Consider the following 57,052-nt stretch of genomic DNA (forward strand, 5'->3'; position numbering starts at 1 on the left):
GCGGTGGAGCGCATCGAAGTGCGGTGGAGCGCATCGAAGTCCTGAAGGACGGCGCATCCTCGATCTACGGTTCGGATGCCATCGCCGGCGTCGTGAACGTCATCCTGCGCCAGAACTTCGACGGTGCCGAAGCCAACGCCTACATTGGCCAGTWCGACAAGGGCGACGGCACCCGCCAGTCCTACGACTTCACCGTCGGCAGCGCCGGCGATCGCTGGTCCGCGATGCTCGGGATCGGCTACGTGAAGGAAGAGCCCGTGTGGGCCGGTGATCGCGAGATCTCGTCGGAGCCCGTGTTCGGCACCGGCTCGGCCTTCGGCAGCACCACCTCGCCGGACGGCCGCTTCGCCTTGTGCTCGGGCGTGTTCACGCCGGGCGCCTGCTCGGTCGGCCAGACCCGTCCGGACGGCACCGGCGGCCAGTTCTCCTACAACCCGGGCCAGACGCCGGAAGACTGGCGCGTGTGGGGCACCGGTCCGAACGACGTCTACAACTTCGCTCCGGACAACTACCTGCTCACTCCGCAGGAACGCCGTTCGCTCTTCGCCAACGGCTCGCTCGACATCACCGACACCCTGCGCTTCAAGGTCACCACGACCTACAACGAACGCGTCTCCGAGCAGTTGCTCGCGGCGATGCCGATCGTGCTGGGTACCGGCCCGGGCGCCAACACCCAGTCGCGTGCGGTCTCGATCAGTGCCGACAGCATCTACAACCCGTTTGGCCAGACGGTCAGCCGCATCCAGCGCCGTGCCGTGGAAACCGGTGGCCGTTCGTTCAACCAGGACGTGTCGACCTTCGCCTTCGATGGCGCCTTTGAAGGCACCTTCGACGTCGGCGATCGTCCGCTGGACTGGGAAGCGGGCTTCTTCTGGGGCCGCAACCAGTCCAACAACGTCACCAATGGCCTGTTCAACGTCCTGGCGCTGAAGTCCGGCCTGGGCCCGTCGATGCTGGATGCCGGTGGCAATCCGGTGTGCGTCACCACCCCGGGCGACCTGAGCACGGTCATCGCCGGCTGCGTGCCGATCAACCTGCTCGGCGGCGTGGGTTCGCTGACGCCGGAAATGCTCGAATACGCCACCTTCGTGGCRCACGACCAGTTCGAGTACAAGCAGAAGACCTACTACGCCAACATCGGCGGCGAGCTGTTCGACATCGGCGATGCCGGTGCGTTCGCCTTCTCGTTCGGCCTGGAACACCGCACCGAATCGGGCTTCGACTCGCCCGACGCGCTGATCAAYTCGGGCAACACCACGGGCAATGCCCGCACGGCGACCGAAGGTGGTTACAGCGTCGACGAAGCGTACYTGGAACTGGCGATTCCGCTGCTCAAGGACCTGCCGGGCGCCCGCCTGCTCGACCTGAGCATCGCGACCCGCTACTCGGACTACAGCAACTTCGGCGACACGCTCAACAGCAAGTTCGGTTTCCGCTGGAAGCCGATCGACGACCTGATGGTCCGCGGCAACTGGGCCGAAGGCTCGGACTACAGCAACTTCGGCGACACGCTCAACAGCAAGTTCGGTTTCCGCTGGAAGCCGATCGACGACCTGATGGTCCGCGGCAACTGGGCCGAAGGTTTCCGTGCTCCGTCGATTTCGGAACTGTTCGCCGGCCTGGGTGACTCGTTCCCCACCATCGCCGACCCCTGCAACCTGGCCTCGTTCGGCAGTCTCGATCCTGCCGCCCAGCAGCGCTGCATCGCGCAGGGCGTGCCCAATGGCGGCTACGACCAGGGCAATCCGCAGATCCGCATCAACGTCGGCGGCAACCCGAACCTGCTGCCGGAAACTTCAACCTCCAAGACGCTGGGCCTGGTGTACAGCCCGAGCTGGCTGGCGGGTTTCGATGTATCGCTGGACTGGTGGCAGATCGAGATGCAGGACACCATCACGGTCGCCAGCGGGCAGACGATCGTCGATGGCTGCGTGCGCGACAACCGTCCCGAGTTCTGCCAGCTGTTCACCCGCAACCCGGGCGGTTCGCTGAACCTGACGTCCGGTCCGGTCAACCAGGGCGAACTGCTGGTCGAAGGCTACGACATGACGGTGGGTTATCGCCTTCCGGAAACCGCGTGGGGCAAGTTCAGCTTCACCTGGGATACGACGTACCTGGCCAAAAGCGAAGGCACCGCTGCCCTGACTGCCATCGGCGAGTACACGCAAAGCAACGATGGCTGGCGCATCCGTTCGAACGTAGCCACGCGCTGGGAAATGGGCGACTGGGGCGCAACCTGGAACGTGCGCTACTACGACGACCAGGACGAAGACTGCCAGGCCTTCGTCGATTACGGCTACTCGTTCCTGTGCTCGGATCCGGATCGCGTGATCGACAACGAAGATGGCGTTCCGACCGCGGCTGCGCAGAACCACATCGGCGCCACCACGTATCACGACATCAGCGTGTATTGGAACTCGCCGTGGAACGCGAAAATCACCCTGGGTTTAAACAACGCATTCGACAAGGATCCACCTCGCTCTGTCCAGGCGTTCGCGAATTCGTTCGACGAACAGTACGAGCTTCCGGGTCGCTTCTATTACATGCGCTACACGCAGAAATTCTGAGCACCACGTTGCGTCATCGACGGCCCCCGAACGGGGCCGTCGCATTCTTTTGTCCTTTTCGGGCAATCGTAACGACCGTCCCTGCACAGCCTTGATGCTGGGATTGAACAAAGCTGATTCGGTCGTGCCACCGGTCTCTCCCGGTGCCCATGGGACGGGGATTGGTCTCCCCGTCGAACGCACGGCAGCCGGTTTCCACACCGGCACAAAAGGATCACTCCGGCTCGAAGAAACCGGGTGGTCCTTTTTTTTCCCGGGACATTGGATGCAAGCGGTATCAACCCCGCTCCTAGCATCGTGCCGGTGAAAAGCGGACAACCTTGCATGAAATGGGTGCTTCACGACCAGCGCAGCTGCGCGCAAAAACCGCCTGAATTCCTGCCTGACATGTGTTCGGCTGTGCATCTCGGGCCACGCGCGTTGCCATTGCAACTGCCTTCTTCGCACATTGCCGCTTGGCTGGTGCTCCGGGGTACGTTAAACGGACAACTTGGCGACCGTCACTGGACCGTGGCCGCTCGCGAAGCAATCGTCTGGCCCGAGGGCGCAGTCAGACTTGTACCGGGCCGCAACTGCTGGGCGCTGGGCATGGTTCTTCCATTGCACGCATGGCGTAGTGGAAGCACGCGCGACGTGGAATCGCCCGTGCTCTGGCAATCGCGTGCATCGCGTGCGATTGCCTCGGCATTGATACACCTGATCCGAACACTCCGTGCGGAAGAAGACGCGGAGTTGCACGGGCACGCGGCATTGGTTGAAGCATGGGCGCACCAGGAGCCCGCGCAATCTCTACTCCATCGATGCCCTGGCCGTACGCGCCAGGCACGGCGGCGCACGCTCTCACGGCTGTTGCGCGTACACCACTGCATCCAGAATGATTTCGAGGCCGGCCTGCGACTGGACGTGCTGGCAAAGCAGGCAAACTATTCGGCGCACCACCTGGTTCGCCTGTACCGTGATGTATTCGGCCAGACCCCGAGCGATCATGCGATGACGCTGCGTCATCAGCGCGCCTGGGAACTGGTGGCGCTTACGCCGCTGTCGATCAGCGATATCACCGCAGAGCTCGGCTTCGACAGCCGCAGCGCGTTCTGTCGCGCTTTCAAGGCGCGTTATGGGGTGACTGCCACGCAAGCGCGCGAAGGTTGCCGCAGGTAGGCCGCACGGCTAGCGTCCCTGCAGCAAATCGCGCAGAGCCACACCGACGCCGCTGGCGGACTGCGGGTTCTGTCCGGTTATGAGGCGTCCATCGACAACGACTTTCGAGGTCCAGTCCGGTGCGGCTTCATGCCGCGCGCCGCGTTCGCCCAGTTGGCTGGCGAGCAGGAACGGCACCGTGCTGTCGAGCTTCACCGCGCGCTCCTCGCTGTCGGTGAACGCGCTCACGCGCTTGCCGGTGACGAGGTACGAGCCGTCGTTGAGCTTCACGTTCACCAGCGCCGCCGGACCGTGGCATACCGCTGCGACTACGCCGCCGTGTTCGTAGATGTCGCGGGTCACGCGTGCGACCGCGGGGCTGGTCGGGAAGTCCCACATCGCGCCGTGGCCGCCGGCGAAGAAGATCGCCGCGTACTTTGAGGGGTCGACGTCGTCGAGCTTGCGCGTGGTGCGGATCGCATTGCGGAATTTTTCGTCATTCCAGTAGCGCGCGTTGGAGGCGTCATTGAGATCGAGCCCGTCGACCGGCGGCTCGCCGCCCTGGATCGACGCGAATTCGACCGGGATGTTCGCGGCGTCGAGTTCGGCGAGCGGATGGGTAACTTCGCCGAGATAGAAGCCGGTCGGCTGGCCGGTATCGCCCTTGGTGCCGTGGCTGGTGAGGACGAACAACACGGGTTTCTGCGATTGCGAGGACATGGATTCACCTTGTTCGATTGGGCGCGACGCACAGTGCGTCGCGCGGGTTGCGATGACATGAAACGGGACGTCACACCGGCGGCGGATTGCGCTCGGCGAACATCCCGTTCCAGTACGGGTAATACGGATAGGGCGGCGTGACGCGGCTGGCTTCGTCGAGCGTCGCAATCTGCCCTGCGCTCAGCGACCATCCCACCGCGCCGAGGTTGTCGCGCAGCTGCGCCTCGTTGCGCGCGCCGATCAGCACCGTCGAGACCGTCGGCCGTTGCAGCAGCCAGTTGAGCGCGACCTGCGGAATCGACTTGCCGGTTTCGGCGGCGATCGCATCGAGCGCGTCGACCACGCGATACAGGCGTTCTTCTTCCACCGGCGGCGCGAAGCCGGCGGTGTCGTGCAGGCGGCTGCCTTCAGGCAACGGCTGATTGCGACGGATTTTTCCGGTGAGACGGCCCCAGCCGAGCGGACTCCACACCACCGCGCCGACGCCCTGGTCAAGGCCAAGCGGCATCAGCTCCCACTCGTAATCGCGGCCGATCAGCGAGTAGTACGTCTGGTTGGCGACGAAACGCGAATAGCCATGACGATCGGCGACCGCCTGCGATTTCATCAGCTGCCAGCCGGAAAAGTTCGAAACGCCGAGATAACGCAGCTTGCCCGCGCGCACGAGGTCATCGAGCGTGCGCATCACCTGCTCGACCGGCGTTTGCGCGTCGAAGTGGTGCAGCTGGAGCAGGTCGATGTAATCGGTGCCGAGCCGTTGCAATGCGCGGTCGACGCCGCGCAGCAGATGGTGCCGCGAAGCACCGACGTCGTTGGCGCCTTCGCCCGCGCGTAGCGTGAGCTTGGTCGACAGGATCACCTGGTCGCGCCGGCCCTTGACCGCCGCGCCGAGGATTTCTTCGGACGCGCCGTCGGAATACACGTCGGCGGTATCGAAGAAATTGGCGCCGGCGTCGAGGCAGATGTCGACAAGGCGTTTCGCATCCGCCACGTCGCTGTTGCCCCATGCTGAAAACAGCGGCCCTTTGCCGCCGAACGTGCCGGCGCCGAAGCCGAGTGCGGGCACCTTGAAGCCGGAGTTGCCGAGAAAGCGGGTTTCCATTTGGAAGTCCTCTGCGATGAATCAATCTGTGATCGCGCACGCCTGCAACGCCGACGCGGCATCGCGCTTCGTTTCGAGACGCACGCTCCACAGCACGATGGCGAGCCCACCGACGGTCAGCAGCGCTGCGAACCACGGGATTGCGCCGAGCCCGGGCCCGCGGTCGATTACCGCCGCGCCCAGCCACGCACCGATCGCGTTGCCGAGGTTGAACGCGGCGATGTTGAAGCTGGAAGCGAGGCTCTCGCCCGCACCCTGCGCCTGCTGCAGCACCCGCAGTTGCAGCGGCGCGACCGTGGCGAACGCCGCGGCGCCGAGCAGGCCGGTGAACAGCACCGCCGCAACCGCGTTGTGCAGGGCGAACGTCATCGCACCGAGCACCAGCGCGAGCAACGCAAGCGAGCCGACCAGCGTCGGCAGCAGGCGCCTGTCCGCGAGTTTTCCGCCGACGAGATTGCCCACGATCATGCCGACGCCGAACACCAGCAAAATCGGCGACACCGCGCTCTCGCTGAAACCGCTGATGCGGGTGAGCATCGGCTGGATGTAGGTGAACACCGCGAACACGCCGGCGTAGCCGAGCACCGTCGCCGCCAGGCCGAGCAACACCTGCGGGCGCGCGAGCACCTTCGCTTCCTCGCGAATGGCAATCCCGCCGTGGTCGCCATCGTCCTTCGGCACGAACGCAGCAATGATCGCGGTCGCCAGCACGCCGATCGCCGCCACCGCCCAGAACGTCGCGCGCCAGCCGAAGTGAAGGCCCAGCCACGCACCCGCCGGCACGCCGAGCAGGGTCGCGACGGTGAGGCCGGTGAACATGATCGAGATCGCCGAGGCCTTGCGATCGGCGGCGACGAGGCTAGTCGCGACCACCGCGCCGATGCCGAAGAACGTGCCGTGCGCGAGTGAAGTGAGCACGCGTGCCGCCATCAACACTTCGTAGTTCGGCGCGAGCGCGCAGGCGAGGTTGCCGAGGGTGAAGATCACCATCAGCTCGACCAGTGCCGCCTTGCGCGGCAGCCGGCTCGTCGCCGCCGTAAGCAGGGGCGCGCCGACGAACACGCCGAGCGCATAGCCGGAGATCAGCAGCCCGGCCGAGGCGATGGTCACCTTCAGGTCGGCCGCGACCTGCAGCAGCAGGCCCATGATCACGAACTCGGTGGTGCCGATGCCGAAGGCGCCGATGGTCAGCGCGTACAGCGCGACGGGAATGCGGGCCGGGACGGAAGCCGTGGAAGCCGACATGGCGAAGCCTCGGGGAAGGACGGCGGCCAGTCTGTGCCGTTGCGCCTTCGCCAAAAACCGGGCATATCTGCAAACACTTTCAATATTGCGTTGAGAAAGGCATGGACCGGATCGGCGACATCGCCCTGTTCCTGCGGGTGCTGGACCTGGGCTCGATCAGCGCGGCTGCGCGCAGCCTGGACCTGTCGGTGGCGGTGGCTAGCCAGCGCCTGAAGCGGTTGGAGCGCGACCTCGGCGTGCGCCTGCTGCACCGGACCACCCGCCAGCTGCACCCCACGCCCGAGGGCCTGCTGCTGGCCGAGCAGGGCCGGGTGCTGGTCGAGGACCTCGAATCGCTCGCCGACGGCCTGCGCCGCACCGGCAGCGGTGTCGCCGGCACGCTGCGGGTGACGATGTCCTCGACCTTCGGTCGCCTGTACGTGTCGCCGCTGCTGCCGGAATTCCTCGCGCTGCATCCGGGCGTGCGGGTGAGCGTCGACCTCAGCGACCTCAAGGTCGACCTGGTGAGCGCGGGCATGGACCTCGCGATCCGCATCGGCGCGCTCGACGATTCCACCCTGGTCGCGCGCCAGATCGCCAGCAACAAACGCGTGCTGTGCGCGTCGCCGGAGTACCTGCGCGAACACGGCGAACCGCGGACGCCCGTCGACCTCGCGCAGCACGAATGCCTGCTGCTCGTCGGCAGCCAGGGACGCCAGGACGTGTGGCGCCTGCAGGACCACGACAAGGAAGTCGCCGTGCGCGTCAGCGGCCGCCTCGAAAGCAACCAGGGCGAACTGCTGCGCGACGCCGCGGTCGCGGGACTCGGCATCGCGCTGCATTCGACCTGGCACGTCAACGGCGACCTGCGCGCGGGACGACTGCAGATTGTGCTGCCCGACTACCCGCTCGCCGATACCGGCATCCACGCGGTGATGCCGCAGCGCCGGCTGGTGCCGCCACGCGTGCGCGCCTTCGTCGACTTCCTCGCGCACAAGCTCGGTGGCGTGCCGCCGTGGGAACGCGAACGGCGCTGAACCACGGGCGGTTATCGCGCCAGCGGCCTCTGCAGCAACCGGTCCCACTCGGGCTCCTCGCCGAAACGCGCGGCGAGGAAATCGAGGAAGCTGCGCACGATCAGCGGCATCTGCCGCCGCGATGCGTAGACACCATGGATGCCCATCGTGTCCAGCGCGTACTCCGGCAGCACGACGACGAGCTCGCCCGCGGTGATCAGCGGCGCGACGAGATAGGTGGGCAGCATCGCAATGCCGGCATGCGCGCGTATCGCCTGCAGCAGCACGGTGGCTTCATTGGCGCTGATGTTGCCGCTGACAGCCACCGATGCGGTTTCGCCACCGCGTTGCAGATGCCAGAGGCTGCGGCCGACGTAGTAATGCGTCAGGCAGTTGTGCGTGGCGAGGTCTTCGGGTGTTTGCGGAATCGTGTGCGCCTCCAGGTAGGCCGGCGATGCGCACAGCACCGAACGGCACACCGACAGCCGGCGCGCGATCAGGCTCGCATCGACTTCGCTGCTGATGCGTATCGCGAGATCGATCCGCTCCTCGACCAGGTTCACCGCACGATCGACCAGCAACATGTCGACCGCCGTGCCGGGATAGCGCGCGACGTAGTCGGCCACGGCCGCGGCCATGTGGCTCAGGCCGAACGAGGTGCTGCACGTGATGCGGACCTGGCCATGAGGCGCGTCCTCGGGATCGACCAGCGCCGCGCGCATGTCCTCGCCGAGTTCGAGGATCGCGCGGCAACGCGCCAGCGCGACTTCGCCGGCAGGGGTCAGGCTGATGCGGCGGGTGGTGCGGTGGAGCAGGCGCGCGCCCAGCCATGCCTCCAGTTCGACCAGATAGCGCGACACCATCGCCCGCGACATCGACAGGGCGTCGGCCGCCGCGGTGAGACTGCCGCGATCGGCGACCTGGACGAATACGTTGATGGCCGTGATCCGGTCCATTCGCTCGGGCTTATTTGCTCGATCTGCGCAACAGTTAGTCGACTTATACGGGGTTTTTAAGCTGTTTTCATGCGCCTATGGTGGCTCGGTGCCGGCGATCCGCGCACGACGTGCGCCACCCATCCCTCGTCCGCAGCGGCCACTCCTCCCTCGCGGGCCCATCAGGAAACCACCATGAAGAACCCTGCCTTGCGTGTCGCCATCGCCACTGCCGTCGCCATCGGCGTAACCGCCTGCGGCCGGGACGCTCCCGCACCTGCCGCGACGACGACGCCCACCGCAGCCACGCCGGCTTCCGCCACGCCCGTCGCACAGCCATTGAAGGCCGAGGTCTACAACCCCGGCGCGAACGGCATCTTTCCCGTGTCCTCGACGCTGGTGACCGGCGCGCAAGACGCCGTGCTGATCGATGCGCAGTTCTCGACGGTCGACGCGCAGGAACTCGTCGACCGGATCAAGGCGTCGGGCAAGCACCTGACGACGATCTACATCAGCCACGGCGATCCGGATTTCTACTTCGGCCTGGAACCGCTGGTCGCGGCCTTCCCGGACGCGAAGGTCGTTGCGACGCCGCAGACCATCGCGCACATCCGGGAAACCTCGGCCGGCAAGCTGCAGTTCTGGGGACCGAAGCTGGGCGCAGGCGCGCCGGGCAGCATCGTGACGCCCCAGCCGCTCGCGGGCAGCAGCATCGACCTGGAAGGCAATGCGCTGGAGATCGTCGGCCTCGATGGTCCATCGCCTGATCGCAGCGTCGTCTGGATTCCGTCGATCAGCACCGTGGCCGGCGGAATTCCCGTCTTCGCCGGCGAACACGTGTGGATGGCCGACACGCAGACCGCGCAGTCGCACGCGGACTGGATCGCCACGCTCGACCGCATCGCTGCGCTGAAGCCGCAGGCCGTGATCCCGGGCCACTTCATACCGGGCTCGCCGCAGGACCTGGAGGCGGTGCGCTTTACCGCCGATTACATCCGCGCGTTCGACGAGGAAACCGCCAAAGCCAAGGATTCCACTGCGCTGGTCGCGGCGATGAAGCAGCGCTATCCCGGCCTCGGCGGCGAGTCCTCGCTGGAGCTGAGCGCCAAGGTCGCCAAGGGCGAGATGAAATGGCCATGACGATGTCACCGGCAGCGGGCGCGGATCGCATCGCGTCCACCGCCATCCTCCACTACATCTACGACCCGCTATGCGGCTGGTGCTACGCCGCCGCACCGCTGGTCGACGCCGCGCGTGCGATTCCGGGCCTGGCCATCGCCCTGCATGCGGGCGGGATGATGAGCGGCGCCAACCGGCGCCGCATCGATGCACGCTGGCGCGATTACGTCATACCGCATGATCGCCGTATCGCACAAATCAGCGGACAGCCGTTCGGCGACGCGTACTTCGACGGCCTGCTGCGCGACACCTCGGCGGTGATGGATTCCACGCCGCCGATCACGGCGATCCTCGCCACACAGCAGTCGTCGGGCCGCGGGCTCGACATGCTGCACCGCCTGCAACGCGCGCATTACGTCGAGGGACGACGCATCACGGACGTGTCGGTGCTGAGCGAACTGGCGGCGGACGTCGGACTGGATCCGGTGACATTCAACGCAGCGATGCAGGCTGTCGCCGGCACGGCAACCGCGCGGCATATCGATGAAAGCCGCGCGCTGCTGTCGGAAGTGGGTGGACATGGTTTTCCCACGTTTGCGTTGCAGGTGCCGGACGGGGACCGGTTCGCGCTCGACATCGGCCCCTGCCTGGGCAAACCCGAAGCATGGAAGCAGCACCTGATCGAGGTGATCGGCGGCGCAATCCCCTGCCCATCAACGCGGCCGGCGCGACGTGTGGGCCCGGCAGCTGCGAGATTCGATAAAGGACGACGCGGCGCACTGGCGCCGGTCGCTATTCCTTCGTCAATCGCCGGTACTGCGACATATGCCGCAGCGCCTGCCGCGCCTCGCCCTGCTCCTCGTACAGCAACGCGAGGTTGTAGTGGCCGTCGGCGAGATCCGGATCGGCGCGCAACGCGGCTTCGTATTCGGCGATCGCCTCGTCCGCGCGTTCGAGGTCGTCGAGCAGCACGGCCAGGTTGAAGTGCAGCAGCGCGGTATCGCCGCGATCGGTATGCGTTCGCTCCGAACGCGTGATCGCGAAAGCATCGCGGTAGGCGACCTCCGCTTCGTCGTAGCGTTCGAGTTCGTGCAGCAGGCGGCCGAGGTTGATGCGCGCATCCAGTCGCGTCGGGTCGGCGGCGATCGCGCTTTCGTAGGCGAGCACCGCCTGTTCGGCGTTGCTGCGTTCGAGCGCGACGCCCTGCGCGTTCCAGTTGACGTTCTCCGCCGTGGCCGGCGGCGGCACGGCCTCGATCACGCGCAGCGTGCCCTGCGCCGGATCGCCCTCGAACGACAACAGGTACTGGCCCGACTCCGCCAGCCAGCGGCTCGCGCCTTCGCGCACCACGACATGGTCGGCGAAGGCACCGATGCTCAGTCCCGACAACGGCATTTCCTCCGGCAGGCGTGCACGCAACTCGCGCAGTGCGCGCAGGATCCGGCGGTGCGGGATCTTCGCCGACGACAGCGCCTGCGCGGTGCGCAGCACGATCAGGTCGCGGAACGAAAACAGCAGCGCGTTGCGCGGCCCGCGCCGTGGCGTGACGAAACCGGCGGCAACGAGCGAGCGGATCGCGCCGCGCGAAAGCCGCAGCAGCTTCTCGACGTCGCGGACGCCGTACTGGTCCATGCGAAGTGGCCCTTCCGCTCGCCCGCTATTTCGTCCGCTTCGCGGCCTTGCGCTTGGGTGCGGGGGCTGCTTCCTCTTCCGCCTCCAGCGCCTGCACGCGCTTGGCGGGCTTGCGCGCCGACTTCGTCGCCGCCGCGGCTTTCTTAGCCGGCGCCGCACCGCCGCCTTTCTTCTCCAGGCTCGCGCGCAGGGCTTCCATCAGGTCGATGATCTGCGCGCCGCCTTCGGGTTCCTCGGCCAGCGTGATCTGCTCGCCTTCGACCTTCTGCTGCACCGCGGCCTCGATGCGCTCGGCAACGTCGTCCTTGTACTGCGTGGGATCGAACGTGTTGGAACTTTGCGAGTCGATCAACTGCTGCGCCAGTTTCAGCTCGGCGTCGCGCACGTCGGTGCGCGGGATGTCGATGTCGCTGATCGAACGGACTTCGTTGTCGTACAGCAGCTGCTGCATCACCAGGCCGTCCTCGACCGGGCGGATCATCACGATGTAGCTCTTGCCGCGCGTGGCCCAGTGGCCGATCGCGCAACGCTTGGATTCGCGCAGTGCCTTGGCGAACAGCGCGTACGGCTTGGCACCGCCCTTGTCGGGGGCGAGGTAGTACGCCTTGTCGAAGTACACCGGATCGATCGCCGCGATCGGCACGAACTCGACGATGTCCGCGCTGTGCGTGCCCACTTCCTCGAGTTGCTTGAGCTCCTCGGGCGTGAACATCACGTACTGGTCCTTGGCGAATTCGTAGCCCTTCACGATCTCGTCGCGGCCGATCGGGATCTCCTCGCGCGCGCACATCGTCTGGTAACGCACGCGCGAACCGCATTTGCTGTGCAGCAGGTTGAAGGAAATGCCGCCCTTGGATTCGGTGGCCGAATACAGCTTCACCGGAATGGCGACGAGGCCGAAGGAAACGGTGAGTGACGCGATCGAACGTGCAGCCATGACTGCTTCTCCGATGACTCAGGCCTTGCCGCCCTTGAGGGCCCGATCGAGGTCCTGTTTGCGTGTGAGCGCATCGCGCCAGCGATCGCCCGTGCGTGTGAGCCGCTTTATAACACTGGTCATGCGGAAGTCGAGTGGATGCGCGGAGGCCAGTTCTTCCCACGTCAACGGCATCGAAACCGGTGCGCCGGGCTCGCCGCGGGGCGAGTAGGCGACGTTCAAGGTCTTGCCGCGCACGTTCATGTTGTGGTCCATGAAAATTTTTCCACTACGCTTGGGGACAGACCACTCCATCGTGATCTCCCGGGGCCGCTGCCGCATGAGGTGCCGGCTGACCAGTTCGGACACGTGGCGGGCGGTATCGAAGTCGATCGTGCGCCTGATCGGGACAAAAACATGCAAGCCGGTCTTGCCCGAAGTCTTCACGATCGGCTCCAGCTTCATGCCCAGCAGCAGCTCGCGCAGGGCGAAGGCGATCTCCTTGCCCTTCTCGAAGGCGATCGTGTTGAGTTCCGGTTCCGCGCCCGGCGCTTCCTTGCCCGAATAGATGTACGGATCGATGTCGAAGACGACGTAGTCGGGACAGTTCAGCACCGAGGCTTCGAGCGATTCCAGCGAGGTCGCGTAGTCGGTGGATTTCGATTTCGCATCCGCGTCGACTTTCGCGCGCGAATGCCAGACGTGGAATTCGAGCGTGCCCGACTGCGCCAGCCACAGCAGCGTGGGCAGGTTGTTGCACAGCAGGTAGTTGTGGTGCTCGTCCTTGCTTTCGGAGAACACGGTGACGGATTCGACGAAGTCGGGCCGCGCCTGCTCCCAGTGCTTCTGGAAGAAGCGCTGCCCGGTGATGCCGTCGGGCATGCGGATCATGGTGAGGGGGCGGTCGGCGATGTGCGGCAGCATCAGCGGCGACACCTGGGCGAGGTAGCGCAGCAGGTCGCGCTTGGTGAGCGCAGGCTGCTGCAGTGCTTCGTTCGCCGGCCAGTACACGCGGTCGAGATTGGACAGCCGGATGCGGTGCGTGCCGACCGCGAGCTCGAAGGCGTTCTTCGTCGTGCCGTCGAGCGCCGCGACGACCTCGTCGATCACGACGTCGCCTCGCGGCGAAGGTGGCGCGGCGCGTGCGGAGCGGCGTTTCTTCGTCGCGGCACCGGAATGCGAGGGCACTTCCCTGCGCACCGTCTTCGGATCGATATCGTCGCGCAACCGCTGGAACACGGGCGCGCGCAGCGAGCCGTCGTCGGTCCATTCCTGGAAATCGACTTCGGCGACGAGTTCCGGTTTAACCCACGTCACCGGCGCATTCACTTCCGGCTTGCTCGAGAACGGGCAGCTGCGCGTATGCAGCGGCTCCAGCCGCGCCAGCACCTCCTGCAACGCGCGGTCGTTGAAACCGGAGCCGACATGCGAGGCGTAACGCAGCCCGTCGCCTTCCCAGTAGCCGATCAGCAGCGAGCCCAGCGCGCCGCGCGAACCCTTGCCCTTGGTGTAACCGCCGATCACGAGGTCGGCGCTGTGGGTGGGCTTCACCTTCAGCCACGCGGGCGAGCGCTTGCCGGCTTCGTACCTGCTGTCCTTGCGCTTGCCGATCACGCCTTCGAAGCCGCTGGCCAACGCGGCCGCATGCAACGACTCGCCGTCTTCGTCCGCGTGCACCAGCTGCACGAGCGCGGAGGGCATCAGGCATTGCGCGAGGTAGCGGCGACGCTCGTGGTACGGACGCGCGCGCAGGTCGAGGCCGGCGAAATACAGCAGGTCGAAGGCGAAGAACAGCGTCGGCACATTGCGGTCGGCCGTTGCGATGTCGACAGGCGACTTCAACTGGAAGCGGTTCTGCAGCGCATTGAACGAAGGCTTGCCGTCGGCGCCGAGCGCGACGATCTCGCCGTCGAGGATCATCGTGCCGCCACCGGCCTGCTGCCGCAGTTCCTCAGCGAGCCGCGGAAACGTGTTGGCGAGTTCCAGCCCGCGCCGGGATCGCAATTGCACCTTGTCGCCATCGACGAAGGCCAGCACGCGATAGCCGTCCAGCTTGGGCTCCCACATCCAGCCGGCATCCTGGAACGGCGCATCGCCGAGTTCGGCCTGCATCGGTTCCAGCTTCGCGGGCATCGCGGTGGCATCGCCGACCGGCACCAGCTGCGAAGCCGGCATGCGGTGCACGGGAAAGCTCCGCATGTCCTTCACGGCGACACCGGACAGCACGGAGCGATCCTGCTGCGTGACATCGGCGGCAGAAATGAAGCGGTCCTTGTGCTTGATCAGCAGCCAGCTCTTCTCGTCCTGCTTCGTCCGTACCAGCGCGAAGGAGCCCTTGAGCTTCAGTCCGCGCAGCTGCAGGCTGAGCTTGCCGCCGACGAGGCCTTCGCGCACGCGCTGCTGCGCCTGCTCGCGATCGTGGAACCACACGCCGTCTTCATCGGGGCTGTAGACGCCGCAATCCCAGACGATCACCTCGCCCGCGCCATACTGCTTCGGCGGAATCACGCCCTCGAACGAGGCGTAGTCGTAAGGATGGTTCTCGACGAACACCGCCATGCGCTTGTCGGCGGGATCGAGCGACGGCCCCTTCGGCACCGCCCACGAGAACAGCACGCCGTCGCACTCGATGCGGAAGTCGTAATGCAGCCGTCGCGCGGCATGTTGTTGCACCACGAACAGCAGCGGCCCGCCGCGATGCGCGGGTTCGGCCGGCGCCGGTTCCGGGGTGGCTTCGAATCGGCGCTTGGCGGAATATTCGCTGAGCTTCGCCATCTCGCTGGGTCACCTTCGCAGGCTCGAGGAGCCGGACCATGACAGCACAACGATTGTTGGCAGGTGCGAGCGGCTATTCCTTCAAGGAATGGAAGGGCAGCTTCTATCCCGAAAAGATCAAGCCCGAGGACATGCTCGCCTGGTACGCGCAGCGCCTGCCGACGGTGGAAATCAACAATACCTTCTACCAGATGCCCAAGACGTCGGTGCTGGAGCACTGGGCCGCGGTGGTGCCGGACGGCTTCCGCTTCGCGATCAAGGCGCCGCGGCGGATCACCCACGATGCGCGGCTCAAGGCTGATGCGGCGGCCGACTCGGTGGCGTACCTGTACCAGGTGCTGGAAACGCTGGGCGACAAGCGCGGGCCGGTGCTGTTCCAGTTGCCACCGTTCCTGAAGAAGGATCTGGTGCGGCTGGGCGAGTTCCTGCAATTGCTGCCGGAAGGGCATCGGGCCGCGTTCGAGTTCCGCAACGACAGCTGGCACGACGATGCGGTCTACGCGCTCCTCGAGGATGCGCAGGCGGCGTTGTGCCTGTCCGAACGCGAGGACGACAAGCCGCCGCCGCTGGTCGAAACCGCATCGTGGGGCTATCTGCGCCTGCGGCTCGAGGAATATTCGGATGCGGATTTCGCGCAGTGGTCCGAACGGATCCATGCGACGAAGTGGGATGACGTGCATGCGTACTTCATGCACGAGCCGACGGCGCCAGGTTACGCGCAGACCCTGCTGCGGATCGCCGGTGGAACCGCTTTGTAGCGCCTGCGTTCCCCGACATGGCACCCGAGGCTTCGCGGCGCAGCGATGATGCGCGGAGGAAGAAGCAACAGCGCACCGGGCTGGCCCGGCGCTACAGAACGCGGAGGCGACATGCACGAAGAGATGCTGACGATAGCCACCGGCGATGCATCGGTTTCCGCATTGTTGCTGGCACCGCCCGACGCGCGCGCCTGCTACGTGCTCGCGCACGGTGCGGGCGCGGGCATGACGCATCCGTTCATGGCCGCTTGCGCGCAGGGGCTGGCCGCGCGCGGCATCGCCACGTTGCGTTACCAGTTTCCGTACATGGAACGCGGCTCGCGCCGCCCGGACGCGCCGGGCGTCGCCCACGCCGCCGTGCGCGCGGCAGTCGCGGAAGCCACGCAACGCTTGCCTGAACTGCCGCTGTTCGCGGGCGGCAAGTCCTTTGGCGGCCGCATGACGTCGCAGGCGCAGGCCGCTTCACCACTGCCGGGCGTGCGTGGCCTCGCGTTCCTCGGCTTCCCGCTCCATCCGGCCGGCAAGCCGTCGGATGAACGCGCCGCGCACCTGTCCGATGTCGAGGTGCCGATGCTGTTCCTGCAGGGCAGTCGTGACGAACTGGCTTCGCTCGACCTGCTCGAGCCAGTGGTGGCGAGGCTGGGCGCGAAGGCGACGCTGACCGTGTTCGACGATGCCGATCATTCCTTCCACGTCCCGGCGCGCAGCGGTCGCAAGGATGCGCAGGTGCTGGCGGAAGTACTCGACATGCTGGCCGGATGGCTGGCGCGCCACGCGTGACGGGACGCGCATTCGCACAAGCGTAATGTGGTGGCGGATCCGGCACAGCGTGGTCATCCGATGTTCCTCGCCGATCGACTGCCGCTTGCGGCGCGCACCGCGCCATTCCCGTTGCTGGTGGCATCGGGCATGCTGGAGTCGGTGCACGCCGATCGCCTGCGCGCCGACTTCCCGCGTTATGGCGAAGCGGGTTTCTTCCCCTGGAACGCGGCGGACTGCGGGCCGTCGATCAATACCCTCGTGGCCGAACTCACCGCGCCGGCAGTGGCCGACGCGATCGGCCAGCGCCTCGGCGTGGAGCGCCTGTCGCAATATCCGCCACTGGTGACGCTGTGCCGTTCGCTCAACTCGCGCCACGGCAGCATCCACACCGACAGCCAGTCGAAGATCGCCACCGCGTTGCTGTATCTCAACGCGGAGTGGCCGCACGGACCGGCGGGATCGCTGCGTTTGCTCGCGCAGCCCGCCGACATCGCATCGCAGGTCGTGCCCGAGATACTGCCGGTGTACGGCAACTTCGTTGCATTCCGCCGCACCCGCAATTCGTTCCATGGCCACCTGCCGTTCGAGGGCGAGCGACTCGCGCTGCAGGTCGCCTGGCTGGCCGATGCCGCGGCGCATGCGCGCAAGACGCGGCGCGGCAATACGTCGCGCACGCTGAAGAAGCTGCTCGGCGGGCTGGATCGCTGGTGGAAGCGACGCGCCGCCTGAACTTCAGATCACGCGCAGGGTGATCGCCTTCAGCACCGCGCGCGTGCGGTCGCGCGTCTCCAGCTTCTCGAGGATCACCGACACATAGTTCTTCACCGTGCCTTCGGCGAGGAACAGCGAGCGCGCGATCTCCTTGTTCGAATAGCCGCCGGCCAGCAGGCGCAGGATCGCGACCTCGCGCTCGCTGAAGCGTTCCTTCGGCGCGTCCTGCGCATGGAACTGGTAACGCGCGCGCACCGCTTCGGTGCTCACCGGCTGCAGCAGGGTTTCGCCGCGCGCGACCCGATCGATGGCGTTGCGCAGGTCCTCCGGCGCGGCATCCTTGAGCAGGAAACCCTGCGCGCCGGCTTCGGTGGCGCGCAGCAGCAGGTCGCTGTCGTCGAAGGTCGTGAGCAGCAGGACTGGCGTTGCATCGCCACGCGCGCGGAGTGTCCGCAGCGCCTCGATGCCGTCCAGGCGCGGCATGCGGATGTCGCTGAGGACGACGTCGACGCGCTGGGTGGCGAGCTGTTCGAGCAGATGCACGCCGTCATCGGCTTCGAAGGCGATCTCGATGCCCTGCCGTTCCAGCAGCGCGCGCAGGCCGGCGCGCACCAGCGCCTGGTCGTCGGCGAGAGCGATGCGCGGTGTGCTCATGAGCGGCATGGCCTTTTCAGAAGTCTGCAGCTCACAGCGGCAGGCTCGCATCGATGCGCAGTGCGCCGCGAGCCGTCGTCGACAGCATCAGCGTGCCGCCCGCCGCGGCGAGGCGTTCGCGCATGCCGGACAGGCCGTTGCCTTCGCGCAGGTCGCCGCGTACGTAACCGTCGTCCTCGACGTTGATCGCAAGGCGCTCGCCATCGCGATGCAGGCGCACACGCACGGTCTCGGCGTCGGCGTGGCGCGCGCTGTTGGTCAGCGCTTCCTGCACCAGGCGCAGCACGGCCTCCGCTACCGCCGGGTCGCTGATGTGCACGTCCTCGCCGATCACCAGCTGCAGCGACGGTCGCGGCATCGGCGCGGCAAGCGCGCGCAGGGCGGTGCCGAGGTCGAGTCCGCTGGAGTCGCGCAACGCATTCACCACGCTGCGGATGTCGCCGAGCAGTTCCGCCGACATCTGCTGCGCGACCGCGAGTTCGCGACGATCTGCAAAGTCAGGGTCCGAAGCGAGCGCGCGCAGGTTGAGCGTCAGCGCGGTGAGCTTGTGCCCGGCCACGTCGTGCAGTTCGCGGGCCACGCGCAGGCGTTCGGCATCGCGCGCGGAGTCGGCAAGCAGCGCACGCGTCGCGAGCAGGTCGGCGTTGACCAGTACCAACTGGTCGCGGGCGCGCTCCGCGGCGGTGGCGTAGTACGCGCACATCGCGGCGAAGGCCTGGAAGCCGCCGTACATCGCGACCATCACCAGCGGCGCCGGGTGTTTACCCGCGACCAGGATCGCGTATACGAGCGCATCGACGAACAGCACAGCGCCGAGTGCCTGGCGCGACGCCCACGCCGCCGAGATCTGCGCCGTCCACACCACCAGCAGCACCTGGGCCGTGCCGATGCGCGTATCGAGCCAGACCAGCAGCAGCGCCGCCGCGGCTTCGATCCACAGCAGCGCGGTCGAGAGCGCGCGCTGTTGTTCCCCGACGATGCCGCGGCCGACCATGGCCAGCAGATAGGCGACCAGCAGCGACCAGCCGGCTACCTGCATGTCGTCGCGAAGCCAGCGCAACGACAGCGCGACCGCGAGCCAGGTGAAGATGCCGGCGATATGCAACGGATGCAGCAGCGTGCGCAACCGTTCGCGCAGCGGCATCCCGCGGCGATGCGGCATCAGGGGAAAGGACGGCTGCGACATGGCGCCATGCTGCGGGCCGGGCGCGGCAGAAACAATGCCGTTTGGCGAAGAAGTGACTTCCGGCACGCCATCGCGATGACCACGGGCACTGCGAGCGTCCTGCGCGCGAACGGAAGCTGCATCCATATCCTCCACGGAGCCGCCGCCATGACGTTCTATCCCACCCTGGTCGCCACCCACGCCAGCATCGGCGTGCTCGCGCTGGCCGCGTTCTGGAGCGCCGCGTTCCTGCGCAAGGGCAGTCCGTTGCACCGCCGTGCCGGACAGTCCTACCTGCTGGCGATGACGGGCATCGTCGCCACCGGCTTGCCGATGGCCGTGTATGCATGGCTGGTGCGCGGGCAACCGGTGACCGGCGCCTTCCTCGCCTACCTGCTGGTGATCACCGGGACCGGCGTGTGGATTTCGTGGCGTGCGATTCGCGACAGGGCCGATGTCGCGAAGTACACCGGACCGGTGTACGCGGCTTTCGCATGGCTCTCTCTGGTCAGCGGCATCGCCGTGCTCGCGCTCGGATTGCGCGTCGATGCACCACTGCTCACCGGATTCTCGTTGGTCGGGCTTTTCACCGGCGTCGACATGCTGCGCAAGCGCCGCCATCGCGAACGACTCGCCGCGCAACCGCGCTGGTGGCTGGTCGAGCACTACACCGGAATGATCGGAAACGGCATCGCCACGCACATCGCGTTCCTCGGCATCGGCCTGCCGCGGCTGCTGCCGGCGATCGACGGCACGGTGCTGCATTACAGCGCGTGGTTCGGGCCGCTGTTCGTGGCGGTCGCGGTGAAGCTGGTGATGGACCGCCGCTGGAAGCCGCGACGCATGGATATCGCTGCCAATGCAGCGGCCATCGCACGTTGAGCGAAGTCCGCGTTCGTACTGCGTGAAATATCGCCCGCGCATAAGCATGTGCCGAAATGCATTGGCCGATCGCGTCGCGAATAACCTGCGGTTTACCAATGCGCCGCGGGCGATCGATGTAATGGCGCCGCCCTTCGCAGCGGAGCCAGCAACATGCGCATCACCATCGTCGGTGCCGGATTCAGCGGTAGCGTGCTCGCCATCGAACTCGCCCGCAATGCCGCCAGCGGCGTGGACGTGTGCCTTGCCGGCGTCGCCGGCAATTACGCGCGCGGTGTCGCGTACGGCGATGCACGGCCCGAGCACCTGCTCAACGTGCGCGCGCGCCAGCTCGGGGCGACGGCGGACTATCCCGCCGACTTCGCCGACTGGCTGAGCCTGACCGAGAAGGCGCGCGACCGCTTCCTGCCGCGCCTGGTGTACGGCGAATACCTGCACGCGCGGCTGCATGCGGCGGCGGAAATATCGCAAGCCTCGCTCAGTCGCGTTAAGCAGGAAGTGATCGCGATCGAGCGCGCCGGCAACGGCTTCCGCGTGCACCTGGCCGATGGCGGCGCGTTCGCCAGCGACCAGGTCGTGCTCGCGGTCGGCGCGTTGCCGCCGCAGGCGCTGACCGGCGTCGGTCCGCGGCTGGCCGTGCATCCCAGCTACATCGGCTGGCCGTGGCAGGATCGCGCGCTGGAGAACGTCGATGCGAACGCGCGCCTGCTGATCGTCGGCACCGGCCTCACCATGGCCGACGTGGTCACGACGTTGCGCCGCCGCGGCCATCGCGGGCCGATCACCGCGCTATCGCGACACGGGCTGCTGTCGCGCGCGCATGGCGACGAACCCGCGCCGCCCGTCGCATTGCCACCCACCGTGTTACAGGCGTTGCATCAGCACGACCTGCGCGAAGTGGTGCGCGCGCTGCGCACGCTGTCGGCGATCGTGCCCGACTGGCGCAGCCTGGTCGATGCGGTGCGCCCGCACGCGCAGGCGTTCTGGCGCGGCCTGCCAATGGCCGAACGCGCGCGTTTCCTGCGGCACCTGCGCCCGCATTGGGAAGCGGCGCGCCATCGGCTCGCGCCATCGGTCGCCGTGGACATCGAAGCCTTGCGCGCGACTGGCCAGTTGCGTATCCGCGCAGGCCGCCTGCTACGCGCGCGCCGCATCGACGGCGCGGTGAACGTGTCGATCCGCGACCGGGGCAGCAGCGAGATCCGCAACGAAACCTGCGACGTGCTGATCCGCGCGACCGGCCTGGACACCGACTTCGAGCACACGCCCGATCCGCTGATGGCGAACCTGCGTGAATCCGGATTGCTGGCGCCCGACCCGCTCGGACTGGGCGTGATCACCAACGACCGCTTCGAAGCGATCGCGCGCGATGGCCGGCCGGTGCGCGGCCTGCATGTGCTCGGTCCGCTGCTGCGCGCGCAGCTGTGGGAAATCACCGCGGTGCCCGAACTGCGCGTTGCCGCGCGTGCGCTGGCGCGGCAGTTGCTGTCTTCCGGATGGCTGGCAACGCCGGCCGCGGCTGCCATTGCGATGCCGTCGCGGCGGGTGTCGTTCTAGCCGCAGGAGATGTCCGTCGCGTCCGGCGGCTTACACGTCGCCGTCGTTGAGCCAGCCCTCGCCGGTGCCGCGGTTGTACACCGTGTCGGTGGCAAGCACTTCGCCCGCCGGAATCGAATCGAGTTGCGCCAGCTTCGCGTAGATCGGGGTGAAGTCCGGCGTCGTCGCTTCCATCAGCTGTTCGTAGCTGTCGATGACGAAATAGGTCTTCTGATAGGTGTCGATGCGGTAGCGCGTGCGCATGATCCGCTCGAGGTCGAAGCCGATGCGGTTGGGCGCATCGCTTTCGAGGCAATGGATCGACTCGCCCTTGGACGAGACGATGCCGCTGCCGTAGATGCGCAGGCCGTCGGCTTGCTTGATCAACCCGAATTCGACCGTGTACCAGTACAGCCGGGTGAGGTTGACCAGCGCGTCCGCACCGATGCCGTGCGCCTTGACCCCGCCGCGGCCGTACGCCTGCATGTAGTCGGCGAAGACCGGATTCATCAGCAACGGCACGTGGCCGAACAGGTCGTGGAACAGGTCGGGTTCGCTCAGGTAGTCGAGCTGCTCCGGCTTGCGGATCCACCACGTCACCGGGAAGCGCCGGTTGGCGAGGTGGTCGAAGAAGGTGAGTTCGGGCAACAGGCCTTCGACGCCCACCAGTTCCCAGCCGGTCGTCCCGCGCAGCACGCGGTTGAGCTCGTCGAACTTCGGGATGCGGTCCGGCGACATGCCCATCGCGCGTTGCTGGCGCAGGAATTCGTCGGAGGCGCGGCCGACCAGGATCTGTTGCTGGCGCTCGAACAGCGTCGCCCACACGTCGTGGTCGGTCGCGCTGTAGCTCGCCCAGGGCTGGTCCACGACCGCGGTCGTATAGACGGGCACGTAGCCCTTGTCGGTGAGCTGGTGTTCGACGCGGTTGGGGGTAGGGGTGTTCATGGTGGCCTTGGTGTCCGGCAGGAGCGCGCCCTTGGGCGACCCGCGGTGCCTGGGACCGGTCGCGGGAGGGGCGTTCCTACAGTAGCGGTGGGGGAACGCAACTAGCTTGCGTTGTTGCAGCCGATGCAGGCCTCGGCGCATGATCCTTGCGCGTTTAACGCAATCCTTGCAGCAACCTGCCATGACTGCCGCCGATCTCGATCGTACCGACCTGCTCGTGCTTGCCGAGCTCCAGCGCAACGGCCGCCAGACCAATGCCGAACTGGCCGAGCGCGTGCATCTGTCCGCTTCGGCCTGCCTGCGCCGGGTGCAACGGCTCGAGCGCGAAGGCGTGATCCGCGGCTACCGCGCCGAGACCGATCCCGAGCGCCTCGGCCTGGGTTTGCAGGCCTTCGTCCGCGTGCAGCTGCGCGAACACGACGCGGCCTCGATCGCCGCCTTCGCCGGGTTCGTGAACCAATGGGACGAAGTCGTCGCCTGCCACGCGCTTACCGGCGACATGGATTACCTGTTGCAGGTCGCCGTGCGCGACCTCGAACACTTCTCGCGCTTCCTGCTCGACCGCCTGCTCAACCAGGCCGGCGTCGCCGACGTGAATTCCAGTTTCGTGCTGCGCACGGTGAAGGCGTTCCGCGGCTTGCCGCTGCCGCGCGCCTAGGCCGCGAAAGAAAACGGCCGCACTAGGCGGCCGTTTTCGATGAAACGATGAAAGCGATGGATCAGAAGCGCCACTCGCCGCCCACCGCGATGGTGTCGACGTCCACGTCGATGCCGTCGATGTCGGCCGTGCGGCGGTCGTAGTTCAGGCTCAGGCCCCAGTTCTCGTTGAAGTCGTAGCCCACGCCGACGCCGTAGAACGGCTTGGTCGAGCTCTCGTCGTCGATGACGTCGAAGTCGTCCTCGCGCACCTGCATGGTCAGGCGGGCGATGCCGACGCGGCCGCTGAAGAAGAAGCCGGTGTTGTTGGCGCCGAGGTTCTTCTTGCCGACCAGCGCGACGCCGGCCGTGATCAGGTCGAGTTCCTGGTCGTTGCCGAGGCTGGTGTTGTACAGCGAGCCGACGTGGCCTTCGACGGCGAAGTTCGGGTTGAACCAGTAGCCGCCGGCGATGATCGCCGAGGTGTCCTTGTCGCTTTCGCTGGTGCCGTCGAAGCTGACTTCGGTGTCGCTCTGGCCGACTTCCCCGCGCAGGAAGCCGTGACCGCCAGCGGCCATGGCGGAAGTGGACAGGCCAGCCAATGCCAGCGCGCAGGAAAGAATCAGGGTCTTCTTCATTGTTTCGTCCGTAAAAAAGAGGTCGCCCTCGTGGGCGGCGGCACAGTGCCGCGTGCCCTCGTTTTTGTCAAATTAGCGTTAAACGGGTGTCGGAGGTCGCAAAAAATGCCGGCTGGGCGGCTGGCTGCTGCTTCAGCGCGGTGGTTCTTTCACCGCCATGCGGCGGTCCAGGTGCAGCACCACGCCGCGCTCGTCCCGCAAGTCGGGGCGCTGCCAGAGCACCGGCACTTCGCGCGGCGCCGTGGGTTCGAGTTCCTGGTCGAGCGCTTGCCTGGCCGCGAGTTCTTCCTCGATTTCCCAGCTGTAACGGCGGCGCGGCGGGAGCGGGTCGCTGCGACGGAACAGCCACGCGGCCGCCATGCCGGCCAGCGCGCCGCCCAGGTGCGATTGCCATGAGACGCCGGCTTCGTGCGGGAGCACGGTGAGCAGCATCCCGCCGTAGAGGAAGAAGGCGATCATCGCCGCGGCTACCGAAGGCCGGTCGCGACGCAGCACCCCAAGGCTGAAGACCAGGAACATCAGGCCATGGGTGAGCCCGCTGGCGCCGAGATGGTGGGAGCCGGCTTCGCCCAGCAGCCACGCACCCAGCCCCGAGCCCAGCCACAGCAACGGCAGTGCGCGCAGCGTGGCGCGCGGATAGACGGCGCCGGCCAGCGTGCCGAGCAGCAGCAGCGAGATCGCGTTGGCGACGAAGTGTTCGACCGAGCCGTGCAGCAGCGGCGCTCCCAGCAGCCCGAGCAGGCCCGGCAGCGAATGCGGCTGCACCGTCCACGGCGTCACATCGAACGCAGGCTGGGCGATGAACACCACGCCGAGCACCAGCACGAGCAGGAAGCTCAGGTTGAAGGCGCGCAGCAGCCGGTGGCGGTCGTGCGCGCGCTGGCTGGGCGAGTCGGCGGGAAGTTCGGGGGTGGGCAGGTGCATGCAATTGCAGTGGCGACAGCCGTTGTCGGATGCAAGGGCGGTGGATCGGGAAAGTGCGTCCCGCGGGGCAAGGGGCCGAAGAGCGCCCCCTCATCCGCCCTTCGGGCACCTTCTCCCCGCGGCGCGGGGAGAAGGGCGGCGGACTTCTTCCCTCGCCGCGCTTGTGGGGAGAAGGCGGGCGCTCGTGCGCCACAGGCGCACGCCCGACTGAACGCCTTTGCGCAATGCGCAAAGGCTGGGGCAGAGCGAGGACAGCTTCGCGCAGCGAAGCAGGGTGAGGGGAAGTCCCGCGTAAAATGTCGCGATGAATACCGAAGCCTACCCGCTGGTCCGCCTCAAGAACGCCTGGAACTCCACCCATCCCTGGATCTTCCAGCGCCTGGTCGACAAGCCGGCGCAGCGCCCGAAATCCGGCCAGATCGTCGACGTGGTCGGCGTCGATGGCGCCTTCATCGGCCGCGGCTTCTACAACGGCCACTCGCGCATCGCCCTGCGCGTCCTCGAACGCGATCCGGATGTCGAGGTCGACGCCGCATGGTTCGCGCGCAAGATCGCCGAGGCCGTACACCTGCGCCGCGACATCCTCCGGCTCGACGAAGTCAGCGACGCCTGGCGCGTCGTGCACAGCGAAGGCGACGGCATCAGCGGCCTGGTGGTGGACCGCTACGACGACCTGCTCGTCGTCGAGTTCTTCAGTGCCGGCGCGTTCCGCTATCGCGAATGGATTTACGAGGCACTGCGCGCGCAGTTCCCCGGCTGCCGCTTCCACGCCTCGGCCGACGAGCACGTGCAGAAGCAGGAGTCGTTCGACTTCCGCGGCACCGAGCCGGCGCAGCCCGCGATCATCACCGAGTTCGGCGTGCGCTTCCGTGCCGATCCCGCGGGCGCGCACAAGACCGGCTTCTTCGCCGACCAGCGCGAGAACCGCCAGTGGCTCTCGCAGCAGGTCGCCGGCAAGCGCGTACTCGACCTGTGCTGCAACACGGGCGGCTTCGCGGTGTATTCGGCGGTGCGCGGCGCCAGCGAAGTGGTGGGCATCGACATCGACGAAGCCGTGATCGAGATCGCCAAGGGCAACGCGAAACTCAACAACGTGCGCCCGCGCTTCGTCCAGGCCGACATCTTCCCGTGGCTGCGCGATGCGGGGAATGCGGGCGAGCAGTTCGACGTGGTGATCCTCGACCCGGCGAAGATGACGCGCGACCGCGAGCAGGTCATCAATGCGCTGAAGAAATACCTCGACATGAACAAGCTCGCGCTCGGCGTGGTGAAGCCGGGTGGCCTGTTCGCGACGTTCTCCTGCACCGGGCTGGTCAGCGAAGACCAGTTCCTCGACATGCTGCGCCGCGCCGCGTTCTACGCCGGTCGCACGGTGCAGGTGCTGAAGGTTTCCGGCGCGGGTCCCGACCATCCGTTCCTCGCGCAGGTGCAGGAATCGCGCTATCTCAAGGCGGTGTTCTGCCGCGTGCTCGACTGAGGCGCGACGTGCGTCGCGTGATGTGCAGTGCGTGGACGGGACTGGTGCTGATGCTTTCCGCCTGTACGTCTACGCCGCCGGAGCCGGGTGCGTGGCAGCCGCTGTTCGACGGCGTATCCACCCGCGGCTGGCACAACGTTGGCAAGGACACAATTGATCCGCGTTGGCAGGCGATCGACGGCGCGCTGGTGCTCACCGCAGCGGGTGGCGGCGACATCGTCACTGATGCGCAGTTCGCCGATTTCGAACTCGAACTGGACTGGCAACTCGCGCCAGGCGGCAACAGCGGCGTGTTCTATCGCGCCGCCGACAGCGATCCGGTGTGGCAGCGCGCCGCCGAATACCAGCTGCTCGACGATGCCGCGGCCCAAGACCGCTTTGTCGCCTCGCATCGCGCCGGATCGGTGTACGACCTCGTTGCCGCGGAAGGCTCGGTGTTGCGCCCGTCCGGCGAATACAACCATGCCCGCATCGTCGCCTGTGGCCCGCGCATCGAGCACTGGCTCAATGGCGTGCGCGTGGCGGCTTACACGGTGGGCAGTGACGACTGGAAGCAACGCCTCGCCGCAAGCAAGTTTGCCGGCCAACCGGACTTCGGTGCTGCACGCAGCGGTCACATCGGCCTGCAGGATCACGGCGCGATGCTGCGGGTGCGCCACGCACGCATCCGCGCCCTCGCCGGGTGCAAACCCTAGCGTCTCACTCGAGCCGCTCTTCGTACTTGTCGCGCACGTAGCGATTGATGTACGACGAGAGGCCGCGCCCGGCCATCGCCAGCGACTTCATCTGTCCGACGTGATAACGGCCCGGACGTTCGGGTCCGTAACGATAGGTGCCGTCTTCGATGAAGCGCACGATGATGCCGTCGTCCAGGAGCTGATAGGCGCGGACGCCGGAGTTGCCGTCGCGATTGCGATACGGCGTCAGGTCGAGAGCGTGGGTCGAGGTAGGCATGCGCGAAGCATTCCCGAGTACGCGTGCGCAGCGCATGAAACCGCTGTGGCGGGAAGCCTGTACAGCTTGGCGGCTTGAACGCTGACTCCGCATCCGGCGCTAGAATCGCGATGAATCGTTCACGGCATTGCCCGCATGTCGCAGCGCAAATCCATCGACGTCTACCTCAAGCCCGCGGGCGGATGGGATGCGCTGAAGAGTTCGTGGCAGGCGTTGCGCGAACAAGGGGTAGTGATGAAGGGTGCGGGCACGCTGCTGCACGCGAACCAGCCCGCCGGCTTCGACTGTCCGGGCTGTGCGTGGCCGGACCGCAACGCGCATTCGACTTTCGAGTTCTGCGAGAACGGCGTCAAGGCCGTGGCGAACGAGGCCACCAGCAAGCGCGTCGATCGCGAGTTCTTCGCCCGGAACACGGTGGAATGGCTCGCGCAACAGGACGATCGTTTCCTCGAGGCGCAGGGCCGCCTGACCGAGCCGATGCGCTACGACGCTGGCAGCGACCGCTACGTGCCGATCGGCTGGGACGGCGCGTTCGCGCTGATCGCGCAGGCGCTGAATGCACTGGCCTCGCCCGACGAGGCGATCTTCTACACCTCCGGACGCGCATCCAACGAAGCCGCCTTCCTCTACCAGCTGTTCGTGCGCGAGTTCGGCACCAACAACCTGCCCGACTGCTCGAACATGTGCCACGAGCCGTCGGGCGTGGCATTGACCGAGCAGCTCGGCAGCGGCAAGGGCTCGGTGCTGCTGGAAGACTTCGAGCACGCCGAGGCGATCTTCATCTTCGGCCAGAACCCCGGCACCAACCATCCGCGCATGCTCGGCGAACTGCGCGACGCGGCGAAACGCGGCTGCCGCATCGTGGCCTTCAATCCACTGCGCGAACGCGGGCTCGAGCGCTTTGCGAATCCTCAATCGCCGGTGGACATGCTGCCGGGCAGCGCCGGCGCGCGCATCGCGTCCGAATACTTCCAGCCGCGCATCGGCGGCGATCTCGCCGTCGCGACGGCGATGGCGAAGGTGGTGGTCGAACGGGACGCGATCGATCGCGATTTCATCGCCACGCATACGCAGGGCTTCGACGCGTTCGCCGCCAGCCTGCGCGCCACGCGCTGGGAGGATCTCGAACGCGAATCCGGCCTGGCACGCGCGCAGCTGGAAGACGCCGCGCGGATCTACATCGACAGCAACGCGACGATCCTGTGTTGGGGCATGGGCATCACCCAGCACCATCGCAGCGTCGCCACGATCCAGATGCTCGGCAACCTGCTGCTGCTGCGCGGCAACGTCGGCAGGCGCGGCGCGGGTCCATGCCCGGTGCGCGGCCATTCCAACGTGCAGGGCGATCGCACGATGGGCGTGTACGAGCAGCCGTCGGACGCGTTCCTCGACCGGCTCGGCGCCGAATTCGGTTTCGCCCCGCCGCGCGAACACGGCTTCGACACGCTTGCAGCGATCGCGGCCATGCGCGACGGTCGCGCGCAGGTGTTCTTCGCGCTCGGCGGCAACTTCGCCGCGGCGACGCCCGATACCGCGCAGACGCAGGCGGCATTGCGCAATTGCGGACTCACCGTGCACGTCAGCACCAAGCTCAACCGCTCGCACCTCGTGCACGGCCGCGACGCGCTGATCCTGCCGTGCCTGGGTCGCACCGAGATCGACCTGCAGGCCACGGGCCCGCAGGCGGTGACGGTCGAGGATTCGATGAGCATGGTGCACCTGTCCGCGGGCATGAATCCGCCGGCGTCGGAACAGTTGTTGTCCGAACCCGCAATCGTTGCGCACCTCGCCGCCGCGATGTTGGCGTACAGCCGCACGCCGTGGCTGGCGCTGGTCGAGGATTACGACCGGATCCGGCACCGGATCGCGCGCGTGATCGACGGCTTCGAGGATTTCACCACCCGCGTGCGGACGGCGGGCGGCTTCCATCTGCACCATCCGAACCGCGAACGGGTGTTTCCGACCGCCGGCGGCAAGGCGCACTTCTTCGTGCATCCGCTGACTGCCGCCGCGACCAGCGGCGAGGAACTGCTGACGCTGATGACCGTGCGTTCGCACGACCAGTACAACACCACGGTGTACGGACTCGATGACCGCTATCGCGGCGTGCACGGACTGCGCCGCGTGTGCTTCATCTCACGCGGGGACCTGGAGCGGCACGGTTTCGCCGATGGCGACATGGTCGACCTGGTCTCCGTGTGGGGTGATGGAAGCGGCGATGTGCAGGAACGCGAAGTGCACGGCTTCCGACTGGTCGAATACGACATTCCCCGCGGCTGCCTGGCTGCGTATTTCCCGGAAACCAACCCGCTGGTGCCGCTGGACAGTTACGCCGAACGCGCACGCACCCCGGCATCGAAGTCGATTCCGGTGCGCCTGCGCAGGGCGGCCCCAGGTTCGCCGTCGGAATTGCCGGCGGCTTCCGCCGGGCTTGACCCCGCCCTGCGCAACATCCCGTGATGGAACAGCACGCCCTGGCTTTGCTGCAGCTGCTGGCCGAGGAGGACGGCCAGTCGATCCACCGCGTGGCCAGGCGCCTGCAGCTGAGCCTGAGCGAACTGCAGCGCCTGCTCACCGCACTCGGCCAGGATCGGCGCTTCGATGGGCTCGACCTGGTCGAACAGCGCGAAGACGGCAACCGCATCCTGCTGTGGCTCACCGACAAGGGACGGCGCCTGTGCGCGACGTGCTGAACGACGCGCTTGCCAGGGTGGAGGCACTGCGCGTGCAGGCCGATGCACGCGACCTGCGCGAGGATTCCGCCGTGGTCGAGGCGCCGGTGGCACTGCTCTACAACGGCCTGTCCTTCGCGGTGATGATGGCGACGCCGTGCGACCTGGAAGACTTCGCGCTCGGTTTCTCGCTGAGCGAAGGCGTGGTCGGTTCCGCGGACGAATTTCGTCTCGTCGACGTCGTGCGCGGCGAAGCGGGCGTCGAGCTGCACGCCGCGATCCCGCAGTCGCGCTACGACGCGTTGCTGGAGCGCCGCCGCAGCCTCGAAGGCCGCAGCGGGTGCGGCCTGTGCGGCGTGGCAGCGCTGCAGGATGCGCAGCGGCCGGTTCCTCCCGTGGACACACCGGACGAGGTCCCGATGACGCAGGTCTGGTCGGCGCTGGATGCGCTGGCGCAGCAGCAGCCCCTGAATGCCCGCAGCGGTGGCGTACACGCGGCCGGCTTCATGCACGCGGGCGGATTGCTGGTGCGCGAGGACGTGGGCCGCCACAACGCGCTCGACAAACTGATCGGCGCGATGGTGCGCGACCGCATCACGCCATCCCGGGGTTTCCTGGTGATGACCTCGCGCGCCTCGTACGAGATCGTGCACAAGGCGGCGATGGCGGGCATCGGGATCGTGGTGGCGATTTCAGCGCCGACCGATCTGGCGATCCGGACCGCCGAAACGGCAGGCATCACGCTGGCGGCGTTTGCGCGCGGCGATGCGCTGAATCTTTACGCGCATCCGGAGCGGCTGGTCTAGCGCCGTGCCCGTCATTCCCGCCGTCGCGGGAATGACGACAGGGCTCGGATCGTTAACCCGACTTCGCCGCCCGCCACCGCAGCAACGACTCCATTGCGTCGTAGAACGCGCAAAGAGCCGCGCGCCTTCCGGCGCAGCCGCCTTCGATGGGAAATGTTGAAGCGTTCATCGCGGCATTTCAGATGGAGCGGCCGTCGTAGTGGTGCACGGGCACGGCAGCGAGGTCGATGCCTTCGATGCAGCGGATGTTGACCGCGGCCACCGCATTGCCCTTCGGATCGATGCCTTCGCCGAACGGATGGATGCCGCAGTGGGAGCAGAAGTTGTGCCGGATCACGTGCTTGTTGAACGTGTAGGTGGCCAGCGCGTCCTCGCCGGAGGTCAGGCGCAACCGCGCGCGCGGCACGAACCACAGCAGCGAGCCCTTGCGCTGGCACATCGAACAATTGCACGACAGCGCGCTGTCGATCTCGCCTTCCACTTCGAAAGCCACCTTGCCGCAGTGGCAGCTGCCCTGGTGCGTCGCCATCTGAATTCTCCCGGATTGTCGTTGCCTGAAGAATAGGCACCTGCCGAGGTTACTGTCAACCGTTTGGTTGACTATTGCCGAAGCCTGCACATCCGGCGTGGGTCTCATGCGCTGCGACGCGTGCCGGTACACTGTCGGCATGTCCGAATCCGTGCTTCTCGCGCTGTTGCTGGTCGCGATCCTCGTTGCGATCGTCCTGCTGGTCCTGTTGCTGCTGCGCCGCCCGGACAGCGCGCTGCAGCAGGCGTTGCGCGAAGAGCAGCGCGAAGGCCGCACCGAGCTGCGCCAGCAGCTGGACAGCTTCTCGTCGCAGCAGGAACTGCGCATCGACGGCTTCGCCAGTCGGCTGAACGAAGCCGCGGGCCGCACCGACCAGCGCCTGGAAGACCTGCGTGAGGCGCTCACCGAAGATGCGCGCAAGGCGCGCCAGGAAGCCTCGCTGGCGCTGAAGGATTTCGCCGCCGCGCTCGACCATCGCGTCGGCGAACTCACGCGCAACAACGAGCAGCGCATCGGCGAGATGCGCACGACGCTGGAGCAGAAGCTGCGCGAACTGCAGGTCGACAACGCCGCCAAGCTCGAACAGATGCGCGCAACCGTCGATGAAAAGCTCCACGCGACACTGGAGACGCGCCTGAGCGAGAGCTTCGGCAACGTCACCGCGATGCTCGCGCAGGTGCACCAGGGCCTGGGCGACATGAACAAGCTCGCCGCCGATGTCGGTGGCCTGCAGCGCGTGCTCGGCAATGTGAAGTCGCGCGGCGTGTTCGGCGAAGTGCAGCTCGCCGGGTTGCTGGAACAGGTGTTCGCGCCGGACCAATACGCAGCCAACGTGGCGACGTTGCCGGGCAGCAGCGAGCGCGTGGAATTCGCGGTGAAGTTCCCCGGTTCGACCGGCGACGCGCCACTGTGGCTGCCGATCGACGCCAAGTTTCCGCGCGAAGACTACGAACGCCTGCTCGATGCGCAGGAACGCGGCGACGTCGCCGCCGCGCACGCTGCCGGCGACGCCCTGGAACGGCGCGTGCGCCAGGAGGCTTCGCGCATCCGCAGCAAGTACGTCGGTCCGCCGCACACCACCGAGTTCGCGATCCTGTTCCTGCCGACCGAAGGCCTGTACGCCGAAACGCTGCGTCGCCCTGGCCTGGTGGATGCGTTGCAGCGCGATCAGCGCATCGCCGTCGCCGGTCCGACTACGCTGCTGGCGTTGATGACCAGTTTCCAGATGGGCTTCCGCACTCTGGCGATCCAGGAACGTTCGAGTGAGGTGTGGCGCACGCTGGGCGCGGTGAAGACCGAGTTCGCCAAGTTCGGCGTGGTGCTCGACGGGGTGAAGAAGAAGCTCGACGAAGCCAGCAGCAAGATCGAAGAGACCGGCCGCCGCTCCCGCGCGCTCACGCGCAAGCTGCGCGAGGTGGAGGCGTTGCCGCTGGAGGACAGCCAGCGCCTGCTGGGCGCGGAACTGGATGCGGGCGAGGAAGAGATCAGCTGAGGCGGCGTAAGTTCGCGATCAGCTTGCGCGAGCGCTTGGCATTCTCTGCCGTCGTCGTGTCGCGGCACTAGGCACTAGTGGATGCGGCACCGCTTCACTTGCGACCTGCGCCAATTCACTCCCGCGCGCGAAGATATTTCAGCTCGTCATTCCCGCGAAAGCGGGAATCCAGTGTCTTTCTGCTCTCCCGGAGATCGTTGGAAAGCAAAGTCACTGGATTCCCGCTTTCGCGGGAATGACGATCAAAGCGGAAAGCAGAAAAAGACGGCAACCCGACCAGGCAATCCACAACGCCTGGGACCGCGACAGTGCTGGAATCAGTCACCCAAGGGACGCGAATACAGATCGATGATCTCCGCAATCGCGTCCTGGCACACCTGGCAGAACTGCTCGATGCGGCTGAACATGATGCATTGCATCGCCGGCCGGTAATAACCGCTGGCCTGGTAATTCGCGCCCTCGAACGCGCCGATCACGTCGCGGTTCGGTTGCCGCGCCATCAAGGAATCGGTGAACTTGCGCTCGGCAGCGAACAGCGCGCTCATCTCCGACTCCGGGCGGTTCGCCTTGCGTAGGGCGATGCGCCTGGCCTGGTATTCGCGCTGGTACTTCTCGTATTCGGCCTTGGGCCACGGCGTCGGCAGTGGCGTGGTCGGGGCAACGTGGCGCTTCCATTTCAGCTGCGAAGGATCGAGCAGGGCGGTGACGTTCGGTTCCCACGGTTCCGGGCGTTCGGTGCCCGACGCGTACGCAACGGGCGAGGTGTAGTACTCGTCGGCGAGCGCGGCGAAGTGGTGGCCGAACTCGTGCACGAACAGGTAGTTCGCCCAGTCGTTGCTCGCCGCCGCGGTACTGAACTGGCCGAAGATGCCGCCGCCGCCGTAGGTCTCGTTGTTGACCAGGATCTCGATGAACTCGTTGGGCGCGTACTGCGCCAGCTCGCGCAGCGCGCGGTTGTCGAGCGTGAGCACGTAGCGCTCGCTGCCGAAGATGTCGTAGCGGGTATTGAGCGAGGAATCGTGGAAGGTGCCGGTGGAAGGGCGCGACACGCCCGATTCGCGCGTCGGCACCGCCAGTGCCCAGACGTTGAAGTCGTTGGCGCGCTCGCGGAACGGCGACACGCTGAAGAGGTGGTCGGCAAGCCGGCGTGCATCGGCTTCGAATTTCGGCAGCTGCTCGCGCGTGTAACCATCGCCGAGGATCAGCAGGTCGACCTTCTCCGCTGACGGTCCGTTGTTGCGGATGGCGATCGGTTCGGCCGGCGCCGGCCGCTTCTCACGCTGTATGTCCTGCGCGGCCGGATCAATGTCGATGCTCCATGCCACCGAGAACTCGTTGCGGTCGTCGCGCTGCAGAACGCGCAGCCGCACCGGCGCGACGGGCATCGGGAAACGCAGCGACTCCTGGAAGCCGCGGCTCTGCTTCTGCGCCTCGTCGGTCGTGCGCCATTCGCCAAAGATGGTGCTGTAGCCGCGCGAGTACAGCACCTTGTTGGTCTTCGGATCGACGACCTCGACGCGGTTCAGGCCGCGATTGCTGTCGTCGAGCGGCCGCGCGGGATTGCCGGGCCAAGGGAGGGGCTCCAGCACGATGCGTTCGAGCGCGTACTGCTCGGACAGCGCATTGCCGGTATGCAGCACGTCGACGCGCAACGTGGCCGGCGCGGTGCCGGCGTGCGCGGAAGCCGCGAACAGCGCGGCCAGAGCCAGTGCCACGGCGGACAAGCGACGCGTCGACATAGCGGCTACTCCATGGACTTGCAGTAACGCGCGCCTGTGCACGACAGCGGCGTCACGATCTGCGAATACAGCCGCCAACGGCCGTCTTTCAGTTTCCACAGCGCGTAATAGCTGCCGCGGACTTCGGTGTTTTCGCCCTGTTCCTGCCACGACTCGGACCAGCGGCCGCGTTCGGCGGCGAACTTCCACTTCGCATTCCGCTCGACGCGCTCGGGCGTGAAGATCTGCACGAGGTCCGGGCGCTTCTGCAGCAGGCCCTCGTAGGTGCGTACCAGGTTCTTCTTTCCACTGACCACGCGCGACGGCGTGATCAGTTGCACGTCATCGGCCACAAGGCCGGCGAGGTCGGCCGGCTTCCGGTACGCGACCAGCTGGTTCCACTGCTGGCGCTGGCGCTCGATGTCGCTTTCGACCCGCTTAGCCCACGGCGCCGCGACATGGGCGCAGCCGGCAATGACCGCCAGGACGATCGAAGCGAGCAGGATGCGGATGACACCGGCCTGAGGGCGCATCGACCGGGCGCTTGCGTGCAGGCGAAGCACGGCGTCGCGCCTCAGCGTCCGGGCCCGACGTCGATGAACTGCAGGAACTCGGCCCGGGTCCGCGCATCCTCGCGGAAGCCGCCGAGCATCTTCGAGGTGATCATGCTCACGCCGCGCTTGTGCACGCCGCGCGTGGTCATGCATTCGTGCGCGCCCTCGATGACGACGCCGACGCCGCGCGGCTGCAGCACGTCCTGGATCACCTGCGCGACCTGCGCGGTCATCTTCTCCTGCACCTGCAGGCGGCGTGCGTAGGTCTCGACCACGCGCGCGAGCTTGCTGATGCCGACGACCTTGCCGTTGGGCAGGTAGCCGACATGCGCCTTGCCGATGATCGGCGCCATGTGGTGTTCGCAGTGGCTCTCGAACTCGATGTCGCGCAGCACGATCATCTCGTCGTAGCCCTCGACTTCCTCGAAGGTGCGCTTGAGGTAATCGGCGGGATCCTCGCCGTAACCGCTGAACCAGTCGCCGTATGCGGTGACCACGCGCTTGGGCGTGTCGACCAGGCCTTCGCGGGCCGGATCGTCACCGGCCCAGGCGAGCAGCGTGCGGATCGCGGCTTCGGCCTGCTCGCGGGAAGGCTTGTCGTTGGCCATGGGCTTGCCGGCCTCTTCGTCGGGGACCGGCATCGTACTCCAGCGGCTTGGCGCAACAAAAATGCGGAGCCGTTTCCGGCCCCGCATTCCGTCGGATGCTGCCTGTGGTCAGCGGACCTTGCGGATGCCCGTCATGGCACTGGCAGTTTCAGCGCCCGTCCCGGTCGGCATCGCCCGGCAATGCGCGTTCGATGTAATGCCAGCTGTCGCGCACGGCACCGCGCGCATCGTCCCAGGCCAGGCGCGAGTCGGCGCGCGAGGCTTCCCAGTTGCTGCGCAGTTCCGGTTCGACTTCCTCGAACGGGCGGCCGCGATACATCGAGTAGTTGTCGTAGCCGTATTTGTAGGCCGGCTCGTAGTCGCGCCACTCGCTGCCGCTGATGTAGTACGGCGCGTTCTTGTATTCCTTCTGGAAGTGGGCGGTGTACTCGGTGGGGTTGATGGCTTCGGCGATCGAGTCGCCGGCTTTCGAGCCGACCAGTCCGCCGACCACGGCGCCCACTGCGCTACCCGCGGGGCCTGCCGCCGAACCAATTGCCGCACCCGCGACTGCGCCGGTCATTGCGCCGGTACCCGAACCGATGTTGTGGTCTTTCTTGACGTCGCTCATCTGCTGCTCTCCTGGTGTTGGGGGAGCCGGCGCCAGATGGCGCCGGGACATCAACGCTAGTCAGCCGGTCGTACAGCTGGGGTCAAATATCGCTGAACAGGCCGCGCTTGCAGATTCGGCGCAGCAGACGCGGCGTCACGTGCGCAGGCGTTGCGCCAGTCCGGAAACACGCTGCGCATGACGCGACAGCGCGCCGCGCAGCACCGCTTCGCTCGCGCAGATGTGTACGCATTCGCGTGCGCGCGTCAGCGCGGTGTAGACGAGTTCGCGCGAGAGCGTGCGCGCTTCCTGCTTCGGCAGTTGCAGCCACACGGTGTCGTACTCCGAGCCCTGCGACTTGTGCACCGTCATGGCGAAGGCGCCGCCGTGCGCCGGCAGTGCCGCGGCGTGGAAACCGCGCACGTCCGCGGCGCCGTTGAACCAGGCCACGATCGTGCCGCTGTCGTCGCGCAGGCACACGCCGATGTCGCCGTTGAACAGGCCGTGGCGATAACTGTTCTCGGTGACCAGGAGGAGGCGGCCGTGGAAGTAGGCGTCGCGTTGCGCACCGGCGAGCGCCTCCTCGATGCGTGCATTGAGCTGGGACGCGCCCTGCTGGCCTTCGCGCAGCGCGGTCAGCACGCGCGCGCGGTCGGCGATGGCCAGTGCGGCACGCGGGTCGGCCAACGTCGCCAGTTCGCGCCAGGGCGCCAGCAGTTCCTCGCGCGTGGCCGCCGACAACAGGTCGAAGTGGTCGGCGTGGAAGTGCACGCCCGACAGTTGCTGTCCGCGCAGCAGCGCCAGCGCCTCATCGGCATGGCCCTGGCGCGCGGCATCGGCAAGCGGCGCGAGATCCAGCGCGGCCGACTGGCGGTAGCCGCGGCGCAGGTGGATGCGATGCCCCTGCAGCGGCGACGTGGTGGATGACTCGATCGAGGCCATGGTGCCCAGCAGCGGCTGCAGCGACTGCACCGCATCCACCGGCAAGGCCAGGCCGTCGCCGCTGGCCTCCACGATCGCCGCCAGCACGTCGCCGGCTTCCACCGACGGCAACTGGTCGGCATCGCCGAGCAGGATCAGGCGGGCGCCGTCGCGTACCGCTTCGACCAGCTTGCACATCAGCGGCAGGTCGACCATCGAGGCTTCGTCGACGACGACTGCGTCGAACGCCAGGGGTTGCGATGCGTCGTGGCGGAATCGCGTGCTGCCGGGCACCGTGCCGAGTAGGCGATGCAGGGTGCGCGCATCGATCGGCAGCGCATCGAACAACACGGGATCGATATCGGGGTGTTCGCGCAAGGTCGCGAGCGAGCGATGCAGGCTCGCAGCCATGCGGTCGGCCGCGCGACCTGTCGGCGCCGCCAGTGCGATCCGCGGCGTGTCGCGACCGGCATTGCGCGCCTGCGCCACGAGCAGCACCAGCAGGCGCGCGATGGTCGTGGTCTTGCCCGTACCCGGTCCGCCGGTGACCAGCAGCAGCGAACGCCGCAGCGCGAGCGCGGCGGCGCGCGCCTGTGCGTCGTCGTCGCGTGCGTGCGGAAACAGCGCGGCAAAAAGCGGCGCCAGCGTCGCGAGGTCTTCGGCGGCCGGCGCGTGCGCAGCGAGACGCCGCAATCCGGCGACCAGGCGCCGCTCGTATTCGCGATAGCGGCGCAGGTAGAGCAGGTCGCCCTCGAGCACCAGCGGCACGTCGCCGGGCGCGGCTTCGTGCGGGGCGGGCGTGGCGACCCAGCGCGACGCCTGTAGCGCTTCGCGCCAGGGTTGCGGTTGCGGCAGTTCGTCGAAGCTTTCCACCAGCAGCTGCGGCCGTTGCAGGTCGAGCGCCGCGTGGCCGAGCGAGATCGCCAGCGAGGCGAGTTCCGCCGCCTGCAGCACGCGCGGATCGGTCGCGGGATCGAGCCGGCGCAGCACGTCGACCAGCGCGCGATCGACGGCGCGGCCGCCCGCATCGGCATGCAGCGACAACTGCCGGCTCATGCGGCATCTCCCTTCGCCAGCAACGCATCCACGGCATCGACCAGCGCGACGTCGAACCGCGGTGCGATGATCCCGCGCGATCCCTCGCGTTCCAGCCCGCGGCAGAACAGGTAGCGCACGCCGCCGAAGTCGCGCGCGTAGTCGTAATCGCCGCCGCGGCGCACGCGCAGCCAGCGGTGCAGCGCGATGACGTACAGCAGCGCCTGCAGGTCGTACTCGCTTGCGCGCATCGCTTCCGCCAGGGTGGCTTCGTCGTAGCCGGCCAGCAGGTTCGACTTGTAGTCGAGCACGTGCACGCGCCCGCCACCGAGGTAGGTGAGGTCGATCTTGCCGTTCATGAGCCCCGACAGGCGCGGCCATGCGCCGAAGTCGCGGCGGTCGCGCGCGATGCCATGCCGGTGCAGCAGCGCCAGCAGCGCGCCGCTGTCGGCGTCGGCGAGGGTGAAGTGGAATTCGATTTCCGCCACGCGCGCGGACGGCGGCACGTCGCACAGGCGGCTGCCTTCGGGCAGCGGGGCGTTGAGCGTGGCCGACACCAGTCGCGTGAGCTCGTACACGCCGTCGTCGACGTGGTCGGAGGCGTAGTCCTGGCTCTGCAGCGCGCGCACCAGCACGTCGCGCTCGCCTTCCGGCGGTTCGGCGCCAGCGTGATCACTCCACTGCGCGAAGTCGGCATGTTCCAGCGCGTGGTGCACGGCGTTGCCGAAACGCTCGCCGCGGAAGCGCGGGTCGACCGCTTCGAACACCGCCGGCGGCGTCGCCGCGAGCGGCCGCTCGTCGATGGCGGGCGCTTCGTCCTGCACCGCGTGCACGCCGTGCAGCTTCTGCCGGTGCAGCTGGCTGAAACTGTGGATCCACCAGTCGCGACGCAGTTTGCGCCGGGCTTCGAGCGCGGGAGGCGTGATGGCCTGCAGCTGTGGCGGCAGGCGCGTGGCGTCGGCGGGATCGGGGAGCCGCGCCGCTTCGATACGCAGGCGATCGCCCAGCGCGCGCCGAAGTTCATCGGCAGGGCGCGCGCCACCCAGCAGCCGCTCGAGGGCGGACTCCTCGTGGTACGACACCGCGCCGCCCCACACCCACAGCGCTTCGCGCGCGCGGGTCAGGCCGACATAGAGCAGGCGCATGTCCTCGTCCTGTTCTTCGGCGAGATGGAGCGCCACGGCGCTGCCTGGGATATCCGCCTTGCCCCACGCCGGTTCATCACCATGGCGATGGTCCGTGCGCACCTGTCGCACGCGTTCGCCATGCCACTGGAACAGCGCCATGTCCGGATCCTTGCGCTGGCGCCCCAATGCCACGAACGGCAGGAACACCAGCGGGAACTCCAGCCCCTTGCTCGCATGCAGGGTCAGGATCTGCACGCGGCCGGCATCGGATTCCAGTCGTGGGGTCTGCTCGAAGTCGTCCTTGTCGGCGTTGGCGATCGCCGCGCGCAGCCAGTCGATCTGACCCTGCGGGCCAAGGCCGCGCGGCTGCGTCGCGTTGGCGCGCGCTTCTTGCAGCAGTTCGCCCAGTTGCAGGAGGCAGGTGAGCTGGCGTTCGCCATCGACCTGCGCGAGCAGGCGCGTGGCCTGGCGTGCGAGCACGCCGGCGAGCATCGCCTGCGGTCCGTGCTGCTCCCAGCGCAGCCGCCAGGTGGCGAAGTCGTGTTGCCAGCGCTGCAACGTGTCGCCGTCGTCGGCAAGCGCATGCAGCTGCGCCGCGCCGAACCCGAACAACCGCGTCGCCAGCGCCGCGCGCAAGCGGCGTTCGTCGAAGGGCGAGGCCAGCGCGAGCAGCAGGCTCAGCAACTCATGCGCCTGTGCGGTCTCGAACACGCTTTGGCGGCCGGTGGCGACCGCGGGTACGCCGAGCTCCGCCAGCGCGTGGCGTACGGCGACGGCTTCGGCATGCGCGCGGACGAGCACGGCGCAGTCGCGCGGTTCCAGCGGGCGCATCGTGTCGCCGTCGCGGCGCAGGACGCGATCGTCCCGCGCCCGTTGCAGCAGGTCGCGGATCGTCTGCGCGCAGCCGCGCGCAAGGTGTTCGACGGATTCTTCCTTGGCCCAGTCCTTGTCCTTGTCCTTGCCGTTGTCGTCGCGTTTGCGCGGCAGCTCGTTGAAGACCAGCGCCGCGGCGGGCAGGCCGTCGATCAGCAGGGCATCGTCGGCGACCTTGCCGCCGGGAGCGGTGGCGACGAAGTCGATGCCTTCGCCCAGCGCGCCCGCACGCAGGTGCGACTGTGCGAACAGCGCGTTGACTGTTTCGATGAGGCCCGGCCGCGAGCGGAAGTTCCGCGCCAGCGGCGGCGCCACGGCAGCGGTGTCGCGTGCGCGCTGGTAGGTGTGCACGTCGCCGCCGCGGAAACGGTAGATCGCCTGCTTGGGATCGCCCACCAGCAGCAGGCCGTTCGCGCCGTCGGCTGCCTGCTGCGCGTGCGCGCCGAACAGGCGTTCGAAGATCGTCCACTGGCGCGCGTCGGTGTCCTGGAATTCATCGATCAGCGCGAGCGGGAACTGCGTGCGCACCGCTTCGCACAGGCGCGGGCCGTGGTCGGGATCGGTCACCGCCGCGAGCATCGCGTCGATCAGGTCGTCGAAATCGCGTTGCTGGAAGGCCTGCTTGCGTGCGCGGACGCGTTCACGGGCCTGCGTGCGCAGGGCATGGAGGCAGTGCAGGCCGCGGGCCTCCAGCCATGGCGTCACTGCCGCGCGCGCGGCGAGCAACGCGGCGATGGCGTCGCACAGCGGCAAATCGGGCGGTCGCTGGTCCTTGTTGCAGCCCTCGGCGAGCGCAGCGCGGGTGAAGCGATCGAGCCGTTCGTGCCACTGCATCGGCGTGGCGTCATTCGCGACCGCAGTGCGCAGCCAGTTCCACAGCGATGCGACGTGTTCGGGCTTGTACTTCACGCCGCTGAGCACCTTGCCCTGCAGCGCGGCGACGAGCAGATCGTGCGCGGCTTCGCCGTGCTGCGCGAAGGCGAGGCGGAACGCCTGCCACGCGGCATCCAGCGCGGGACGCGGATCGGGCGCAACGTGCGGAGGCGGCGATGGCAGCAATGGCTCGGGCGCGAGCAGCGCGGGCAGCGCGGCGGCCAGCCCGGCGGGGCCGCCGTAGCGCGATCGCAGCCAGGCGCTGTCGTCCGTGCGTCCGGCGTCGGCGGACGCATTCCACTCACGCCACAATTCCACCGCGACCGCTTCGTGCATCTCGCGCGCGCTGGTGACCACGTCGGCCGGGCGCAGCACCTGTCCGGTGTCGAGCGCATGCTCGGCGAGCACGCGCTGGCAGAAGCCGTGGATGGTGGTGATCGCGGCCTGGTCCATCTCGCGGGTGGCGCGGGCGAGACGGCGGCGCAGGCTGGGCAATGTCTCGGTACCGGTGGCGAATGCATCGGCCAACAGGCGTCGCAGCAGGGCGTCGCCGGCGTCGTCGCCGTCCCGCTCCGCGGCGTCGCCCTCGCGCCAGCGCGCGGCCAGTTCCGCCGCGCGCAGCAGGCGGTCGCGCACGCGCTCGTGCAGTTCCTGCGTGGCGCGGATGGTGAAGGTGACGGCGAGGATTTCCGGCACCGCGCGCCGCTCCACGATCACCGCGCGCGCGAACAGGCCGGCCAGCGTGTACGTCTTGCCGGTGCCGGCGCTGGCTTCGATCAGGCCGAGGTTGTCCAGCGGGGTGTCGAGGACGGCCTGGCTCATGCCACGTCCTCCGGTGCGAACGCCCTGGCTTCTTCCACCGCGGCGAACACAACGCGCGCGATCCTCGCGAAGCGCTCGCGGCTCTCTACGTCGACATCGACGAACGGGTCGCGGCCGCGCAGTGCCATCTGCGTGGCGATGCTGCGCTCGGGGTTGCTGCGGTCGGCGCCGTAGGGATTGAAGCTCTTGCCGCACCAGAGATTTTCGGCCGCCACCAGGCCGTTCTTTCCGTTCCTTTCGGCGGCATGCAACGCGTAACCGCTCTTGGGCAGGAACGGCAGCGGCTCCACCAGCGCACGCTCGTGCAGTGCGACCAGCGATTCCAGCGCGGCACGCGCCTGTTCCGGCGCGACGGGATCGCGCGGGCGCAGCAGCGGCGGCGCGTCTTCCTTGTCCTTGTACAGCTCGAACACCGGCAGCCGCAGCAGCGAAGCGGCGAGCCAGTCGAGCCCGTGCCGCAACGCATGCCCGCCGTGGCGTCCCTTCGCGCGCAACACCACGCGCAGCACGCGCGGCGACGCGCCCGGATGCACGTCCTCCAGCTTGCCGCGCAGGCGTCGCGTGCCGAGCGGCTCGTCGAGTGGCTGGCGTTGCGCGCCGGTACCGAAACCGCCATCCAGCGCGGCCACGGCAAAAGGCGCGAGTTCGTCCAGCAGCTCGGCGACGATCGCGGCGCCGTCGCTGCCCGGCGCAAGCTGCGCGCGTGCGAGCAATTGCCGTTGCAGTCGCCGCGGATCGGGCCGGCGCTGGTCGCGCAACCACGCCGCGAAAACCGCTTCGCGCAACTGGTAGTGGCGCAATGCATCGGGACGGCCGAGCGGTTCGTGATCGTCGGCCACTTCCTCGTCTTCCGGCAGGCGCAGGCCGAGGCCGTCGCGCAGGTAGGCCACGTGCGGCTTGTTCAACACGCTGCGCACGCGGTCGAGCAGCACCGCCGGGTCTTCGCGATCGGCCAGCGGCAGCAGCAGGGTGGGTGGCGCGAATACCGGTTCGGGTTGCGTCGCGATGGCGGCGTCGGCGGCCTCGCGCCAGCGCGAGTCGAAGCTGAAGCGACGCGGGTCGCCCTGGCCGCTGCCGAGGCCGGCGGCGTCGGCGGATTCGAATGGACGTGTTTCGCCCACGTGGGCGGCGCCGAACGCGGCCGGCGAGAACGGCTGCAGGGCGTGGCGCACCACCAAAGACTCCTTCACGCCGGCGCGCGTCTTCTCGTCGGCGGCTTCGTGCGCATCCACGGCGGCATCGAGCAGTTCGGCAAGCACCGCGGAGGGTTCGCGCCTCGAGTTGTCGCGCGGATCCATGCCGCACCAGCTCAGGTACAGCACGCGGCCGGCGGACGCGAACAGCTGCAGGAACAGGTACCGGTCGGCATCGCGCCGCGACGGATCGCCGACGCGGCGTTCGGGCGTGCCTAGCTGGCGCGCGAGCAGGTTGACGCTGTCGCGCGCATCGCGCGCGGGGAATGCGGCCTCATCCATGCCCAGCAGGCACACCACCTCGAACGGGATCAGCCGCATGGGCACCATGCGGCCGAAGCAGACGCCGCCGGACAGGAACGGCGCGCGCGCATCGGTTTCGCCCAGCGCGCGACGGAAGTGGTCGAGCACCAGCGCATGCTCCACCGCAGTGTGTTCGCCCGGGGCGTCGAAGCCGGCGAGCATCGCGCCGTGCGCGAAAGAGGCGATCGCCTGGTGCAGCGCCTTCAGCGCGACGGCATCGTTCTCGTCGCCACGCGCGAAGATCGCTTCGAGCAGGCCGTCGAGGTCGCGCGCCCACGCCGCGGCCGGCTTCGCTTCGGCCAGGCGCGCGCCGGCGCGCCGCAGCACGTCGAGCAGGCGCAGCAGGCCGTCGAGCGCGCGCGTGGCCTGGCCTTCCAGTTCCGGCCATGGCGCGACGGCCAGCTCCGGCCCCGGGCCGCCGATGTCGTCGTCGCTGCCCGACGCATAGCCCAGCAGCAGCCGGTCGAGCGCGAATTCGAAGGTGTAGGCGGACTCGCCCTGCGCACCGTGCCGCGCGCGATCGGCGGCGTCGAGGCCCCAGCGCGCGCCGGCGGCGTCGAGCCAGTCCTGCAGCGCGCCGCGTTCGTTGTCGTCGATATCGAAACGCGTGGCGATCGCCGGCACCGCGAGCAGGTCGAGGACATCGGTGACGGTGAGCGCGCGCAGCGGCAGGTCGAGCAGGCGCAGGAACGCGGCGGCGAGCGGCGAACTCGCCAGCGGGCTGGTGTCGGCGATGGTGTACGGGATCTCGCGCTCGCTGCCGAGCGCGCCGCCGAACACGGCTTCGATATGCGGCGCGTACGCATCGATGTCGGGTGCGAGCACGGCGATGTCGCGCGGTTGCAGGCGCTCGCCACCGGCGGGCGCTTCGGCTTCCAGCAGCGCGCGCAACTGGTCGTGCAGCACCTGCACTTCGCGCAGGCGCGTGTGGCAGGCGTGGAACTGCAGGCTCGGATCGTGGCGGTCGACTTCAGTGCGCGGCCAGGTCGAAGCCGCGTCGCTGCGGCTGCGGAAGTCGATGTTGTCGAGCACGTCGTGCTGCAGGCGGCCGAGCAGGGTGTCCTCGCGCGGCGGCACATGCGGCGCGAGTTCGAACGTGGTCGGCACGGTCTCGCCGCTGACCAGCCCGGCGATGAAGTCGCGCCCGGCCTGGCCCCACGCGGCGAGCAGCGGATTGGGCGCGTGCGCGCCATCGCCACCGGGCTCATCGCCGCCCAGGACACCGCCTCCTAGAAACGCGTCGTCCTGCGCCGGCGTGTAGTCCGGCCAGCGCTGCAGGTCGCCCCAGAACGCGCGCGCCGGCGTGTGCAGGTAGAAGTGTTGAGTGCCCGCGTGCGACTGGCTGGCGATCACCTGCAGCACGTCGGGCGAGATGTTCTGGCAGGCGAATACGAACAGGCGTTGCGGCAGGCCAATGGGGCCCGTCGCGGACTCGCGCACGCGCCGCAGGTAATCGTCGATGCGGCGCGCGCGGTGCGCACGGCCGCGGGCGATGCGGCGCCACAACGCCGCCTGCCAGTCATCATTGCCCGCGCGCGTCCGCGCGTTGCGTTCCCAGTCGAGCAGCCAGTCGCGACGCCAGGCCTGGTACTTCTCGTAGGTTTCCGCGAGCGCGTTCGCGAGCGACCAGGCCTTGAGCGCTCTTTCGGCAGACGTGCCGTCGCCGGCAAGGAAGCCGGCGAGCGCGGCCGGCGGCGCCGCCCGCAGTTCGCGCAGCACGTGCCAGCGCAGCGTCTCGGGCGCGAGGCGGTCGCCTTCCGGCGCCTGTTCCAGGTTCTGGTCGAGGGCGAAGTCGACAAATTCGCCCGGCGTGAGGAACTTCAGGTTGGCGCAGATGCCCAGCCGTTCGGCCAGTTCCTGCTGCAGCCAGCGCCGCATCGAGAACTGCGGCACCAGGACGACGTCGGGCCGCAGCCAGTCGCCATCGGCGGGCAGCCGGGCGACTTCCGCCGCGAGCAACCCCGCGAGCACATCGAGTGCATTGGAGTGGTAGAGGCGGAAGTCGGGCGCGGCGGGCATCGCGGTCATCTTGCCGGATGGGGATCGCAGGGGGCGAGATTGCGCGGCGAAGTCGCAGGACTTTTCGCTTCTCGCCGCGTGCGGGGAGAAGCTGTCCACAGGGCTGACGCCCGAAGGAAGCACCCTGGGGTGTGAGAGGCGGCGAACGCAGCGAGCTGTTTTCCTTCCGGAGCAAAAGCGCGCTCGTTGCGCTCGCGTCCCTCACCCGCCCGTTAGGCACCTCCTCCCGCAAGCGGAGAGAGGGAAGCAGCTCGCGGGGCCTGGTGAAGCGAGCACCACCGCAGCCTGGGCGCTCCGCGTCTGCGACAATGCGCGCCATCTCCTGTTCAGCGCCGCATGGGCATCCTTGCGCGCGTTTTGCCCGCGCGACACCGACCGACCCCGGCATGACCGACACCTCGCCCATCGTCCGCATCGAAAACCTCCGCCTCGACCGCGGCGGCCGGACGGTGCTGCGCGACATCAACCTGTCCGTACCGCGCGGCAGCATCGTCGCGGTGCTGGGCCCGTCGGGCAGCGGCAAGTCGACGCTGCTGTCGGCGCTGACCGGCGAACTGGCGGCCGCGGCGGGTTCGGTCCAGGTGCTCGGCCAGGAGGTGCCGCGCTCGCAGCGCGCACTGCTGGAACTGCGCAAGGGCATCGGCGTGCTGCTGCAGGGCAACGGCCTGCTCACCGACCTCACCGCCGCCGAGAACGTCGCACTGCCATTGCGCATGCATACCAAACTGCCTGCCGCGGTAATCCGCCGTCTGGTGCTGATGAAGCTGCACGCGGTCGGCCTGCGCGCCGCCGCCGATGCGTATCCGCGTGAGCTGTCGGGCGGCATGGCGCGTCGCGTCGCGCTGGCCCGCGCCCTTGCGCTGGATCCGCCGCTGATGATCTACGACGAACCGCTGACCGGCCTCGATCCGATCGCGTCGGGCGTGGTGATGAGCCTGGTGCGCCGGCTCAACGACACGCTCGGCCTGACCAGCATCGTCGTGACCCATCACGTGCACGAGACGCTGCCGATCGCCGACCACGCGGTGGTCATCGCCAATGGCGGCATCGTCTTCTCCGGCACGCCGGACGCGCTGCAGGCCAGCGACGATCCGCTGATCCGCCAGTTCCTCGACGGCGAACCGGACGGTCCGATTCCGTTTGAAAGCCGCGCCTTTTCTTCGGCGGAGGTCGCCTGATGCCGTTCGTTGCCGCCACCCGCGCGATCGGGCGCGCCGGATTGTTCACGCTTTCGGTGCTGCGCGCATCGAAGCCGACCGCGGACTTCTTCCACGAGCTCATCCGCGAGATCTACAAGATCGGCGCGCGGACGCTGCCGATCGTGACCGTGGGCGGCGCCTTCGTCGGCCTGTCGGTGACCTTGCTGGGTTATCGCGCGCTGGACACGTACGGCGCGGCGAACCAGGTCAGCGCGATGCTCGGCCTCGGCATGTACCGCGAACTCGGTCCGGTGCTGACCGCGCTGCTCTTCATCGGTCGCGCCGGATCTTCGATCGCCGCCGAACTCGGCCTGATGCGTGCGACCGACCAGATCACCGCGCTCGGCCTGATGGCGATCGATCCGATCGGCAAGGCGGTCGCGCCGCGCTTCTGGGCCGCGGTGATCTCGATGCCGCTGCTCACCGCATTCTTCTGCAGCCTGGCGATCACCGCCGGCTACTTCGAGGCGGTGCACGTGATCGGCATCGACCAGGGATTCTTCTGGCAGGTGCTCAAGGACAGCGTTGATTTCAACGACGACTTCACGATGGCCTTCGTGAAGTCGGGCGTGTTCGGCGCCACCGCCGCGCTGGTCGCCGCGCACGTGGGTTTCCACGCCGAGCCGACCATCGAAGGGACGTCGGTGGCCACCACGCAGGCGGTGGTGAACGCGTCGCTGCTGGTGCTGATGTTCAACTTCGTGATGTCGGCTTTGTTGTTCCGCTAACGCGTCACCCGGGTGCTCTGCTGCTACCCGGGCTACGAAACAGGTGATCTATGCGTGGTCCAAGAATCGAATTCGCCGTCGGTGCCTTCCTGCTGCTCGCGCTCGCCTCGGTGCTGGTGCTGGCGCTGGCGTCGACCAACCGCAACTGGGGCTTCGGCAGCAACAGTTACGAACTGAAGGCGCGCTTCACCGCGATCGGCGCGCTGCGCCCGAACGCGCCGGTGAAGATCGCCGGCGTCGCGGTGGGCAAGGTGGCCGACATTCAGGTCGACCCGGTTAAATACGACTCCGTCGTGACCTTGGCTATCGACAACAAGTACAAGGACCTGCCCGGCGACACCTCCGCCGGCATCTTCACCAATGGCCTGCTGGGCGAGAGCTACATCGGCCTCAGCCCTGGCGGCGATCCCGAGCCGCTCAAGCCCGGCGACGAGATCTTCATGACCCAGCCCGCCGTCGACCTGATCCAGCTGGTCGGCAAGTACATGTTCTCCGGTGGCGGCAAGCCCGCGGCCGAAGACAACCCCAGCACCGAATCTCCCGCCCCCACGGAAGAACCAAGCCCATGATGATGAAAACCAAGATCCTTTCTCTCGCGCTCGCCGCTGCGTTCGTCGCGGCCGCGCCCGCGGTCACCTTCGCGCAGGCGCAGGCCGCCGCCGCGTCCAAGGCCGGCACGCCTAGCAAGATGGTGCTCGACAACAGCACGCGCATCCTTTCCACGCTCGAATCGCGCCGCGCCGAATTCACCAAGAACCGCGGCGCGTTGCGCCAGTTCATCGCGACCGAATTCAACAGCATGTTCGACCGCGACTACGCCGCCCGCCTCGTGCTCGGCGCGCACGGCCGCGGTGCATCCGATGCCGACGTGAAGCTGTTCGCCGACGCGCTCGCCGATGGCCTGATGTCGCGTTACGGTTCCTCGCTGCTCGACCTCAACACCAGGCTGAAGGTCCGCGTGAAGTCGGAAACCGCGCTGCCCAACGGCCGTGGCGTGCGCGTGTCGAGCGAGTTCCTGCGCCAGGGCGGCGAACCCGTGCCGGTCGACTACTTCATGCGCAACACCGGCACCGGCTGGAAGGTGTTCGACGTGATGGTCGAAGGCGTGAGCTTCGTGCAGACCTTCCGCACGCAGTTCGACGGACCACTTGGCCGCAAGACCATCCCGCAGGTCGCCGCCGACATCCGCGCCGGCAAGCTGCAGGCCGACGCCACGACCAACCAGTAATGCGCGGTGCGGAGCGGCTTCGTCGAAGCCGCTCGGACGCACCCGCCGGATAACCTCATGACCGCCACCTGCACCCGCCAAGACGACACGCTGACGTTCTCCGGCACGCTCGATCGCGCCGCCGTCGCCGGCTTGTGGACGCAGTTGCAGAAGTCGGTCGCCGGCGTGCGCCGCTTCGATCTGTCCGCGGTCGATGGGGTCGATAGCGCCGGCCTCGCCCTGCTCGCCGAAATCGCCGCGCTCGCGGGCGGGCCGGTGAGCGTGCAGGGCCATCCGGCTGGCCTGGATGAGCTGCGTACCGCGTATCGCCTGCAGGACGATCTTTCCTTCGCGGCCTGAGTTTTTGCCCGCCCTGTTTGCGGTAGCGTTGTCGCTGCCGCCTTCTCCTGGACTGCACCCCCAATGCGTTCGAATGGATTCCGACTGACCCTGCTGGCCAGCCTGCTCGCACCCGTTGCTGCCTTCGCGCAGACGGCCGAGCCGCAGACAGCTGCGCCGGCTGCGACTGACAGCAGCGAAGCCGCGCAAGCTGTCGTTGCGCCTGCAACGACGGAAGCCTCCGTTGGAACTCCGGCAGCGGAAGCAACGGGCGCGACCTCGCCGGCGACGCACGAAGTCCCGGCCACGTCGAACGATGCCGATGCCGCCACGCAGGAACGGGTCGCGCAGGAAGATCCGCAGGCCGGGGCCACGACGCAACCGCCCGCCAGCGAGCCGGCGCGTGCGGACGCCGGCGCGCAAACCGATGCCGAGCAGGCCTTCGGCGACATCTACGGCACGCAGGAATTCGCCGACCCCGACCTGCCCGACGCGGCGGTGCTGCCAGGCACCTACGATCCGTGGGAGGGCTACAACCGCCGCATGCACCGCTTCAACAACGCGGTCGACCGTCGCGTGGCGAAGCCGCTCGCGCGCGGCTACGTGCGCGCGGTGCCGCGCCCGGTGCGCCTGGGCGTCAGCAACTTCTTCAACAACCTCAGCCAGCCGCTGACGATGGTCAACAGCCTGTTGCAGGGCAAGCCGAAGCAGGCGGGCCAGGCGTTCGGCCGCTTCCTGCTCAATTCGACCTTCGGCGTCGCGGGCCTCTTCGACCCCGCCACGCGCGCGAACCTGCCGCAGAAGAGCGAAGACTTCGGCCAGACGCTCGGCGTGTGGGGCTGGAAGCGCTCGCGTTACTTCGAACTTCCGCTGTTCGGTCCGCGCACGGTGCGCGACGTGTTCGGCATGGCCGGCGATGCGCCGCTGAGCCCGATGCGGCAGGTGGAAGCCGATCGAATCCGTGTGCCGCTGCAGGGCCTGCAGCTGGTCGACGTACGCACCCAGCTGCTGACGACCGATTCGCTGCGCGAAGGCGCGCAGGATGATTACGCGCTGGTGCGCGATGCGTGGTCGCAGCGTCGCGACTACCAGATCTTCGGCGACCGCGCCTCGAAGGACGGCAAGGACCTGCCCGATTACCTGCAGGAGCAGGAGGACTCGACCGTGCCGATCGATGCGATGCCGGTGCCGGTGCCGGGGAACGGCTGAGCGACCGAATCGCGACGACAAGAAGCCCGGCAAACGCCGGGCTTCTTGATGCTGGCTTCTACCACCGCAGAATCTACCGCGGCTGTGAATATCCCTCCCCCCGCTTGCGGGAAGAGGGATCGCGTTGCGTAGCAACGCACGGTGAGGGGACGTCGACCGCGAAACAAAAGCCCCCTCATCCGCCCTGCCCTCAGCGGCCGTCGCCGCTTCGACCTTCTCCCCGCACGCGGGGAGAAGGAATCAACCCAGCAGGCTGCGCACGATCGCGGCCGCGGCCTCGCGGCCCTCGTAAGCGGCGGTGACGACGAGGTCCGCGCCTCTCACCGCATCGCCGCCGGCGAAAATCTTCGGATGCGCCGTCTGGAACGGTAGCGGGCCTTCCTGCGCCTTACCGCCGCAACCGCCACCGCAGCGCGAACGTTCCTTGCCTACCTTGATGCGGCCATCGCGCTCGAGTTCGATGCCCTGTGCGGCCAGCCACTGCGGCGGATCCGGCTGGAAGCCGAAGGCGATGATCACCACGTCCGCGGCGAGCACCGATTCGCTGCCGGGCACGACCACGGCATTGCGGCGGCCACGCGCATCGGGCTCACCCAGCACGGTGTCGGCGACGCGCACGCCGGTGACCGCTTCGGTGCCGAGCAGGCCCAATGGCTGGCGGTTGAAGAGGAACTGCACGCCTTCCTCGCGCGCATTCGCGACCTCGCGCGCGGAGCCCGGCATGTTTGCTTCGTCGCGCCGATACACGCAGCTCACCTGCGCCGCGCCCAGGCGCACCGCGCTGCGCACGCAGTCCATGCCGGTGTCGCCGCCGCCGAGCACGACCACGCGCTTGCCCTTGAGGTCGGGCAAGGCGATGTGGTCTTCCCAGCCGGCGATCGGCGCGCCTTCCGGATGCAGGCCGCTGACGATGCGGCCGTTCTGCACGAGGAATGGCAGCGCGGGCAGCACGCCGGCGAGGTCCTGTCCCGGCAGGCCGCCATCGGTGTAGCGATAGCTGCCGAGACCGAGGAATACGGCATCGAATTCCTGGAGCAGCGAATCGAGCGTCACGTCGCGGCCAACTTCGACCCCGAGGCGGAACTGCACGCCCATATCGTCGAGCACTTCGCGGCGCACGCGCAGCACCGTCTTGTCGAGCTTGAAGCTGGGAATGCCGAAGTGGAGCAGCCCGCCGATCTCTTCGTAGCGGTCGAACACGATGGCTTCGATGCCGGCACGCGCGAGACGGTCAGCGCACGACAGGCCGGCGGGTCCCGCGCCGATCACCGCGACGCGCTTGCCGGTGGCCACCACGTTGGACAGATCGGGGCGCCAGCCTTCGGCAAGCGCCGCATCGACGATGTACTTCTCCACCGCGCCGATCGTGACCGCGCCGAAGCCGTCGTTGAGCGTGCAGCTGCCTTCGCACAGGCGATCCTGCGGACAGACGCGGCCGCAGATTTCCGGCAGCGGGTTGGTTTCATGACATAGCGACGCGGCTTCCCGCACGCAGCCCTGGCGCGCGAGTTCGAGCCATTGCGGAATGTAGTTGTGCAGCGGGCATTTCCACGAGCAATAGGGATTACCGCAATCGAGGCAGCGGCCGGCCTGCTGCTTCGCCTCGCTGTGGTCGAAGCGACCGTACAACTCGCTCCAGTTGCCGTCCTGGCGCAATGCCAAAGGAATGCGTGCGGGCATCTGCCGCGGCTGCTCGCGGAATCCGAAGACGGGCTTGGCGGTGGTGGGCTTCTTGGTGGACATCTTGCTCATCGGCTCTGGCTCATCATGGCCACGAACGCATTGCCCTTCCGCTCGTCATTCCCGCGAAAGCGGGAATCCAGGGACTTTCGTGCAGATTGCGAGCGAAACAAGAGCAAAGACACTGGATTCCCGCTTTCGCGGGAATGACGAGCAAAAGCAACGGCACCAGCACCAGCACCAGCACCAGCCAGGTAGGAGCAGAAAGCAGCCACCATCACGCAGCCCTCCGCAAGTTTTCCGCCAACGCTTCCAGGCTCGCGGCCTTCGGCTTCACCAGCCAGAACTTGCCGAGGAAATCGCGCATCTCGTCGAGAATCTTCGAAGCCCACGCGCTGCCGGTGTGCGCGACGTGCGCGGTCAGCAGGTCGCGCAGGTGCGAGCGGTAGTTCTCCATCCCGTCGCCGGCGATGCGCAGGATGTCGATCAGTTCGTGGTTGTAGTGGTCGACGAAATCGCGTTCGAGGTCGAGCACGTAGGCGAGGCCACCGGTGAAGCCGGCGCCGAAGTTCTGTCCGGTGCGGCCGAGCACGGTGACCACGCCGCCAGTCATGTATTCGCAGCAGTGGTCGCCCGCGCCTTCGACGACCGCGATCGCGCCGGAGTTGCGCACGCCGAAGCGTTCGCCGGCGCGACCCGATGCGTACAGTTCGCCGCCGGTCGCGCCGTACAGGCAGGTGTTGCCGAGGATCGGCGCGTTGCGCGTCTCGTAGCGTGCATCGGCGGATGGCTTCAGCACGATGCGGCCACCGGCCATGCCCTTGCCGACGTAGTCGTTGGCTTCGCCGGTAAGTTCGAAGTGCAGGCCACCAGCGTTGAACGCGCCGAAGCTCTGCCCGGCGACGCCGTTGAAGCGCACCGTGATCGGCGCATCGGCCATGCCCTTGTCGCCATGCAGGCGCGCGATGCGGCCCGACAGGCGTGCGCCGATGCTGCGGTCGGTGTTGCGGATGGGATAAGCGAATTCGCCGCCGCGCTTGTGCGCGATGGCCTCGCCCAGGTCCGCATCGAGTTGCGCGCCGAGGCCCGTCACCGCGTTCGTCAACGCAGGCACGCCGCAATGGCCGCCATGCACGAGGCCGTCGCTGGCGAGCAACGGCGCGAGATCGGGCTGGCGCTGCCGCACGTTGCCGGCATCGAACTGCTCGAGCAGATCGGTGCGGCCGACGATTTCGCCGAGCGAACGCACGCCCAGCTGCGCCAGCCACTGCCGCACTTCCTCGGCGAGCAGGCGGAAGAAGTTCTCCACGCGCTCGGGCAGGCCGGTGAAATGATCGCGACGCAGCGCATCGTCCTGCGTGGCCACGCCGGTGGCGCAGTTGTTGAGGTGGCAGATGCGCAGGTACTTGCAGCCGAGCGCGATCATCGGCGCGGTGCCGAAACCGAAACTCTCCGCGCCGAGCAATGCGGCCTTGACCACGTCGAGGCCGCTCTTCAATCCGCCGTCGGTCTGCACGATCACGCGATCGCGCAGGTCGTTCGCGAGCAATGCCTGTCGCGCTTCCGACAGGCCCAGTTCCCAGGGCGTGCCGGCGTAGCGGATCGACGAGAGCGGGCTCGCGCCGGTGCCGCCGTCGTGGCCGGAGATGGTGACGAGATCCGCGCCCGCCTTCACCACGCCGGTGGCGATCGTGCCGACACCCGCGTGCGAAACGAGCTTCACCGAAATCAGCGCCTGCGGATTGACCTGGCGCAGGTCGTAGATCAGCTGCGCGAGGTCCTCGATCGAATAGATGTCGTGGTGCGGCGGCGGCGAGATCAGGCCGATGCCCGGCATCGCGTAGCGCAGTCGCGCGATCAGTTCGTTGACCTTGTGACCGGGAAGCTGTCCGCCTTCGCCGGGCTTGGCGCCCTGCGCGACCTTGATCTGCAGCACTTCGGCGTTGACGAGATATTCCGGCGTGACGCCGAAACGGCCCGAGGCGATCTGCTTGATCTTGGACACCTTGCCGGTGCCGTAACGCATCGGGTCCTCGCCGCCTTCGCCCGAATTGCTGCGGCCACCGAGACGATTCATCGCGATGGCGAGCGCTTCGTGCGCTTCCGGCGACAGCGCACCCAGCGACATGGCCGCGCTGTCGAAGCGGCGCACGATGGCCTCGACCGGCTCGACTTCCTCGAGCGGAATGGGTGTCGCGGCGGTCTTCAGTTGCAGCAGGTCGCGCAGCGCGGCGGGCGGACGCTCGTTCACCGCTTCGGCATAGCGTTGCCAGTCGCTCCATTCGCCCGTGCTCACCGCGCGCTGCAGCGAGATGACGACGTCGGGATTGAACAGGTGGTATTCGCCGCCGGGCAGGTACTTCAGCAGGCCGCCGATCTCCGGCAGTGCGTTCGCATTCCAGGCGTGCTCGGCGAGGTGCTGTGCGTCGGCCTGCAGCGCATCGAAGCCGGCGCCATCGATGCGCGCGGGCGTGCCGGCGAAGCACAGGTCGACGACTTCGCGATCGAGCCCGATGATCTCGAACAGCTGCGCACCGCGATAGCTGCCGATGGTGGCGATGCCCATCTTCGAGATGATCTTGAGCAGGCCCTTCTTCACGCCGCGGCGGTAACTGCGGCCGATCTGTGCGACTTCACCGTGTTTCGTTTTCAAAATTCCGCGCACGCCGAGGTCGTGCAGCGTCTGGTAGGCGAGATACGGATACACCGCGGTCGCGCCGAAACCGATCAGGCAGGCGAAGTGGTGCGGATCGCGCGCGGTGCCGGTCTCGACAATGATATTTCCCTTGCAGCGCAGGCCCACGCGAATGAGATGGTGGTGCACCGCGCCGGTGGCGAGCAGCGCGTGCAGCATCAGCTTGTCCGGCTGCGGATAGCGGTCGCTGAGCAGCAGGAAGATCACGCCGTCGCGCACCGCGGCTTCGCATTCCGCGCAGATGCGATGGATCGCGGCTTCCATGCCTTCTTCGGCATCGAACTGCAGGTCGATCACCTGGTGCGCGCCGGCGAACGGCGGCATCGACAGGATCTGCCGCAGCTTGCGCTGCGACATCACCGGCGAATTGAGCATCACGTGGTGCACGGCCTTCGCGCCGCCGCTTCCATCGGGATCGTTCTCATCGACGTCGTCGGCGAAGATGTTGCCTTCCTGCCCGAGCTGCGTGACCAGCGACATCACGCAGTCCTCGCGCAGCGGGTCGATCGGCGGATTGGTCACCTGCGCGAAGGCCTGGCGGAAGCAGTCGTACAGCGGGCGCACCTGTTGCGACAGCACCGCCATCGGCACGTCGTCACCCATCGAGCCGACGGCTTCCTGCTCGCTTTCGGCGAGTGGGCGCAGCACCTGTTCGCGTTCCTCGCGGGTGAGCTGGAAGAGTTTCTGGAAGCGCGCCAGTGTTTCGTGATCGAACGGTTCGGCGGCGAGGCTCGGGTCGATCAGCTCGCTGTGCAGGTAGGTCATGCCCTGCTTCAGCCAGCGCTTGTACGGCGCGCGCGCGCGGTTGATCGCGTCGATGGCTTCGCTGTCGAGGACGACGCCGTCCTGCAGATCAGCGGCGATCATCTCGCCGGGGCCGAGCTTGCCCTTCGCTTCGACGTTGGCTTCGTCGAGGTCGAACACGCCGGCTTCCGAGGCGATCATGAAATGGCGGTCGAACGTCTTCACCCACCGCGCCGGGCGCAGGCCGTTGCGGTCGAGCGTGCACGCGGCGAAGCGCGCGTCGGTGGTGACGATGCCGGCCGGGCCGTCCCACGGTTCGGAATTGATCGCGTAGTAGTCGTAGAACGCGGCGAGGTCGGCGTCCTTGTATTCCAGCGATTGCGTGGCCGGTGGAATCAGGATGCGCATCGCCTTGAGCAGGTCCCAGCCACCGGCCTGCAGCAGTTCGAGCATGTTGTCGAGCGACTGCGAATCCGAGCCGTCGTTGGTGATCACCGGATCGAATTCGCGTGGATCCAGGTCCTTCGTGCGCCACTCGTGCGCGCGCGCCTGCGCCCAGGCGCGATTGCCGGAAATCGTGTTGATCTCGCCGTTGTGCGCGAGCAGGCGGAACGGCTGCGCCAGCGGCCAGCGCGGCGCGGAGTTGGTGGAGAAGCGCTGGTGGAAGACGACGGCGCTGCTCGCCAGTTCCTCGCGCTGCAGGTCGGGATAGAGCTGGGTGAGGCGATCGGGCAGGACCATGCCCTTGTAGCCGATCGCGTGCGCGGAGAGCGTCACCACATAGAAGTCGTCAATGTCGCGCAGGCGCTGTTCGGCGCGGCGGCGGGCGAGGAACAGCGAGTGCTGGAATTTTTCCGGCGTCGGCCGCGCGCCGTCGATGTCGAGCGCGGGCACGACGAACAGCTGTTCGATGCGCGGCATCGAGGCGCGCGCGCGCGCGCCGCAGGCGCTGACATCTACTGGCACCACGCGCCAACCGGCGGCAGCGAGCTGCACTTCGCGCAGTGCGGCGCCGACCGCTTCGCGCGCGCGCGCGGCTTCGGCTTCGTCATGCGGCAGGAACACGAGGCCGGCGGCGTAGAGCTGGCCGAGGGTGATCTTCGCCTCGCCTGCGAGCGCGCGCAGCCACGCGTCGGGCTTGCGAATCAGCACACCGCAGCCATCGCCGCTCAGGCCATCGGCGGCGACGCCACCGCGATGGGTCATGCGCACAAGCGCATCGATCGCGCGCTGTACCAGTTGTTTCGAGGGAGCGTCGTCGAGTTGGGCGATCAGTCCAAAGCCGCAGGCATCGCGCTCGTCGCGCGGGTTGTACAAACCTTGCGGGCCCGATTGGGGGCTGGCGTCCATTGGCGTCCTCGAAACGGTCAGGTGAAGCGGAGCAGCTCCGGTGTTTGCGGAATCTGGGTTGGGAAATCGCAGAGACGGCGTTCCTCGGTTCGCTTGCGCGGTCCGGCCGGCCTGACTCCCTGGATGACCCGACTAGATCATGTTTTGTGCAGCGCCGCAAATGGTTTTTTGCCGGGATAAGTAGTTGAAAGTGAAACTGTTTCGGGCCGTTTCAAAGCGGCGGGCGTCCACCCTCGCCCCGCTTGCGGGAGAGGGACAGCTTCGCGCAGCGAAGCAGGGTGAGGGGCGGGCGCAGCGAAGAAACAAGAACAATGCGCCCTCATCCGCCTTCCGTAGGACGAGTGAACGCAGCAGCTCGCCACTGCGAAGCCGGGCGACTTATCGAAGAGGTTGTTCGTCGGGCTGATGGGCTTCGCCTTGCGGCTCATCCATCCTGCGAAGTCATGAAGCGGCGACGGTACGAACCGCAATTGCTGCCGCTCAACCCCGCAATCCACGCGCTAAACTCCGCGCTCGCAATTCCAAAGCGAATTCCCGTGACCGACACTGCAACCGGCGCGCGCAAAGCCGCGCTGATCTTCA

Annotated in this window: 46 protein-coding genes and 1 pseudogene (1 of these 47 cut by a window edge); 23 read left to right on the forward strand and 24 right to left on the reverse strand. The window is 67.6% G+C overall.

The features are described 5' to 3' along the window. Nucleotides 1-2,567 (forward strand): TonB-dependent receptor (locus ASD14_RS00005; protein WP_157474906.1); only part of this gene is annotated, 2,567 nt, incomplete at its 5' end. Nucleotides 2,568-2,864: 297 nt separating this feature from the next. After that, nucleotides 2,865-3,725, forward strand: coding sequence for a helix-turn-helix transcriptional regulator (locus ASD14_RS15595; RefSeq protein ID WP_235565260.1), 861 nt, complete (start codon nt 2,865-2,867; stop codon nt 3,723-3,725). 9 nt (nt 3,726-3,734) lie between these two features. Here the strand turns inward: ASD14_RS15595 and ASD14_RS00015 are convergent, their stop codons facing one another. The 3 genes from ASD14_RS00015 to ASD14_RS00025 form a co-directional block, all read right to left on the reverse strand. After that, on the reverse strand, nt 3,735-4,424 hold the full coding sequence (locus tag ASD14_RS00015) for a type 1 glutamine amidotransferase domain-containing protein (RefSeq protein WP_056127180.1): 690 nt from the start codon (nt 4,422-4,424) through the stop codon (nt 3,735-3,737). 70 nt (nt 4,425-4,494) lie between these two features. Beyond that, on the reverse strand, nt 4,495-5,526 hold the full coding sequence (locus ASD14_RS00020) for an aldo/keto reductase (protein WP_056127184.1): 1,032 nt from the start codon (nt 5,524-5,526) through the stop codon (nt 4,495-4,497). A gap of 21 nt (nt 5,527-5,547) precedes the next feature. Continuing rightward, nucleotides 5,548-6,771 (reverse strand): MFS transporter, encoded by a 1,224-nt coding sequence (locus ASD14_RS00025; RefSeq protein WP_056127185.1) that lies wholly within the window; start codon nt 6,769-6,771, stop codon nt 5,548-5,550. A gap of 101 nt (nt 6,772-6,872) precedes the next feature. Between ASD14_RS00025 and ASD14_RS00030 the strand changes: the two genes are divergently transcribed. Continuing rightward, nucleotides 6,873-7,787, forward strand: coding sequence for a LysR family transcriptional regulator (locus ASD14_RS00030; RefSeq protein WP_056127187.1), 915 nt, complete (start codon nt 6,873-6,875; stop codon nt 7,785-7,787). Nucleotides 7,788-7,798: 11 nt separating this feature from the next. On the opposite strand, the gene ASD14_RS00035 is transcribed toward ASD14_RS00030, so the two are convergent. Further along, complete coding sequence (locus tag ASD14_RS00035; RefSeq protein ID WP_056127189.1) at nt 7,799-8,722, reverse strand: LysR family transcriptional regulator; 924 nt, start codon at nt 8,720-8,722, stop codon at nt 7,799-7,801. 174 nt (nt 8,723-8,896) lie between these two features. On the opposite strand from ASD14_RS00035, the gene ASD14_RS00040 reads away from it, so the two are divergent. Beyond that, a complete protein-coding gene (locus ASD14_RS00040; protein ID WP_082538622.1) occupies nt 8,897-9,841 on the forward strand; it encodes an MBL fold metallo-hydrolase in 945 nt (314 codons plus the stop codon). A gap of 68 nt (nt 9,842-9,909) precedes the next feature. On the opposite strand, the gene ASD14_RS16265 is transcribed toward ASD14_RS00040, so the two are convergent. The 4 genes from ASD14_RS16265 to ligD all read right to left on the reverse strand — a co-directional run bounded on the left by ASD14_RS16265 (nt 9,910) and on the right by ligD (nt 15,143). Beyond that, nucleotides 9,910-10,401, reverse strand: a complete 492-nt coding sequence (locus tag ASD14_RS16265) for a hypothetical protein (RefSeq protein ID WP_200947010.1) — start codon at nt 10,399-10,401, stop codon at nt 9,910-9,912. Nucleotides 10,402-10,612: 211 nt separating this feature from the next. Next, nucleotides 10,613-11,452 carry a tetratricopeptide repeat protein gene (locus ASD14_RS00050; protein WP_056127195.1) on the reverse strand — a complete coding sequence of 280 codons (840 nt, stop codon included), beginning with the start codon at nt 11,450-11,452 and terminating at the stop codon, nt 10,613-10,615. 25 nt (nt 11,453-11,477) lie between these two features. Next, nucleotides 11,478-12,389 carry a Ku protein gene (locus tag ASD14_RS00055; protein ID WP_056127197.1) on the reverse strand — a complete coding sequence of 304 codons (912 nt, stop codon included), beginning with the start codon at nt 12,387-12,389 and terminating at the stop codon, nt 11,478-11,480. A gap of 18 nt (nt 12,390-12,407) precedes the next feature. Continuing rightward, nucleotides 12,408-15,143 carry a DNA ligase D gene (ligD, locus tag ASD14_RS00060; protein ID WP_056127200.1) on the reverse strand — a complete coding sequence of 912 codons (2,736 nt, stop codon included), beginning with the start codon at nt 15,141-15,143 and terminating at the stop codon, nt 12,408-12,410. A 38-nt stretch (nt 15,144-15,181) separates the two neighbouring features. On the opposite strand from ligD, the gene ASD14_RS00065 reads away from it, so the two are divergent. The 3 genes from ASD14_RS00065 to ASD14_RS00075 all read left to right on the forward strand — a co-directional run bounded on the left by ASD14_RS00065 (nt 15,182) and on the right by ASD14_RS00075 (nt 17,392). Next, nucleotides 15,182-15,901, forward strand: a complete 720-nt coding sequence (locus tag ASD14_RS00065) for a DUF72 domain-containing protein (RefSeq protein ID WP_056127204.1) — start codon at nt 15,182-15,184, stop codon at nt 15,899-15,901. A gap of 111 nt (nt 15,902-16,012) precedes the next feature. Beyond that, on the forward strand, nt 16,013-16,681 hold the full coding sequence (locus ASD14_RS00070) for an alpha/beta family hydrolase (RefSeq protein WP_056127207.1): 669 nt from the start codon (nt 16,013-16,015) through the stop codon (nt 16,679-16,681). 30 nt (nt 16,682-16,711) lie between these two features. Then, nucleotides 16,712-17,392 (forward strand): 2OG-Fe(II) oxygenase, encoded by a 681-nt coding sequence (locus ASD14_RS00075; protein ID WP_235565261.1) that lies wholly within the window; start codon nt 16,712-16,714, stop codon nt 17,390-17,392. 3 nt (nt 17,393-17,395) lie between these two features. Here the strand turns inward: ASD14_RS00075 and ASD14_RS00080 are convergent, their stop codons facing one another. Then, nucleotides 17,396-18,028, reverse strand: a complete 633-nt coding sequence (locus ASD14_RS00080; protein ID WP_056128672.1) for a response regulator transcription factor — start codon at nt 18,026-18,028, stop codon at nt 17,396-17,398. Nucleotides 18,029-18,059: 31 nt separating this feature from the next. Then, nucleotides 18,060-19,214 (reverse strand): histidine kinase, encoded by a 1,155-nt coding sequence (locus ASD14_RS00085; protein ID WP_235565262.1) that lies wholly within the window; start codon nt 19,212-19,214, stop codon nt 18,060-18,062. Nucleotides 19,215-19,361: 147 nt separating this feature from the next. Here ASD14_RS00085 and ASD14_RS00090 point away from each other — a divergent pair, with 147 nt between their 5' ends. After that, nucleotides 19,362-20,075, forward strand: a complete 714-nt coding sequence (locus ASD14_RS00090) for a hypothetical protein (protein WP_157474912.1) — start codon at nt 19,362-19,364, stop codon at nt 20,073-20,075. 153 nt (nt 20,076-20,228) lie between these two features. Next, a complete protein-coding gene (locus tag ASD14_RS00095; RefSeq protein ID WP_056127211.1) occupies nt 20,229-21,632 on the forward strand; it encodes an FAD/NAD(P)-binding protein in 1,404 nt (467 codons plus the stop codon). Nucleotides 21,633-21,662: 30 nt separating this feature from the next. Here the strand turns inward: ASD14_RS00095 and phhA are convergent, their stop codons facing one another. Continuing rightward, nucleotides 21,663-22,556, reverse strand: coding sequence for a phenylalanine 4-monooxygenase (phhA, locus tag ASD14_RS00100; protein ID WP_056127215.1), 894 nt, complete (start codon nt 22,554-22,556; stop codon nt 21,663-21,665). Nucleotides 22,557-22,737: 181 nt separating this feature from the next. Here phhA and ASD14_RS00105 point away from each other — a divergent pair, with 181 nt between their 5' ends. Further along, complete coding sequence (locus ASD14_RS00105) at nt 22,738-23,214, forward strand: Lrp/AsnC family transcriptional regulator (RefSeq protein ID WP_056127217.1); 477 nt, start codon at nt 22,738-22,740, stop codon at nt 23,212-23,214. Nucleotides 23,215-23,275: 61 nt separating this feature from the next. On the opposite strand, the gene ASD14_RS00110 is transcribed toward ASD14_RS00105, so the two are convergent. Together ASD14_RS00110 and ASD14_RS00115 are read right to left on the reverse strand one after the other, a co-directional pair. Beyond that, nucleotides 23,276-23,830, reverse strand: coding sequence for a porin family protein (locus ASD14_RS00110; RefSeq protein WP_056127221.1), 555 nt, complete (start codon nt 23,828-23,830; stop codon nt 23,276-23,278). 132 nt (nt 23,831-23,962) lie between these two features. Then, nucleotides 23,963-24,754 (reverse strand): rhomboid family intramembrane serine protease, encoded by a 792-nt coding sequence (locus ASD14_RS00115; RefSeq protein ID WP_056127224.1) that lies wholly within the window; start codon nt 24,752-24,754, stop codon nt 23,963-23,965. Nucleotides 24,755-25,058: 304 nt separating this feature from the next. Between ASD14_RS00115 and ASD14_RS00120 the strand changes: the two genes are divergently transcribed. Then, on the forward strand, nt 25,059-26,231 hold the full coding sequence (locus tag ASD14_RS00120; RefSeq protein ID WP_056127227.1) for a class I SAM-dependent rRNA methyltransferase: 1,173 nt from the start codon (nt 25,059-25,061) through the stop codon (nt 26,229-26,231). A gap of 8 nt (nt 26,232-26,239) precedes the next feature. After that, the gene (locus tag ASD14_RS00125) at nt 26,240-26,926 is read left to right on the forward strand and encodes a DUF1080 domain-containing protein (RefSeq protein WP_157474915.1); all 687 of its coding nucleotides are present in this window, start codon (nt 26,240-26,242) and stop codon (nt 26,924-26,926) included. Nucleotides 26,927-26,930: 4 nt separating this feature from the next. Here ASD14_RS00125 and ASD14_RS00130 read toward each other — a convergent pair whose 3' ends face one another. Continuing rightward, nucleotides 26,931-27,185: a hypothetical protein gene (locus ASD14_RS00130; RefSeq protein ID WP_056128679.1), complete on the reverse strand. Its 255-nt coding sequence runs from the start codon at nt 27,183-27,185 to the stop codon at nt 26,931-26,933. A 135-nt stretch (nt 27,186-27,320) separates the two neighbouring features. Here ASD14_RS00130 and ASD14_RS00135 point away from each other — a divergent pair, with 135 nt between their 5' ends. The 3 genes from ASD14_RS00135 to fdhD are packed head-to-tail and all read left to right on the forward strand — an operon-like array spanning nt 27,321 to nt 30,663. Next, nucleotides 27,321-29,645 carry an FdhF/YdeP family oxidoreductase gene (locus tag ASD14_RS00135; RefSeq protein WP_056127232.1) on the forward strand — a complete coding sequence of 775 codons (2,325 nt, stop codon included), beginning with the start codon at nt 27,321-27,323 and terminating at the stop codon, nt 29,643-29,645. Beyond that, nucleotides 29,645-29,878, forward strand: a complete 234-nt coding sequence (locus ASD14_RS16175; protein WP_056127235.1) for a helix-turn-helix domain-containing protein — start codon at nt 29,645-29,647, stop codon at nt 29,876-29,878. The genes ASD14_RS00135 and ASD14_RS16175 overlap by 1 nt, the downstream gene beginning before the upstream one ends. Then, nucleotides 29,863-30,663 (forward strand): formate dehydrogenase accessory sulfurtransferase FdhD, encoded by an 801-nt coding sequence (gene fdhD, locus ASD14_RS00145; protein WP_056127238.1) that lies wholly within the window; start codon nt 29,863-29,865, stop codon nt 30,661-30,663. The genes ASD14_RS16175 and fdhD overlap by 16 nt, the downstream gene beginning before the upstream one ends. 178 nt (nt 30,664-30,841) lie before the next feature. Here fdhD and ASD14_RS00150 read toward each other — a convergent pair whose 3' ends face one another. After that, on the reverse strand, nt 30,842-31,192 hold the full coding sequence (locus tag ASD14_RS00150) for a GFA family protein (RefSeq protein WP_056127243.1): 351 nt from the start codon (nt 31,190-31,192) through the stop codon (nt 30,842-30,844). A 139-nt stretch (nt 31,193-31,331) separates the two neighbouring features. Here ASD14_RS00150 and rmuC point away from each other — a divergent pair, with 139 nt between their 5' ends. Further along, complete coding sequence (gene rmuC, locus ASD14_RS00155) at nt 31,332-32,684, forward strand: DNA recombination protein RmuC (RefSeq protein WP_056128682.1); 1,353 nt, start codon at nt 31,332-31,334, stop codon at nt 32,682-32,684. 317 nt (nt 32,685-33,001) lie between these two features. On the opposite strand, the gene ASD14_RS00160 is transcribed toward rmuC, so the two are convergent. The 7 genes from ASD14_RS00160 to recC all read right to left on the reverse strand — a co-directional run bounded on the left by ASD14_RS00160 (nt 33,002) and on the right by recC (nt 45,328). Next, nucleotides 33,002-34,423, reverse strand: a complete 1,422-nt coding sequence (locus ASD14_RS00160; RefSeq protein WP_157474918.1) for a M64 family metallopeptidase — start codon at nt 34,421-34,423, stop codon at nt 33,002-33,004. A gap of 5 nt (nt 34,424-34,428) precedes the next feature. Next, nucleotides 34,429-34,935, reverse strand: a complete 507-nt coding sequence (locus tag ASD14_RS00165) for a nuclear transport factor 2 family protein (protein WP_056127245.1) — start codon at nt 34,933-34,935, stop codon at nt 34,429-34,431. Between the two features lie 41 nt (nt 34,936-34,976). After that, on the reverse strand, nt 34,977-35,564 hold the full coding sequence (gene folE, locus ASD14_RS00170; protein ID WP_162247667.1) for a GTP cyclohydrolase I FolE: 588 nt from the start codon (nt 35,562-35,564) through the stop codon (nt 34,977-34,979). Nucleotides 35,565-35,712: 148 nt separating this feature from the next. Further along, a complete protein-coding gene (locus ASD14_RS00175; RefSeq protein WP_056127251.1) occupies nt 35,713-36,174 on the reverse strand; it encodes a glycine zipper domain-containing protein in 462 nt (153 codons plus the stop codon). A 135-nt stretch (nt 36,175-36,309) separates the two neighbouring features. Beyond that, on the reverse strand, nt 36,310-38,130 hold the full coding sequence (gene recD / locus ASD14_RS00180) for an exodeoxyribonuclease V subunit alpha (RefSeq protein ID WP_056127254.1): 1,821 nt from the start codon (nt 38,128-38,130) through the stop codon (nt 36,310-36,312). Further along, nucleotides 38,127-41,804 carry an exodeoxyribonuclease V subunit beta gene (locus ASD14_RS00185; protein WP_056127257.1) on the reverse strand — a complete coding sequence of 1,226 codons (3,678 nt, stop codon included), beginning with the start codon at nt 41,802-41,804 and terminating at the stop codon, nt 38,127-38,129. Before ASD14_RS00185 ends, recD begins: the two co-directional genes overlap by 4 nt. Further along, entirely contained in the window at nt 41,801-45,328 is a 3,528-nt protein-coding gene (gene recC / locus ASD14_RS00190; protein ID WP_082538625.1) for an exodeoxyribonuclease V subunit gamma, read from the reverse strand. Before recC ends, ASD14_RS00185 begins: the two co-directional genes overlap by 4 nt. Nucleotides 45,329-45,705: 377 nt before the next feature. On the opposite strand from recC, the gene ASD14_RS00195 reads away from it, so the two are divergent. The 6 genes and pseudogenes from ASD14_RS00195 (at nt 45,706) to ASD14_RS00220 (ending at nt 50,001) form a co-directional block, all read left to right on the forward strand. Beyond that, nucleotides 45,706-46,497 (forward strand): ATP-binding cassette domain-containing protein, encoded by a 792-nt coding sequence (locus ASD14_RS00195; protein WP_056127260.1) that lies wholly within the window; start codon nt 45,706-45,708, stop codon nt 46,495-46,497. After that, the gene (locus ASD14_RS00200; protein WP_056127262.1) at nt 46,497-47,246 is read left to right on the forward strand and encodes an MlaE family lipid ABC transporter permease subunit; all 750 of its coding nucleotides are present in this window, start codon (nt 46,497-46,499) and stop codon (nt 47,244-47,246) included. The genes ASD14_RS00195 and ASD14_RS00200 overlap by 1 nt, the downstream gene beginning before the upstream one ends. Nucleotides 47,247-47,296: 50 nt before the next feature. Further along, nucleotides 47,297-47,749 (forward strand): annotated as a pseudogene (mlaD, locus tag ASD14_RS00205) (outer membrane lipid asymmetry maintenance protein MlaD); the annotation flags it as partial. 68 nt (nt 47,750-47,817) lie between these two features. Continuing rightward, nucleotides 47,818-48,474, forward strand: a complete 657-nt coding sequence (locus ASD14_RS00210; RefSeq protein ID WP_056128688.1) for an ABC transporter substrate-binding protein — start codon at nt 47,818-47,820, stop codon at nt 48,472-48,474. 57 nt (nt 48,475-48,531) lie between these two features. Beyond that, nucleotides 48,532-48,813: an STAS domain-containing protein gene (locus ASD14_RS00215; protein ID WP_056127268.1), complete on the forward strand. Its 282-nt coding sequence runs from the start codon at nt 48,532-48,534 to the stop codon at nt 48,811-48,813. Nucleotides 48,814-48,876: 63 nt separating this feature from the next. After that, a complete protein-coding gene (locus ASD14_RS00220; RefSeq protein ID WP_056127273.1) occupies nt 48,877-50,001 on the forward strand; it encodes a VacJ family lipoprotein in 1,125 nt (374 codons plus the stop codon). Nucleotides 50,002-50,241: 240 nt separating this feature from the next. Here ASD14_RS00220 and ASD14_RS00225 read toward each other — a convergent pair whose 3' ends face one another. Both ASD14_RS00225 and gltB read right to left on the reverse strand, forming a co-directional pair. Continuing rightward, on the reverse strand, nt 50,242-51,744 hold the full coding sequence (locus ASD14_RS00225; RefSeq protein WP_056128690.1) for an FAD-dependent oxidoreductase: 1,503 nt from the start codon (nt 51,742-51,744) through the stop codon (nt 50,242-50,244). Between the two features lie 214 nt (nt 51,745-51,958). Continuing rightward, nucleotides 51,959-56,470, reverse strand: coding sequence for a glutamate synthase large subunit (gene gltB, locus ASD14_RS00230; RefSeq protein WP_056127276.1), 4,512 nt, complete (start codon nt 56,468-56,470; stop codon nt 51,959-51,961). Between the two features lie 536 nt (nt 56,471-57,006). Here gltB and ASD14_RS00235 point away from each other — a divergent pair. Continuing rightward, nucleotides 57,007-57,052 carry the beginning of a TCR/Tet family MFS transporter gene (locus ASD14_RS00235; RefSeq protein ID WP_343123451.1) on the forward strand. The gene runs 1,199 nt beyond the window's last position, so 46 of the gene's 1,245 nt are visible here — the first part of the coding sequence; its start codon is at nt 57,007-57,009; the stop codon falls past the right edge of the window.

It is taken from the genome of Lysobacter sp. Root494, from assembly GCF_001427225.1.
Taxonomy (GTDB): Bacteria; Pseudomonadota; Gammaproteobacteria; order Xanthomonadales; family Xanthomonadaceae; genus Agrilutibacter.

What these genes read in the sequence shown, in the direction of transcription:
- ASD14_RS00130 (WP_056128679.1), bottom strand. Translation starts at nt 27,185, where the DNA reads ATGCCTACCTCGACCCACGCTCTCGACCTGACGCCGTATCGCAATCGC.
- ASD14_RS00115 (WP_056127224.1), bottom strand. Translation starts at nt 24,754, where the DNA reads ATGCACCTGCCCACCCCCGAACTTCCCGCCGACTCGCCCAGCCAGCGC.
- ASD14_RS00210 (WP_056128688.1), top strand. Translation starts at nt 47,818, where the DNA reads ATGAAAACCAAGATCCTTTCTCTCGCGCTCGCCGCTGCGTTCGTCGCG.
- ASD14_RS00070 (WP_056127207.1), top strand. Translation starts at nt 16,013, where the DNA reads ATGCACGAAGAGATGCTGACGATAGCCACCGGCGATGCATCGGTTTCC.
- ASD14_RS00160 (WP_157474918.1), bottom strand. Translation starts at nt 34,423, where the DNA reads ATGTCGACGCGTCGCTTGTCCGCCGTGGCACTGGCTCTGGCCGCGCTG.
- ASD14_RS00040 (WP_082538622.1), top strand. Translation starts at nt 8,897, where the DNA reads ATGAAGAACCCTGCCTTGCGTGTCGCCATCGCCACTGCCGTCGCCATC.
- ASD14_RS00085 (WP_235565262.1), bottom strand. Translation starts at nt 19,214, where the DNA reads ATGTCGCAGCCGTCCTTTCCCCTGATGCCGCATCGCCGCGGGATGCCG.
- rmuC (WP_056128682.1), top strand. Translation starts at nt 31,332, where the DNA reads ATGTCCGAATCCGTGCTTCTCGCGCTGTTGCTGGTCGCGATCCTCGTT.
- ASD14_RS00195 (WP_056127260.1), top strand. Translation starts at nt 45,706, where the DNA reads ATGACCGACACCTCGCCCATCGTCCGCATCGAAAACCTCCGCCTCGAC.
- gltB (WP_056127276.1), bottom strand. Translation starts at nt 56,470, where the DNA reads ATGGACGCCAGCCCCCAATCGGGCCCGCAAGGTTTGTACAACCCGCGC.
- ligD (WP_056127200.1), bottom strand. Translation starts at nt 15,143, where the DNA reads ATGGCGAAGCTCAGCGAATATTCCGCCAAGCGCCGATTCGAAGCCACC.
- recD (WP_056127254.1), bottom strand. Translation starts at nt 38,130, where the DNA reads ATGAGCCGGCAGTTGTCGCTGCATGCCGATGCGGGCGGCCGCGCCGTC.
- ASD14_RS00225 (WP_056128690.1), bottom strand. Translation starts at nt 51,744, where the DNA reads ATGTCCACCAAGAAGCCCACCACCGCCAAGCCCGTCTTCGGATTCCGC.
- ASD14_RS00110 (WP_056127221.1), bottom strand. Translation starts at nt 23,830, where the DNA reads ATGAAGAAGACCCTGATTCTTTCCTGCGCGCTGGCATTGGCTGGCCTG.
- ASD14_RS00105 (WP_056127217.1), top strand. Translation starts at nt 22,738, where the DNA reads ATGACTGCCGCCGATCTCGATCGTACCGACCTGCTCGTGCTTGCCGAG.
- ASD14_RS00150 (WP_056127243.1), bottom strand. Translation starts at nt 31,192, where the DNA reads ATGGCGACGCACCAGGGCAGCTGCCACTGCGGCAAGGTGGCTTTCGAA.
- ASD14_RS00050 (WP_056127195.1), bottom strand. Translation starts at nt 11,452, where the DNA reads ATGGACCAGTACGGCGTCCGCGACGTCGAGAAGCTGCTGCGGCTTTCG.
- ASD14_RS00215 (WP_056127268.1), top strand. Translation starts at nt 48,532, where the DNA reads ATGACCGCCACCTGCACCCGCCAAGACGACACGCTGACGTTCTCCGGC.
- ASD14_RS00080 (WP_056128672.1), bottom strand. Translation starts at nt 18,028, where the DNA reads ATGAGCACACCGCGCATCGCTCTCGCCGACGACCAGGCGCTGGTGCGC.
- recC (WP_082538625.1), bottom strand. Translation starts at nt 45,328, where the DNA reads ATGACCGCGATGCCCGCCGCGCCCGACTTCCGCCTCTACCACTCCAAT.
- ASD14_RS00090 (WP_157474912.1), top strand. Translation starts at nt 19,362, where the DNA reads ATGACGTTCTATCCCACCCTGGTCGCCACCCACGCCAGCATCGGCGTG.
- ASD14_RS00095 (WP_056127211.1), top strand. Translation starts at nt 20,229, where the DNA reads ATGCGCATCACCATCGTCGGTGCCGGATTCAGCGGTAGCGTGCTCGCC.
- phhA (WP_056127215.1), bottom strand. Translation starts at nt 22,556, where the DNA reads ATGAACACCCCTACCCCCAACCGCGTCGAACACCAGCTCACCGACAAG.
- ASD14_RS00055 (WP_056127197.1), bottom strand. Translation starts at nt 12,389, where the DNA reads ATGGCTGCACGTTCGATCGCGTCACTCACCGTTTCCTTCGGCCTCGTC.
- ASD14_RS16265 (WP_200947010.1), bottom strand. Translation starts at nt 10,401, where the DNA reads ATGTCCACCCACTTCCGACAGCAGCGCGCGGCTTTCATCGATATGCCG.
- ASD14_RS00165 (WP_056127245.1), bottom strand. Translation starts at nt 34,935, where the DNA reads ATGCGCCCTCAGGCCGGTGTCATCCGCATCCTGCTCGCTTCGATCGTC.
- ASD14_RS00200 (WP_056127262.1), top strand. Translation starts at nt 46,497, where the DNA reads ATGCCGTTCGTTGCCGCCACCCGCGCGATCGGGCGCGCCGGATTGTTC.
- ASD14_RS00030 (WP_056127187.1), top strand. Translation starts at nt 6,873, where the DNA reads ATGGACCGGATCGGCGACATCGCCCTGTTCCTGCGGGTGCTGGACCTG.
- ASD14_RS00120 (WP_056127227.1), top strand. Translation starts at nt 25,059, where the DNA reads ATGAATACCGAAGCCTACCCGCTGGTCCGCCTCAAGAACGCCTGGAAC.
- ASD14_RS16175 (WP_056127235.1), top strand. Translation starts at nt 29,645, where the DNA reads ATGGAACAGCACGCCCTGGCTTTGCTGCAGCTGCTGGCCGAGGAGGAC.
- ASD14_RS00020 (WP_056127184.1), bottom strand. Translation starts at nt 5,526, where the DNA reads ATGGAAACCCGCTTTCTCGGCAACTCCGGCTTCAAGGTGCCCGCACTC.
- ASD14_RS00135 (WP_056127232.1), top strand. Translation starts at nt 27,321, where the DNA reads ATGTCGCAGCGCAAATCCATCGACGTCTACCTCAAGCCCGCGGGCGGA.
- ASD14_RS00035 (WP_056127189.1), bottom strand. Translation starts at nt 8,722, where the DNA reads ATGGACCGGATCACGGCCATCAACGTATTCGTCCAGGTCGCCGATCGC.
- ASD14_RS00065 (WP_056127204.1), top strand. Translation starts at nt 15,182, where the DNA reads ATGACAGCACAACGATTGTTGGCAGGTGCGAGCGGCTATTCCTTCAAG.
- ASD14_RS00220 (WP_056127273.1), top strand. Translation starts at nt 48,877, where the DNA reads ATGCGTTCGAATGGATTCCGACTGACCCTGCTGGCCAGCCTGCTCGCA.
- ASD14_RS00015 (WP_056127180.1), bottom strand. Translation starts at nt 4,424, where the DNA reads ATGTCCTCGCAATCGCAGAAACCCGTGTTGTTCGTCCTCACCAGCCAC.
- ASD14_RS00185 (WP_056127257.1), bottom strand. Translation starts at nt 41,804, where the DNA reads ATGAGCCAGGCCGTCCTCGACACCCCGCTGGACAACCTCGGCCTGATC.
- folE (WP_162247667.1), bottom strand. Translation starts at nt 35,564, where the DNA reads ATGGCCAACGACAAGCCTTCCCGCGAGCAGGCCGAAGCCGCGATCCGC.
- ASD14_RS00025 (WP_056127185.1), bottom strand. Translation starts at nt 6,771, where the DNA reads ATGTCGGCTTCCACGGCTTCCGTCCCGGCCCGCATTCCCGTCGCGCTG.
- ASD14_RS00175 (WP_056127251.1), bottom strand. Translation starts at nt 36,174, where the DNA reads ATGAGCGACGTCAAGAAAGACCACAACATCGGTTCGGGTACCGGCGCA.